The sequence below is a fragment of the Pumilibacter intestinalis genome, assembly GCF_943193005.1.
GTDB classification, from domain to species: domain Bacteria; phylum Bacillota; class Clostridia; order Christensenellales; family Pumilibacteraceae; genus Pumilibacter; species Pumilibacter intestinalis.
In genome coordinates, this window is the sequence record NZ_CALPCH010000002.1 from 57,672 (window position 1) to 115,342 (window position 57,671).

Here is a 57,671-nt window from a genome sequence, read left to right on the forward strand (position 1 = left end):
TCTTGCCGCTATGCGTTTGAAAAGGGCTATCATTCGGTGAAACTTTATTTTATGATAGGGTTGCCCACCGAAACCGACGAGGACCTTGCGGGGATTGCCGATATAGTAAAAAAGATAAAATATTGCTATAAAAAGCATGCTACGTCACGCAAACAACTCTCTTTAAGCGTTTCTACCTCTACGTTTGTGCCCAAACCGTTTACTCCTTTTCAGTGGGAGGCGCAAATATCGCTCGAGGAAATAGAACGCAAACAAAACTATCTTAAGAGTATACTTCGCCCGCTTAACATAAAATACAGTTATCACGACGGAAAAACTTCGCGCATAGAAACCACGCTTGCCCGCGGCGACGAAAGAATGAACGGCGTTATAAGAGCGGCGTATGAATCGGGTTGTATTTTCGACAGTTGGACCGAATATTTTAACTACGACAAATGGACGGCGGCTTTCGAAAAGTGCGGAGTGAACGGCGAGGATTATTGCGGGGAGCAGTCGCTCGAGTTGCCGCTTGCCTGGGAAAGGGTGGAAACGGGAATATCGAGAGAGTTTTTGCTCGCAGAGCGCGAGAAGTCGCGCAAGTGCGAGCTCACCGCCGATTGTCGCAAAGGTTGCAACAATTGCGGGATAAACAGAGAATATCCCTCGGCGTTCAAGAAAAACTGTGCGGGAGGCGGAAAATGCTGATATGTAAGTATACCCGTTTGGGAAACGCCGTTTTCGTGCCGCATCTCGATATGCTTCGCGCCGTTACCATGGGAATAAGGCGGGCTGGAATAAAAGCCGAGTACAGCGAGGGTTTCAATCCGCACATGAAAATATTTTTCGGGCAACCCCTTCCCATAGGGACGGAAAGCGAGTGCGAGTATTTTTGCGTTTACGCGCATGAAGAGCCGCATGCCTTTATGGAAAAGCTGTCGCGTACTTTGCCCGAGGGGGTAAAAATTACTGCCGCCGCCAAAGCGGACAAAGACCCAAATGTGGCAAAAATTATGTGTTTTGCCGATTATACCGTAACTATGCGTGGCATAGAACCCGACTTAAAAGAGGTTGAAGCGTTTTGCGGCGGCAAAGAGTGCGTTATAGAGTATGTTGCCAAAGGCGAAACGCGCGTGCAAGACGTTAAGTCGCTTATAATTTCGGCTACCGTGCCCAATCGGAATACTGTAAAAATTCGGCTTTGTTGCGGTAACAAAAATCTTCGCGCAGAACGGTTGATGGGATTTTTGAGCAAAAAATTCGGTTTTGCCTACGGATACGATATACGTAAAACGGCTATGTATGACTTAGGCGGAAACAATTTGGATAAAATACTATTCGGGAGTGTCTTTTGAAGCGTTCTGTCTTGATTGACGTGGAACTCGATATGTCGAGCGTGGCTCTTATAGAGGACGGCAAACTTATCGAGTTTCACATAGAATACAAGGAAAAGAACCGTTTGACCGGTAATATATACAAAGGAAGAGTAGAGAACGTCTTGCAAGGTCTCGAGTCTGCTTTCGTAAATATAGGGCGGTCGAGGAACGGCTTTTTGTACGTGGGAGAAACTCTCGACGACCGCTCCGACTTAAAGCGGGTAGTGCCGAGTGCGCTCAAGGAAAAAGCGGGCGACTTCGTGATGGTGCAGGTCACCAAAGAAGAGTCGGGGCAAAAAGGTGCGCGGCTTACCTCCAACATTTCTTTGCCCGGTAGATATGTGGTGCTCTTGCCCGATATAGACTTTGTGGGCATATCCAATAAAATCACCGACCCCGACAGGCGGGAAATGCTCACGAAACTGCTCGTGAAACACAAGCCGAGCGGGGGCGGACTGATTGCTCGCACGGTGTGTATAGACGCAAAAAAGAACGATATAGTTTCCGAAATCAAACGCATGCAGGCTATGTACGATAAAATCAAGTGCGACTACGACGCCGCCGACGGCATAGGACTGCTTCACAGCGAGGACGACCTTGTGTATAGAGCGGTGCGCGATATGCTCAGCAGCGACGTTGAGAGAATTGTTTGCAACGACGAAAAGACGGTAAGCCGCCTTAAAATGCTTCTGATGGAATTGAATTCCGAATACCGCAACAAGGTGGAATACTACACGGGCGCATACGACGTTTGGGACTTGTTCGGAATAGGCAGAGAGGTAGACAAGTTGCTCGAGCGCAAAGTGTCGCTTCCGAGCGGCGGCACTCTATTTATAGACCGCACCGAAGCACTCACCTCTATAGACGTGAACACGGGGAGTTTTACGGCGGGCGCGGACAGAGAAGAAACGGTGTATTTCACCAATATGGAAGCCGCCAAAGAGATAGCGCGTCAGCTTAGGTTGCGCAACATAGGCGGCATAATCGTTGTCGATTTTATAGATATGGCGGACGAAGAACACAAAGCCGCCGTGGTTGAAGCGCTCCGAAACGAGGTGATACGCGACAGGATAAAAACCCGCGTGCAAGATATGACCCAACTCGGGCTTGTGGAAATCACGCGCAAAAAGGTGGGTAAACCGCTGTACACCAAACTGCTCGACGTGTGCGAGCACTGCAACGGCATGGGATACGTGCCCAACGGCGACTACGTGGCTCGCAGGCTCAAGTCCGAGCTCAAGCGGCTGTTTGCCGAAAACGGGTTTAAGAACGCCGTGGTTACGGTGAACACCGATATAATGGACAGAATATTCGCAAGCCGCTATTTCTCTGCCGTATGCGAAAACGAATGGCGGGACAAGCGCATTTATTTGTCGCCCGACCGAAAAGTCAAGCCGCTCGAATTCAAAATCACGGGCAACGACGAAATCTCTATGACTTTGCCGGTAACGGCTAAACTACTGTACTGACGGGAGGGTATATGCGGTATATAAACAAAGAATACGGTTTTGCGTTCCGTCCTCCTTTCAACGATAAGTTCTACGAGGAAAAGAACGAAGGCCCGCTAATAGGCGAAGAGAACTTTCCTGGGCGTTATATTCAGGGCGTGGGCTACGATTACGCCGCCATAAACGGCGCGATGCTCGTGGGTAAATACGGCTCTATGTGGGGCATAAAAGTATGCTGTTTCGACGGAAAGAAATGGCTGGATAACGACGATTTCGTAAACAATTTGAGCGCGAGTTGCGCCAATACCGCCGACGGCAGCTTTGCTCATTTTGCGAGCGGCGCACTAAGCGCGAAATGGGTTAAACACAACGAACAAAGCGTTATACTGCGCGTTTCGGCGCGTAAGAAAATGCGCGTGCGCGTTATATTTTATCCCTTTTATTCGGCGTTCAGCGAGCTTAGCATAGAGGGCGAAAACGTGCAGGGCAGATGCCCGTATATGGCGGTAGTACCCGGCAACGTCACGCTAGGCGACTCTACGGCGGTGTTTACCGACCGTTATCTTGCCGTGGGCGACGCAGAGCCCGAGCGCGAGTATTTTATGGCGCAAAGTTTCAACAAGCCGAGCGACAGCGCGAACGGCGCGTTCAACGAAGCCATAATGGAGTTTGTTATAAACAAAAACCAACCGAGCGTATACGTATACGCGGCGGTGGGCGACGAAAAAATATTCACGGCGGACATTCCGCGCATGGATAAAATAATAAGCCAAATCGAAACGGCGGAACTGCGGTACGGCGTAAACAAAACCATGGGCACGGGTGTGCTCGGCGCACCCGCGGAACGCATGTTCAACTCGGTGCTTTGGTCACGCATATATTATCCGTATTTGCTCACCGAGATATATTCGCCGCAACGCTCCGTTCTCACCGGATATTTCGATATTAAAGGGTTGGAAGAGAACTGTTGCGCCGTGCTCGGGTGTCTTACGGGCATAGATAAGGCGGTAAATCAGCTTGTTTATACCGTGGAAGATAAGGTTATGGCTTTGCTTGCCGTGTGGCACGTATACGCCCACGCCACGGAAAAGTCGGATATGCTCAAGCTGTATAAAAAGCTCGCAAAGCTGTATCCGCCCGACCCCAATCCCATAGTGTGCGGGTCGGACAAAAAAGAAGTGGCGTATAAGTGGCACGACTCGCCGCTCAAAGAAAAATACAACACAATGCAGATGTACAGCCTCGACCTCACGAGTCTAAAACTGCTTGCCTTCGATATACTCGAGCGCATATGCTGTATGTTTTCGCTTTCGGACGAAAACAAGTATGCCAAAGCCCGCCGCGACCTCGTGCAGGTGGTTAACGATATTTTTTGGAACGACGAAGAGGGGATATACATGGAGCGTTATGTAACGGGGCAATGGGCTACGGGTTACGGCGCGAACAGCTTTTATCCTCTTATCGCGGGCGCTGTAGACACTCCGCGCAGACTCGGTGCGCTCGTAAACACGCTTACCGACCCTATGCGTTTTTGGGGCAACTATATAATACCCACTTTGAGCATAAACAATCGCGAATACGGGGTAAAGGGGAAGCCCACCAACAACGGACACCGCAACCCGCCGTATTTGCAGTACCGCGGCAGTATAGTGCCGTATGTAAATTACATTATTTACCACGGGCTTACCCGTTACGGATTGGACGAGATTGCGGGCATGGTTGCGTACAAATCCGCCAAACTGTGGCAGAACAACGAAAACGACAACGTGGAAAACTATTCGCTTTATCTTCCTAACGGCAAGCGTTACAAATCCAAAGAATATCTTTCGGCTTACGGCAATATGCTCGCCATGATAGGATTGCAGGAACTGATAGACCTCGAATATTTCCGTCCCGACCTTAAAACCCACGCGCTCAAATTCGGCACTTTCGTGCCCGGCGACCACTCGCTCACGAATATAAAACTGCTCGGCAAATCGTACAGCATAGAGGTGAACGACCTTTCCACAAAGCTCGTTGCCGACAATCTGAACATATTCCACGGCGAGGGAGGAAAGTTTGCGGTGCGCAATTTCCTCGAAACCTCGGGAGGATGCGAATTCATGATTGACGCGCACGAAAACATAACGGTGCACTTAAATATGCCTTGCGCCGATAAGAAAACCACCGTGAAATATTTCTTTATCGTGCCCGTAGGGCGCTCTAAAGTAATCGCCGCCGACGGCATGGTGAACATACAACCGGTATAAAACAAAAGAGACTTTGCAAAAAACTTTGTAAAGCCTCTTTTAATATTTATGCAAGGCGTCGATTTGCTACGCATGAATTTTCGTATCGACGCCTTGCACCTTACTCGAAGTTCCATAAAACGTAACCGTTGTATTTTTCGAGTGACCAAGGAGTCGTTTTATCGGTTGTAAACAATCGGAAAAAATTTTGTAACAGACCGTTGCCTTGTACTTATAGATTGAGTATGCCGTGCGATTATTATACGGTATCCGCAAATTTTCTTTTTGTAAAGATTTTACAAATCCCGACGCTTCGCAAAAACGTATATTTGAAAAACAAATAAAAAAGGACGCCCATACGGGACGCCCTTTCATTTAATTTTTTAGTACATTCCGCCCATTCCGCCGCCTGCGGGAGCTGCCGGCTCGGGTTCGGGAATATCGGCAACAACGCTTTCGGTGGTGAGGAAGGTTGCCGCAACGCTTGCCGCGTTTTGAAGAGCGGAGCGGGTAACCTTGGTGGGGTCGATTATGCCTTTAACCACAACGTCGCAGTATTCGTCTTTGAGAGCGTCGTAGCCGTAGTTGGCTTTTTTGGACGAAAGAATGGTGTTTACCACAACGCCGCCGTCTACGCCTGCGTTGTGCGCTATCTGACGGATAGGCTCTTCGAGTGCTTTGAGCACAATGTTCGCGCCCGTCTTTTCGTCGCCCGAAAGGGTTTCGACGTGTTTTGCGATTGCGGGAACTGCACCGAGCAGGGCAACGCCGCCGCCGGGCACCATGCCTTCTTCGACTGCCGCGCGAGTAGCCGCGAGAGCGTCTTCTATGCGGAGTTTCTTTTCTTTCATTTCCACTTCGGTTGCCGCGCCCACGTTGATTACGGCTACGCCGCCCGCGAGTTTTGCAAGACGCTCGGCGAGCTTTTCTTTGTCGTAATCGGAGGTGGTGGTGTCCATCTGAGCGCGTATCGACTTGATGCGGGCTTTGATGTCCGCGCCGTTGCCGTTGCCTTCCACGATGGTGGTGTTTTCTTTGTCAACCTTAACTTGCTTTGCTTTGCCGAGCATGTTGAGGGTAACGTCTTTGAATTCGAGTCCCGTTTCTTCGCTTATTACCGTGCCGCCGGTGAGAACGGCTATATCTTTGAGCATTTCCTTTCTGCGGTCGCCGAAACCGGGAGCTTTAACGGCTACGCAGTTGAACGTGCCGCGAAGTTTGTTCACAACGAGGGTGGCGAGGGGTTCGCTTTCGATATCGTCGGCGATTATGAGTAGTTTTGCACCCTGATTTACTATCTGCTCGAGAACGGGGAGTATCTCCTGAATGGTGCTGATTTTGCGGTCGGTAATGAGTATCATGGGGTTTTCGAGCACGGCTTCCATTTTGTCTTGGTCGGTAACCATGTAAGCCGAAGCGTAACCGCGGTCGAATTGCATGCCTTCCACTATGGAAAGGTTGGTGTCCATGGTCTTGCTTTCTTCAACGGTGATAACTCCGTCTTTGCCCACTTTTTGCATTGCCTCGGCAATGAGTGCGCCAACCGTTTCGTCGCTTGCCGAAATGCTCGCAACCTGCTTGATTTCCTTTTCGGACTCAACCGTTTTGGAAATGGTCTTTAAGTGGTCAACGGCAACCGCGGTGGCGGAAGCTATGCCTTTTTTAAGTATCATGGGATTTGCGCCCGCCGCTACGTTCTTGAGTCCTTCGCGGATTATGGCTTGAGCGAGCACGCACGCCGTGGTGGTGCCGTCGCCCGCAACGTCGTTGGTTTTGGTGCTGACTTCGCGCACGAGTTGCGCGCCCATGTTCTCGAATTGGTCTGCGAGTTCGATTTCTTTGGCGATTGTTACGCCGTCGTTGGTGATAAGGGGTGCGCCGTACTTTTTGCCGAGCACAACGTTTCTGCCCTTAGGTCCGAGCGTGATTTTTACGGTGTTTGCGAGAGCGTTTACGCCGGCTTCGAGTGCCTTGCGTGCTTCTTCTCCGGTTTTGATTTGTTTAGCCATGATAGTTTGTCCTCCGATAATTTTTTATTCCACTACGGCAAGCACGTCGCTCTGGCGCATTATGGTAACGTCTTTGCCGTCGATTTTGAATTCGCTGCCGGCGTACTTGGAGTAAAGCACTTTATCGCCGACTTTAAGCTCCATTACAACGTCTTTGCCGTCCACGTTTCCGCCGGGGCCTACGGCAACTACCTTTGCCATTTGGGGCTTCTCCTGGTCTTTCGCCAAAAGCACTATGCCGCTTTTGGTTTTCTCTTCGCTGTCAATCGGTTCTATTACAATCCGGTCGAACAAAGGTCTGATTTTCATAGTTATATCCTCCTGAATAGATTATTAACTTATTGGACTTAAATATAATAGCGTAAAAGTCAAAAAATAGCAAGTGTTTGCAAAAAGTTTTTGAAAAGTCAAACGTTTTTAACTTTGACTTTCTTTGACCTTTGACTTAGAAAATATTATAACGCCGCCAATTGCGTTTGTCAAGAAAATTTTACGGCTTTTGTAAAAAAATTTTAACGCGAGTATTTTTGCGGCAATAGGGGGGGGCGAGGTACGCGAAATTGCTTGCGAACTTTGGGCTTATGTTATATAATAGGTAAAAAGGTACGGAGAGAAAAACATATCATGGATAAATGGGACAATAGATTTATGGAGGTTGCCGACCTCGTTGCCTCGTGGTCGAGTTGCTTTCAGGAAAACAGGCAGGTGGGCGCGGTTATCGCTCTAAATAAGCGCATACTCACAACGGGATATAACGGCGCAAGCAGCGGGGTAAAGAGTTGCAAGGAGCGCGGAGTGTGCCTCAGGCGCGAGCTCGGTATTCCGTCGGGCACGCGGCACGAGGTGTGCTACGCAACTCACGCGGAGCAAAACGCCATAATTCAGGCGGCAAGGCTGGGGCTTAGCGTAGACGGCGCGACTTTGTACTGCACGCACCAACCTTGCGTTATTTGCGCTAAAATGATAATAAACAGCGGCATAAAGCGCATAGTTTACCGCGAAGGATATCCCGACGAATTTTCTTTGCAACTCTTAGGCGAGGCGGGCGTACAAATAGAAAAGTTCGAAAAGTAAATATTTGTAAAATTACCGAGGATAAAAATTATATGTTAAGAAAAAAAGCAGTTAATAATACTTTGCTTGCGTTGGCGGTTTTCGTTGTTTTAACGATTGCATACTTTTTGTCCTTTTCGTCCTCGTTCGGCGTTTTTGAAAACGCGCTTGCAAACGATAAATCCATACCCGACTTCTCGTTTATAGAAAGTTGTCCGAATAGCGTGTATCGCGGCGATTTATTTAGGTTCGGAGTTTTGGTTATAGATAGCGAAGAGGATAATACCGAGCAAGCCAAACCACTGAATCGTTACGTAAAAACTCTTATAGACCCGAGCGGAATAAAAGTTTACGAGGTTTCGGGTTACGGCGAACGGTATCGCACCGCGGTAACAGCCGAGAACGCCGGCGATTATGTATTGAAAAAAACGGGAACGTATACCGTTTGGTATCAAATGTTTGACGCCGACGGCAACCGTTGCGTGCTTTCGAGAACCGTGACGGTGAGTGAGCGCAACACAGTAAATACGCAGTTGTTTGACGAGCGTTTTACTGTTTCGCAGGAGTATGCGGGCATAAACGTAGGCGACAGGTTCGTTTTTAACGGTTTGGAAATTTCGGAACGGTTTGACGGTATGGAAAGCGTTCGCTATATAAAGCAGTTGAAAGACGAAAACGGCGACGTGTTGTATTGTACCGAAGGAACGGGCGAAAGTTACCGCTTGGCTCAATCGCCGGACGACTTAAACGGTTACGTTATCGAGAGTGCGGGAAAATACACCGTAACGTATTTCGCTTACGGAGAAATGAGTAATTCGTATTATTGCGAAAAATCGTTTATCGCGGAAGGGAAAATCGTAGATAACGAAAGCTTAGAGGGCGAAAGCTCGGATAAAGGCAATCGCGGCGGTTGCGGCGGATATCTTAATGACGGCGGCGGAGTTTATCGGGGCTTTGTAGCCGCAGTGTGTTTGCTCGCCGTTGTATCGAGTAAAAGGGCGCGAAAAAATATTTTGTAAATTTTATCAAAACCCCTTGACAAATCCGTCGAGGGGTATTATAATAGGGTCAAAAGTCAAAGGTCAAAGAAAGTCAAACTTTGGCGTATGACCGTTTACCTTTCGGGGAAATATAGTAGCGAAAGGCAAAAGACCGAGGAGGAGAGAGTCATGGCGAATATAAGCGATATAATCGAAGCGTTTTTGCTCGACACGCTCGGCGACGACGATACTTTGAGTATCAGCAGAAACGAGCTTGCAAACTATTTCTCGTGTGCGCCGAGTCAGATAAACTATGTGCTTAGCACGCGTTTTACGCCCGAGCGCGGATACACGGTGGAGTCGCGCAGGGGCGGCGGCGGGTCTATAACCGTGGTGCGCATTAGTCAGCCTCCGCATGAAATGCTCGAGGAACTCATAGGGCAGACTATTGCAGATGGGCTTGACTATCACCGCGCTTGTCAGATTACCGACAGAATGGAGGCGGAAAGACTGCTTTCGCGCGAGACGGCGCAGGTACTGAAAATAGCTCTTGCCGATAAATCGCTCGTTGCGCCGGGAATAGCCAAAGACGGATTGCGTGCGGGAATAATGAAATCGGTTCTTTTGTATCTTTTGAAAATGAACGACGACGGAATACGACCGCGACGGGTTTGACGGAAAGCGGTTTGTCTAAATAAATGAAAGGAGATAATCGGTTATGTTATGCGACGAATGCGGAAAGAACAAGGCTACTTTCCATTCGATAGAAAAGATAAACGGAGTTACCAACGAGCGGCATTTGTGCTCGGAATGTCAGAAAAAGTACGGCGGCAGTATCATGAAAATGTCGGGGCTGGGCAGTTTGTTCGGCGGGTTCGGCGATTTCTTTGCCGAGCCGCGGTTGCCTAAGCGCGAAGAATATATTTGCAAATCGTGCGGAACTACGGGCGACGAGTTCTTAGAGAGCGGTTTTGTGGGGTGTAGCGACTGCTACAGAGAGTTCGCACCCATTATTATGCCTGTAATACGTAGGATGCAAAGCGGCGACGCGAGCCATGTGGGCAAAGTTGCAAGCGGCGTGGAAAACAGCGTGAGCACCGAGTACGAGCGGCTCAAAAAGGAACTCGAAAAGGCGATAGAGCTTGAAGAATACGAGCAAGCGAGCATAATACGCGACAGAATGAGACAACTCAAGGGAGAATAATATAATGAGCGGAAATTATAACGACGTTGTGGTTACGAGCAGAGTTCGTCTTGCCCGCAATGCGGAGGGGTTGCCGTATCCGCATAAACTGAACGACGACAGGGCGTTGTTGCTTGTGCGCAAAGTGTACGAAGCGGTAAACAAGCGGCGTTCTGACGAAAACGCCGACGACGCCTACGGCAACGAGGAATACGCGCTTTACCGCATGGAAACGCTCGGCGATATAGACGGCGAGGTGCTCAGAGAAAAGCATCTTATAAGCAGCGACCTTTTGGACAACAAGAAATACGGCGCGGCTATAATAAACGACAGCGAAACGGTGAGCGTAATGGTGGGCGAGGAAGACCACATACGCGCACAGTGTATTTTGCAAGGTTTCAATTTGCCCGAGGCGTACCGCAAGATAAACGGAGTGGACGACGATATTTCCAAAGCGGTCAAATTCGCTTACGACCCCAAACTCGGATATCTCACGAGTTGCCCCACCAACATAGGCACGGGAATGAGAGCTTCGGCAATGATGTTTCTTCCGGGACTGAGCATAACGCACAATCTCGAACAGTGCGTGGGTGCGGTTGCAAGGCTCAACATGACTATTCGCGGCGTGTACGGAGAGGGTAGCGAAACCGACGGCTATCTGTATCAGATTTCCAACCAAAAAACGCTCGGCGTATCCGAGCAAGATATTCTTTCGTCGGTGCAGGCTTCGATAGGACATATAGCCGACACCGAGCTGAAAGCGCGTGACGAGCTGTATAAAGCGGGCGAAACCGCGCTCAAAGACCGCATTTTGCGCTCATTTGGTATACTATGTCACGCATATACGCTCGACAGCAAAGAGTTTATGAAACTTTTTGCCATGGTGAAACTCGGCGCGTACTACGGGCTTATCAAAGTTTCCGACTCTCAAAAATTCGAGAAACTCGTTACCGACGCACAGCCCGCAAACATACTCAATTTGAGCGGCAAAAAGCTGGGCGAAGAAGAGCGCGATATATTCCGCGCGGCTTACGTGGCAAAAACGCTCAAAAGCATTTGTAAAAGATAAGGAGGTATTTAATTATGACTTTTCCCGTTTCCGAAAATATGAAAAAGGCGGTGGATTCGGCGCACGACGCGGCTATGCGTTACAGCAATCCCGTAATAGGGACCGAGCACATGCTTTACGGTCTTGTTACCACCGAGGGCAGTCTTGCGGGTCAGCTTTTGCTCAAAGGCGGATTGCGCCCCGAAACGCTCGAAAAGATTTTCGAGGAGTCCGACCACGTTTCTCAACCCGACGTAGACCTTACGCCGCGCGTAAAGCAAACTTTTATGATAGCGCAAAGGTTGAGCCAAAGTAACGGCGGCACTTTTGTGGGCACGGAACACTTTTTGTTCTGTATGCTTCAAGACCCCACTTCGTTTGCCTATTCGATTTTGGCGAGCATAAGCACCATGAATATAGGCGGTATTCTCGAAAAGTTGCAAGAGGCAATCGGGGGCGGGCGCACCGATGCGGCGGGAACGTCGGCGAGCGGCGGCAACGCTCTTCCCGCGCAACTTTCCGACCTCGGCATAGACCTTACGCAGAGGGCGCGAGAGCACAAGATAGACCCCGTAATAGGCAGAAAAGAGGAAATCGAGCGCATAATTCAAATCCTCTGCCGCAAGACCAAAAACAATCCCGTGCTTATAGGCGAGCCCGGCGTGGGCAAAAGCGCGGTTGTGGAGGGGCTTAGCAAAGCCATTGTTGAAGGCAACGTACCCGAGCTGCTCAAAAACAAAATAGTGTTCAGTCTCGACCTCGGTTCGCTTATGGCGGGCACTAAGTATCGCGGTGCACTCGAGGAAAAACTCAAAAACGCGATAGACCTTATAAAGTCGCAACAGAACATAATAGTGTTCATAGACGAGTTGCACACGCTCGCGCAGGCGGGGAGCAAGGAAGGAGAGGTTTCTCCCGCCGATATTCTCAAGCCCTATCTTGCCCGCGGCGAAATGCAGACCATAGGTGCAACCACAACCGACGAGTACCGCAAGTTCATAGAAACCGACAAAGCTCTCGAACGCAGATTTCAGCCCATAATAGTAGCTCCGCCGGGAGTGGACGACACCATAGAAATACTTCGCGGCATACGCGACAACTACGAAGCGTTTCATAAAATCAAGATATCCGACGAAGCTCTCGTTGCGGCGGCTAAACTCAGCGACAGATATATAACCGACAGGTTTTTGCCCGATAAGGCGATAGACCTTATAGACGAAGCTATGAGCAAAGCCAAAGTGGGCAAAAACACCGTGCCCGACGGCTTGAAAGAAATGGAAGACGAGGTGCGCAATCTCGATAAGCTCAAGCAGGAAGCTCTCAATCACGAGGACTACAAAAAGGCGGGAGAACTTCGCGACCGCAGAAAAGAACTCGAAGCCAAGATAGAGCGCAAAAAACTCGATTGGAGCAAAAACTCGGAGCGCGTCGGCGACGAAATAGGTCCCGAGGAAATAGCCGAGGTTGTGAGCAAGTGGACCAAAATACCGGTAACCAAACTAACCGAAACCGAAACGCAACGGCTTGTAAATCTCGAAGAGATATTGCACAAGCGAGTAATAGGTCAAGACGCCGCCGTTGTGAGCGTGGCGAAGGCGATAAGGCGTGCTCGCGCGGGCTTGAAAGACGCCAACCGCCCTATAGGTACGTTTTTGTTCCTCGGTCCTACGGGCGTGGGCAAAACCGAACTTACCAAAGCTCTCGGCGAAGCTATGTTCGACGACGAGAACGCCGTAATCAGGTTGGATATGTCCGAATACATGGAAGCTCATTCGGTGAGCAAACTCATAGGCGCGCCTCCGGGATACGTAGGTTTCGACGACGGCGGACAGCTTACCGAGCAGGTGCGCAGAAGACCGTATTCGGTTGTACTGTTCGACGAGATAGAAAAGGCGCATCCCGACGTATACAACGCTCTCCTTCAAATGCTCGACGACGGCAGGATGACCGACAGCCAAGGCAGAGTGGTAAGTTTTAAGAATACCATAATAATAATGACGAGCAACGCGGGTGTTGCCGACTTAAAGCAGACAAGTCGCAGTTTGGGATTTTCGTCGCAGAGCACCGAAGCTCCCGACGAAAAGCGCACGGAAGAAATTCTCACCGACGCGCTCAAGCGGCACTTTAAGCCCGAATTCCTCAACCGTATAGACGTTGTGAGCATATTCCACCACCTCGGCAAGCAGGATATAGCCAAAATTGCGGATATAATGCTCGCAAAGGTGCAAAAGTCGCTTTCCGAGCGCGGAATAACTCTCAAGCTTACCGACGCGGCGACGGACTTTATAGTAAACCGCGGCTACGACCCCGAGTACGGCGCACGCCCGCTCCGCAGAGTGATAGAACAGTACGTGGAGGACAACATTGCCGAAGCTTTGCTTGACGGAAGCGTGCGGGATAACTCGGTAATTACCGTAGATATTGTGGATGGACAGGTGAAAATACGGTAGTATATCACGCATAGTATTGATTTGATATAATCGCATTGCAAAAACTTGAAATTATTTACATTAAATTTTCAAAACCCTATTTACAAGACGGTTAATATGTGATATACTGTAAACAAGGTGCGAACAGTGCCACTAACTTACCGGGAGGGACTTAGAATGAGAATCGAATTTTTGACCAAGAATTACAACCCGAGCGAAAAACTCAAAGACGTTATCACCAAAAAGGTGGAGCGGCTCGACAAATTTTTCGAGGACGACACCAAGGTGAAGATATTGCTTAAAAAAGCAAACGACGTCGAAACTTTGGAGCTTACCATAGTGCTCGACAGTTCGGTTATGCGTGCCGAAGTGTCGGGCGACAATATGTACGATAATATAGATATCGCGTTGCCCAAGCTCGAAAAGCAGATAATAAAGCACCGCACCAAACTCGTTACCAAATCCAAAAAAGTGAGAATTAAAGAACTCGACGCGTCGAGCGTGCCGCTTGCGGATAAAGAGGACTCGCAACACGGCGTTGTGCGCAGTAAGTCTTACGAGCTTACTCCCATGACGGTGGACGACGCCATAGAGGAACTCGAGCTTGTAGGTCACAGCTTTTACGTTTTCAGCAATAAAGCAACAAAGAACGTGAACGTATTGTATAAACGCCGCGACGGGGATTACGGTCTTATAGAAGCGTTGCAATAGTGTAAAAGTGTAAAAAGGCATGACAAAAAAGAGTCTGAATTAAGGCTCTTTTTTCTTGTCTTTCGCAAAGGAAAGGAGTATAATATATTTAATCGAAATTATCGGAGGACTGTAATATAAAATGTATCTCAAGTTCGACTACAACAACATGATGCAAGAGGCAATCGGCAAAGAAGGTATTTTGCCCAAAGAGTTCGATAAGAACGCGGCCATGATAGAAGCCGCCCGAAAAACCGTGCTCGACAATCGCGGCAAAGGTTGGCAGGAATGGTGCGATTTGCCGTTTGCGCCCGAGAGCGAAATCGACGAACTTATATCTTATTGCGGAGCTATAGGCAAGAAAGCGGAAAGTTTCGTTATACTCGGAATAGGCGGCAGTGCGCTCGGTCCGCTCAGCGTTGCAAGCGCGTTGCTCCATTTGCACCACAACGAGTTGCCCAAAGAAAAGCGCAACGCTCCCAAACTTTACGTTGAGGATAACGTAGACCCCGAGCGTATGGCGAGCCTTCTCGACGTGCTCGACCTCAAAACGGCTTATTTCAACGTGATTACAAAGAGCGGCGAAACGAGCGAAACGCTCAGTCAGTTCCTTATTCTTTACTCCGCGCTCAAAAAGGAACTCGGAGAGGAAGAAGCCAAAAAGCATATCATAGTAACTACCACCATAGGCAAGGGCACGCTCTACAACGTGGCTCAAGCGGAAGGATTTAAGATTTACGGCGTGGGCAAAGGCGTGGGCGGCCGTTTTTCGGTGCTCAGCCCCGTGGGACTCGTGGCGTTTGCGGCTCTCGGACTTGACGTTAAAGCCATGCTTAAAGGCGCGGCGGAAGCGGCTAAGTCGGCGGAAGAACGGGACGTAAAGAAAAATCCCGCGCTTTTAACGGCGTTTTTGCAGGTAAAGGCTATGGAGAACGGCAAGAACATAAGCGTTTTGATGCCGTATGCCGACAGCCTTAAGTTTATGGCGGACTTTTACTGCCAACTTTGGGCGGAAAGTTTGGGCAAAGCCGAAAACCTCAACGGCAAAACGGTGCACGTGGGGCAGACTCCCGCAAAGGCTTTGGGCGTAACCGACCAGCACAGTCAGGTGCAGTTGTATACCGAAGGTCCGTTCGATAAAGTCGTTACCTTCCTTGCGGTGGAAGATTTCCGCACAACCGTTGTTATATCAGACGACAAGACCGTCAACGCGTGCGATTTCCTCAAAGGTCACACTCTCAACGAGCTTATAAACGCAGAGCGCAAGGCTACCGAGTTCGCTCTCAAGAAAGCAAACCGCATGAACTTTACAATCTATCTGCCGTCGGTCAACGAGCAAACGGTAGGCGAGCTTTTGATGTACTTTATGTATCAAACTGCGTTTGCGGGCGCGATGCTCAATATAGACACGTTCAATCAGCCCGGCGTGGAAGAGGGGAAAAAGGCTACGTTCGCTATGCTCGGCAGAAGCGGTTACGAGGCAAAACTCGAAGAAGTCAACGCCGCAGTACACAAAAAAGATTATATAATATAGCGAATGATACTCGGAATTTCAACCGCATCTTTATTCGGGCGCGCAGTTACCGAAGACTCTTTCGAGATATTGCGACGGCTGGGAGCGGATACCGCCGAGGTGTTTCTCAACACCTTTTCGGAGTACGAAAAGCCGTTTGCGGACTCGCTCGTGCCGCGGCTGTGCGGAATTAAAGCACATTCGGTGCACTGCCTCGGAACGCAGTTCGAGCCGCAGCTTTTCAATCCAAATCCCCGCGTGCGTGCCGACGCCGAAAGCATTTTTCGCAAAGTGTGTTGCGCCGCGTTTATTCTCGGAGCGAAATACTACACCTTTCACGGTCCTGTAAGACTCAAAAACCGCAAGTACGACTACGATTACGACAAACTTGCCGAGCAAATAAACCGTCTTACCGATATAGCGCAGAGCTACGGCGTAAACTTGAGTTACGAGAACGTGCACTGGACTTACGCGAGCGAACCCGAATATTTTTCGCAGCTGTTGCCGAGGTGTCCCGATTTGTATGCCACGCTCGATGTTAAGCAGGCTGTGCTTGCGGGCAGAGAGCCGCTCAAATACATAGAAGCCATGCGCGGGCGAATTTCCACGGTGCACCTGTGCGACGTTTGCAAAGACGGCTCTACGGCGTTGCCGGGAAAGGGCAAAATAGATTTCGAAAAGATTTTGCGCGAGATAGACAGAGAGTATCCGAACATGAGATTGATGATAGAGGCGTATTCCGAAGATTTCCGAACTTTGGACGAATTGCGGCAATCTTACGAGTACATAGCCGATATAATGGTAAAAATCAAAAAATAAACCGAAAAAGGAGATAATAATGAACAAGAAAAGCGTAAAGGACGTTGACGTAAAGGGTAAAAAGGTGCTTGTGCGTTGCGATTTCAACGTACCCATGAAAGACGGAGCAATAACCGACGAAAACAGAATTAACGGCGCGTTGCCCACCATTAAATACCTTCTCGACAACGGCGCGAAGGTAACTCTTTGCTCGCACATGGGCAAACCTCATTCCATATTTTCGGACGAGGTAAAGCTCAATAAGAAAGACAAGAAAAAGGTTGAAGCGGGCGAAACCACGAAAGAGGCTATTATAGAAAAAGCCAAAAAGGACGAACCCAAAAAACTCACTCTTGCGCCCGTGGCAAAGCGGCTCAACGAGTTGCTCGGCGGCAAAGTGGCTTTTGCTTCCGACGTTGTGGGGGCAGACGCTAAGGCAAAGCGCGACGCGCTCAAGAACGGCGAGGCTGTGCTTTTGGAAAATCTTCGTTTCCATTGGGAAGAAGAGGGCAAGGAAGAGAATTTCTGCAAAGCTCTCGCATACGACGCGGAAATATTCGTAAACGACGCGTTCGGCACGGCTCACCGCAGCCATGCTTCCACCGCGGCTATAGTGGAATACGGTATTGTTAAAACCGCCGTATGCGGCTTCCTTATAGAAAAGGAGCTCGAGGTAATGGCGGCTACGCTCGAAAACCCGCCGCGCCCGTTCGTGGCTATTCTCGGCGGAGCGAAAGTTGCCGATAAACTCAACGTGATATCCAACCTTCTCGACAAGTGCGACACTCTCATTATTGGCGGCGGAATGGCTTATACGTTCTTGAAAGCCAAAGGCTACGAGGTGGGGCAGTCGCTTCTCGACGAAGAAAAGATACAGTACTGCAAAGATATGATGGAAAAGGCGGCAAAGGCGGGCAAGGAATTGTTGCTTCCCATAGACACCGTTGTTACCACTCATTTCCCCGAGCCCATAGACGGCGCGATAGAAACCGAAATCGTTCCGTCGGATAAAATCCCCGCCGATAAGATGGGCATGGATATAGGCGAAAAAACCCGCAAGCTCTACGCCGACAAAGTAAAGAGCGCGAAAGCGGTAATATGGAACGGACCTATGGGCGTGTTCGAAAATCCCACGCTCGCAAAGGGCACGATTGCGGTTGCGCAGGCTCTTGCCGACGTGTACGGCAAATGCACTACCATAATCGGCGGCGGCGACAGCGCGGCGGCCGTTCAGCAACTCGGTTTTGCCGATAAGGTAACGCACATTTCCACTGGCGGCGGCGCGTCGCTCGAATTGTTCGAAGGCAAAGTATTGCCGGGCATCGCTTGCTTAAACGATAAATAATATTAAAGATTGATACCGCGTAATGAAAAACCCTCCCTGCTATTGCAGGGAGGGTTTTGGCACCACCATGGGGAATTGAACCCCAGACTTCGGCGTGAGAGGCCAACGTCCTAACCTCTAGACTATGGTGGCACAGCCGTTTGTTTCGACAGCTTTGTTATTATATCACAGTATATATAAATAATGCAAGCGTTTTACGCTAAAAAACAAATAAAAAAGCCGCCCGAAAGAGCGGCTTTGCTTTTTAACAGGTTACTTTACTATAAAGGGCGCAAGTTCGGATACAAGGTCGTCGCACTTGTCGCTGTATATCTCGAGTACGATGGGTTTGGAAAGGTCGAGACTGAAGATGCCGAGCAACGATTTCGCGTCTATTACGAAACGGCCGCTACGCAAATCTATATCGTAAGGGTACTTGCTCACAACGTTTACAAAGTTTTTGACGCTTTCCGCCATACTTAAAGACACTTTCAGGGATTTCACAGACAGTCCTCCTACAAAATTTTATTTGCTTAATCTCAGTATAAACGAAATCCGCGAAAAAGGCAATCGTTTTTACAAAATATTTTCAAAAAAGTGCTTGTGCGCGGCGTTATAATGTGGTAAAATTATACTATAGCATATAAAAAGGGAACTATAGCATGGACAGACAACAAGTATTCGCGGCAATGGAAACCGATTTGAGTAAGTCGCTCAAGGCTTTTAATTCCGCCGCCGCCGATATGATGACGGCAAGTTACATAATAGTAATGGGAAAGCTTTCCAAACTTTTGCAAACGGTTGCGGGGTCGCGTCCGCTGTATGATTTTATGGCGGAAACCACGCAGGGATACAACTTTGTGGAGGAGTTCAGAGGACGTCAGTTCCGCGACGAATACTCGCGCCCGTATATAGATATGCCCGAAGACCCAGACGAGCAGATAAAATTCGCGTTTTGCATGCTTTTTGCGATAGATACGGGTAAACTCAATCTCGAGAACCTGTTGCACACTTTTTATACCGACACCGACGCCAACGCCGAACTCGACCGCTTTTGCAACGAGGTGTTGCGCCCGTTCGTGGAAAATCTGAACGCCGTGTTTATCGCGCCCCCTCAAGAGGAAGAACAACCCGAGGAGGATTATGCCGACGAATATCCGCAAGAGGAAGGGGAATACGCCGAAGAAACCTCGGCGGAAGAGTAGATAAGTAAAGAATTATAAAAGTTCTTTGGTCATTTGCTTATAAGGCAAATTTTCGTAACCGCATTTTTCGTATAATTTTATAGCTCCGAAATTTGCGGGTTCTACTTCGAGCCTTATGCGTACCGCAATATCGCGGTACGCTTTTTCTATGTAGTCGAAAAATTGCTTGCCTATGCCTTGCCCGCGATATTCGCTTTTAACAAACAAATCTTCTATCATTATGCTTATGCCGCCGTATTCGGTGGAATAGCCTTTGGAGATAATGGAATAGCCCGCGATTCGGTCGCCTTTAATAAACACGTAGCCTTCCGCAAAGGGTAAATCGCTTACGCAATCGTCGAAATCTTTTTCGAGTATGTGGGCGGGGGAATGGTGCAACAGAGCGGGGGAAGCGTAAAATTCGCTCATCATTGCGAGTACTTCTTTTTTATCGGATATATTCATTTTGCGTATTTGCATTTCAATCTCACTCCTTGCGGGTAATAAAAAAATAACGTAAGCCGAACGGTTCGACTTACATTATATTTGGTGCCCGAGACCGGACTCGAACCGGTACGATGTTGCCATCACGGGATTTTAAGTCCCGGGCGTCTGCCTGTTCCGCCACTCGGGCAAATAAAAAAGCCCATGATAATCACGGTGCATGCCGCGGGTAATGGGCTGATTGGAGGCACCACCCGGACTCGGACCGGGGGTAAGGGCTTTGCAGGCCCCTGCCTTACCGCTTGGCTATGGTGCCATGATATTATTATATGCGCGGCACGTAAGGACCGTGAATTAAATTTGGAGCGGAAGACGAGATTCGAACTCGCGACATTTGCCTTGGCAAGGCAACGCTCTACCACTGAGCCACTTCCGCATGGTGGGAGCTACAGGGCTCGAACCTGTGACCCTCTGCTTGTAAGGCAGATGCTCTCCCAACTGAGCTAAGCTCCCAAGTCCCACATGCTTGATGCTTATATACTATACCAAATATTAAAATAAAAAGCAAGGGATTTTAATAGACTTTTCAAAATTTTTTTTCTTAAATTGAAACATTTATTTACAAAATTTTCGCGCTTAAAAACGGAAGCACTGCATAAAATATGCAGAGAGGAAAAAAGAAGAGATGTTTCAATTCGGTTTCAGTATAGCAAACGAGCACGAAAAGTGGTTCGAAACAATCGAAGAAGTTTTTGCGATAAGAGTAAAAAAGGCGGGCGGTATCTACGCCGCCGTAAAGAAGAACGACAGAACGGTTATAGCCGCGGCGTGCGAAACCCGCAATAAAAACGGGCTTATATCAGAGATACGGGATTGTTTAACCGATATGTATGCCACCGTGGTTAAGCACGACTTTCTCACGAGTTCCATAAAGTTGCCTATGGACGCGCCGTCATATAATCTTTTAATTCATACCCTTGTGGCGTTTGACAGGGAGAACGAACGCGACTTGATAAAAGACGGGCTTATAATGCGCAACGGAATGTCGCTCGACGGAATTTACTATTTCAGATTACGGGAACTGCGCAAGCATTGGGAAGAGATATCCGAGCTTGCCGTGAGCAACGCGCCTTTTTTGTTGGACGAGGACACGCTAAACGAACTCATTCGTTTTTTGATTAGCGCGGTAAACCCCAAAATAATGCGGCTTGACGTAACGCAAAAAGACAATAAATACAACGTAAGCGGGCATTTGCCCGAAAGCGATTTCGAATACAATATAGTGGGCACGGAACAGCTCATGCTGTATCTTATAGATATCGCGCCGCTCGAGCTTAGACTTTACGGGCATTTCACCGATAAAAGACTGTGCGACCGTCTTGTGCGCATATTCGACGCAAAACGTGAAGATAACTGCGAAGTGAGCGGAAGATGTTGACGTTGTGATAAAATTTTCAATACAAATCGCTTGCTTTAATCCGTAAATTATGTTAAGATAGTTTCATTGAGTTATTAGGAGAAACCGTAAATAATGTTTAACTTTTTAGTCGGTAAGGTTGAGCCGCAAACGATTATAATGATTGTGTTGCTCGTAGTTATGGTGGGCGTACTTATAGTTCTGCCCATGTTCACCAACAAGCGCAGAAACAAAGCAATCAACGATTTGCACTCCTCGCTGCGCCCGGGCGACGTTATAAAGACAGTGGGCGGAATAGTGGGAACTATCAAAGAAATCAAAGATATCAGCCCCGTTGACAAAGAGATGGTTGTGGAAACCGGCGTAGGCGATAATAAGTGCACTATGGTGTTCGATATTCAGGCTGTTTATCAGGTGCTCAGCAAGGTGGACGCGCCCGCGGTTGCGCCCGCGGCACAGCCGTTCGAAGAGCTTCCCAAAGAAGAGCCCGTAGAGGAGAAGGTTATTGAAGACGTAGCCGACGCTCCAAAAGCGGAGGAAGAAACGCCCGTTTCGGAAGAAGCCGAAAAAGAACAGGCGGCTACCGCAGAGCCGAGCGAACCCGCGGCGGCAAAAAAGAAAACCGCCAAAAAATAATAAAGACAAGCCGTAATAAAAAAGCGAACCTCCGCATATACATTAGTATCTGTATGCGGAGGTTTTTGTATGGAAAACGAAGTAAAAAAAGGCACGGCGATATTCGAAACGGTCAAGGCTCTCATAATAGCCGTGATACTGTCGCTCGTGTCGGTGTTGCTCGCCGCGCTCGTAATCAAGCTGTTCAATCTCGGTAACGGCGCAATTCCCATTATCAATCAGGTAATAAAGGGCGTAAGCATATTGCTCGGCTGTTTAATCGCCATTAAGAGCAAACACAACTCGTGGCTTAAAGGCATTGTGATAGGTATTCTTTATATCGCGTTGTCGTTTGTAATATTTTCGCTTCTCGACGGCGAATTTTCGTTCGGCTTGGGCATATTGAACGACGTGGCTCTCGGCAGTATAACCGGTATGGTGAGCGGCATTCTCGCGGGATTGAAAAAACAGCGTTAAAACACTTGATTTTATTCGCGTAATTTTGTATAATCGAAGAGTAAGTTTTTATTCGGAGGATATTACAATGAAGCACATTAAAGTTATAGCCGAGAAAACCGTTGAATGCGGAGCCGGCACGGGTTGCGGCGAATGTCAGGCAAGTTGTCAGTCGGCGTGCAAAACGAGTTGCACCGTGGGCAATCAGTCGTGCGAAAGAAAAATAGACAGAATTCAGAAAGAGGATAATAAGTAAATTTACGTAAGATGGTTCATACCTTTACTTGTCTCGGGCGGAATTTCCTGCTCGACGTAGAAAGCGGCACTTTGTGCGGCATAGACGAAAACACGCGAAAATTTATAGACGCTATCAACTCTCCGAACGGCGAAATGAACCTCGGGGAGTTTTCGCGTTTAAGCAAAATTTATCCCGAAGAAGCGCAAGAAATAAACGAGCTTATTAAAGCGGGCTCGCTGTTTTCGCGCGGAACGGATTTTGTTCCGCCAAAGCCCGACGGCACGATAAAATCCATGTGCCTCAATATTTGCCATAACTGCAACCTCGCTTGCGCGTACTGTTTTGCCGACGAAGGCAAATACTGCGGCGAAAAGGCGAGCATGAGCGCGGAAACCGCTTGCAAGGCACTCGACTTTTTGGCGGAAAAGAGCGGAACGCGGCGCAACCTCGAGGTGGACTTTTTCGGCGGCGAGCCGCTTATGAATATGCCCGCGGTATACGCGGCGGTTAAACACGGGCGCGAAATAGAAAAAAAACTGAACAAAAAATTCAGATTTACCATGACCACGAACGCGGTGGGGCTTACCGACGAAATAGCCGATTTTCTCAATCGCGAAATGTATAACGTGGTTCTCAGTATAGACGGACGAAAAAGCGTCCATAATCAAGTACGAAAGACGCAAAACGGAAAAGACTCCTTCGACGTTGTTCTCAAAAACGCTTTGGCTTTTAGGCGTAAACGGGGAGAGGGGCAGTATTACGTGCGCGGCACGTTCACCGCTCTGAACAAGGATTTCGCCGCCGACGCTCTCGCTCTTGCCGATTACGGCTTTGACAGACTGTCGCTCGAGCCCGTGGTGTTGCCAGACGGGCATCCGCTCGCTTTCGCCAAAGAGGATATAAGCGGACTTTGCGAGCAGTACGAAATACTCGCGGCGGAATACGTAAAGCGCAGGCAAAATCCCGACACGTGGTTCAGCTTTTTCCATTTTATGGTGGATTTGAAAAATTCGCCATGCCTAAGCAAGCGTTATTCGAGTTGCGGAGCGGGCACGGAGTACGTTGCCGTAACGCCCGCGGGCGCGATTTATCCCTGCCATCAGTTCGTGGGAAACGAAAAATATCTCATGGGCAGTATTTTCGGCGGAGAGATAAACGCCGAAATTTACGAAAAGTTTTGCGGCAACAATCTCGCGCACAAACCGGTGTGCAAAGACTGCTGGGCAAAATATCATTGCAGCGGCGGTTGCGCCGCAAACGCGGTGAATTTCAACGGCAGTATTCAAAAGCCTTACGAAACGGCTTGCGAGCTTATGCGCAAAAGGCTCGAATGCGCTTTGGCGGCATACTGCTTGGAGAACGAAGGCTGATACTTACAGGTTTTTGCAATAAACGCTTTGAATTTGTTTGACTAACCTTTGCGTTTTATTATATAATAGTTTTATTGCATGCAGGAGGCTCTGAATGAAGAAAAAATCGTCAATCATAAAAATAGCTATAATTGGCGTGATAACTATAATAGGTTTGGTGCTGTCCTTTTGCACTTTTCACATCGGTCTTACAACGTTTAAGTCGTTCGGCAGTTCGATAAAGCTCGGTCTTGACCTCAAAGGCGGCGTATACGCCGTATACGAAGCAAACGAAGACGACGACAGCGATATGAACACGCGAATGAACGCAACGAGAACCCGTCTCGAAAGATTGCTTACAAGCAGAGGATACAGCGAAGCTACGGTTGTGCGCGAGGGCGGCGACCGTTTGAGAGTGGAAGTGCCGGACGTAGACAATCCGGGTGCTATTTTCGATATTATAGGAAAACCCGCCGAGCTTAGATTTCAGCTCTCCACGGTGGACGCGTCAAACAACGTGTCGCTCAGCGGAGATATTATTCTTACCGGCAGAAATATTTTGAGCGCGTCGGCGCAGTATTACGAAGGCAAAGCGGTAGTTGCTCTTTCGCTCAACGCAGAGGGTACGGAAGCGTTCTCCAAAGCCACGTCCGAAAATATCGGAAAAACCATGGCTATAGTTTCCACGGTGGACGGCAAGGACCAAATTATTTCCAACCCCACTATAAACGTGGCAATCACCAACGGACAAGCCATTATAGACGGCATGGCGGATATGGAAGCGGCGCAAGAACTCGCCGACCAAATAACCGCGGGTCAGTTCGAGGTTAAACTCTCGCTTCTCGAGAATAGTACCGTTTCTCCCACGCTCGGAGAACAGGCGTTGTTCTACGGCATAATAGCGGGCGTTGTGGGCTTGTTGCTCGTAATGGCGTTCCTTATATGGCGTTACCGTATGCTCGGAGCGGTTGCATCCATGGCGCTCTTGCTGTATTCGGTTTTGATGTTGTTCTTCCTCGCGGTGCTCCCGTGGGTTCAGCTCACGCTCCCCGGCATTGCGGGCATAATTTTGAGCATAGGCATGGCGGTTGACGCCAACGTAATAATCTACGAACGCATACGCGACGAGTTCAAAGGCGGCAAATCCATGCTCGCCTCGTCGCACGCAGGCTTTAAGAAAGCAACCAAAGCCATTATAGACAGTAACGTAACCACGATAATCGCGGCGGTTGTGTTGCTTATCTTCGGTACGGGTTCTATAAGAGGTTTTGCAATCACGCTTTTGGTAGGCATAATTCTTTCGCTGTTCACATCCATGCTCGTTACGCGCAAACTCGTTAAATATTTTATGGCTGTTCTTCCCGATAAGCCCGGCATGTTTAGCCTTAAGAGAGGAAAAGAGGCGGAGCAGGACGGCAACGCTAACGACGGCAATGTAATTACCGATAGCGAGGTAACGGAAACGACCGTTTCGGAAGATAAGGATATTGCCCAAACTGACGTTAAACCGCTCGAAGGGGAGGCTGCTTATGAAAATATCTAATCTTCTCGAAAAAGATTTCAAGATTGTAGAGAAAAAGAAGATTTGGTTTATAATACCCGCGTGCATTGTTGCCGTGGCTATTGCCGTAATGGTAATATTCGGAGTTACCACGGGCGAACCGCTCAATCTCGGCATGGATTTTACGGGCGGTTACACCATTAACGTAAGTCTTTCAACCAAACTCACGGACTCCACTTATCAAACTTATACCGAACAGGTAACCGATATTATAGAGGCGCTTAAAGACGAAAACGGCAATTCTTACGGACTCAAGGTTGCCAACATTCAGCGACAGGGTTCGGGAGATACCGCCGCTCTCTACGTTAAGTATAAAGCCGCGCCGGACGCGGACGACGCAAGAATGAACGACGAGATAAATCCCGCCATAGAGGAAGCTCTCGGAGAGGTGTTCAAAATAATTCCCGCCGTTACGTCGGAGGGAGATAATCACACCGTTACTTATTCCGATTTCAGACTTGTAGACGATACGTTTAAGCAAAAATCGGAAAGCATAAAGGCGGCTGTTTCGGGCGCGAGCGGATTTGCGCTCAGCGACGACCGCAAATCCATAACCTTTACCGCGAGCGGCGTGAGCGAAAGTTTTGTTGCCGACGTTATTAAAGCCGCCACTATTGACGACCGCTATTCGGGGCAGGCGCGCAAAAGCGACTCCGTGAGCGCGACTGTCAGCGGCGAATTGCTCACCGACGCGTTGCTTGCGATATCGCTTGCAATAGTTCTCATGCTCGTTTATATCGCTTTCAGGTTCGAAGTGTCGAGCGGACTTTCGGCAATAGTTGCATTGTTGCACGATATTATAATAATGTTTTCGTTTATGGCTATATTCCACATAGAAATAAGCAGTACGTTTATCGCCGCGCTTATTACCATACTCGGTTATTCCATAAACAACACGATTATAGTATTCGACCGCATACGCGAAAACTCCAAGTCGCTCTATTACAAGAACAGCACCGCTACGTTTATAGCAAATCAGTCCATAAGAGAAACGTTGATGCGCTCTATCAACACGTCTATCACCACGCTAATCACTATAGCCATGGTTGCGATAATAGGCGTGCCGAGCATACGCGTATTTGCTCTTCCCATAATAGCGGGTTTGCTTGCCGGTACTTTCTCGTCTATATTCATTTCGCCGTCTATTTGGGCTATGTGGAAAGACCGCAAGCGCAAGTTGCCTAAGTCCGACAAGGAAAAAAAGACCGAGGGCAAAAAAGCGGCAGTTGCATAAAACCGTGAAATAATGGATAAATAAGCCTTCTTTGGGAGGCTTATTTTTATAAGGAAAACGAATGAATTTCAATTTGGTAAAAAAGAACAACGCTATTCCCGACTCGCAAAAGGTAAAGAGCTTGAGCGACCTTTTCGGCTTGCATCCCGTACTCGCCGAATTGCTCGTTTTGCGCGGGGTGGATACCGAAGAGAAAGTTCGTAAATACTTGCAACCCGATATCGCCGATTTATACGACCCCTTTCTCATGAAAGGAATGAGCGAGGCGGTAGAGCGCATTAAAATCGCCATAGAAGAAAAACAAAAGATAGTGGTGTACGGCGATTACGACGCCGACGGAATATGCGCGGCGTCTATACTATCGCTGTATCTCTCGTCGCTCGGCTTGGAGGCTTACGTTCATATCCCCAACCGCGTGGGCGACGGTTACGGGCTTAACGTAGACTCCATAGAGGAAATAATAGACAAGTGCTGTCCCGACCTTATTCTGACTTGCGACTGCGGAATTTCGGGTAGCGAAGAGGTTGCGTATGCCATGGACCTCGGAGTAGACGTTATAGTTACCGACCACCACGAGGTTGCCGACGTTATTCCCGATTGCATAGTGGTAAATCCCAAGCAGAGCGACTGCGGATATCCGTATTCATACCTTTGCGGCGCGGGAGTGGCATTTAAGCTCGTGCACGCGCTCGGGGGCTTGGAAGAGGCGTTGCGCTACGCAGACCTTGCCGCCGTAGCCACCGTAGCCGACCTTGTGCCGCTTCTCGACGAAAACCGACTGATTGTTCAGCTCGGACTGAAAAAGCTCGAAGAACGGCAAAATCTCGGCTTGAAAATGCTTATAGACGACCAAAAACTGACCTATCCCGTTCACAGCGGCGATATAGCTTATAAGATTGCGCCGCGCATTAACGCCGCGGGCAGAATGGGGGACGCGTTCCGCGCGTTCGAATTGCTCACAAGCCCCGACACCTCCCGTGTTGCCGCTATTATAAACGAAATTAACGACGACAACAACAACCGCAAAATACTGTGCGACAAACTGTATGCCGAAGCCATAACGGATTTGCAATACGAAGATTTGGTGCGCGACCGCGCAGTGATACTCGGCAATCCCGAATGGGAAAAGGGGATTACGGGCATACTCGCCGCGCGGCTCGCGGGCGATTTTCACCGCCCCGCGTTTATAATGGTGAATTCGGGCGATTACTACAAGGGGACTTCGCGCAGTATTCCCGGCATAAACATATACGAACTTTTGAGTTCGGTCGGCGATATACTCGTAGAGTTCGGCGGGCACAGTCAGGCGGCGGGATTTTCCATAGAGGAAAAGAATATAGCGGAGTTCAAAAAGCGCGTTAACGCCTATTTGAGCGACTTTGACGAAGCGTTATTCGAGCCTACTCAGGAATACGATATGGAGATATCGGCAAGCGAGCTCGATTTGAACCTTGCTCGCGCCCTCGAGTGCATAGAGCCGTCGGGCAACAGCAACGCAAGCCCGCTGTTCAAAACCACCGTGAACGCCTGTTCAATCGCGCCTTGCAAAAACAATCGCGTTCACACAAACGTAACTCTCGAGAACGGGTTGCAAATACTCGCGTTCAACTTTTACGAACAAAATCAGTTTCTCATGGGCGAGGGGGACAAAGAGCTTATACTCGAATTGCAACTCAACCGCTACGGCGGCAGGGAGAACGCGAAAGGCTTTTTGAAGGCGGCGATACCGCACAACCTTTATATAAACGACTCCGTTGCAAAGGCGAATTATCTCAAAACGCTTTCTTACGGCATGGGCAAAAAAGAAGATTTTATTTCATATAAGCCCGAGCAACTCTCGGAGATAGCGGGTAACGAAATTTTCGGTACGCTCATTATTGCGGGTTGCGCTCAAACTTACAAAGAGCACGCAAGCGAGGTAAACGCACAAAACATTCTCAACGAATTTTTGTATTCCACGAGCATGAACAACTATTCGCGAGTTATGGTTTCGCCCGAAATCAACTCCAATCTCATGCTTTCGGCATACGATAAAATAATATTTTTGGATACTCCTCCCGGCTACGCGTTGCCCGCGTATTTTTCGCGCAAGACCAACGCTAAAATTTACGTGCCCGAAAAGGACGGGCAAAGCGCGTTTGCGGAGGGACTGGACTGCGGCAGAGATAAATTCGGCGAGTGTTTCAACGCGCTCAGAAAAAACCAAAACCTGTCGTCGACCGATATACTTTCTTATTACAAACTGCTTAATGCGCGGCAGCCTATCGGTATCGCGCAGTTTATTGCGGGAGTAATGGTGTTCAGCGAGCTCAAACTGATTAAAGTTACGAAGAGTCCGTTTACCGTAACGGTGGACGGGCAGGCAAGGGCGGAGCTCGGCTCGTCCGCCATATACAATTACTTGTGCGGAATGCGGGAGTAAAGGTATGCAACAATTAAAAGAGCGTTACAAGAAAATATTTCCGTCCAATCAGGTCAAGATACTCGACGAGGTTTACGACTACGCTTCGCGCATGCACGACGGACAAACGCGCGACAGCGGCGAGCCGTATATAATACACCCCATAGCCGTGGCGAATATTTTGCTCGACCTCGGACTCGATTACAAGACCATTGCCGCCGCGCTTTTGCACGACTGCATAGAGGACACGCCCGCAACCGACTGCGAAATACGCGACAAATTCGGCGACGAGATATGCGAGCTTGTGCTCGGAGTAACCAAGCTCGATAAGATAACTTTTAAGTCCAAAGAGGAAGAACAGGCGGAGAATTTCAGGCGCATGTTTTTCGCCATGGCGAAAGATATCCGCGTAATTCTCGTTAAACTTGCCGACCGCCTGCACAACATGCGCACTATTTCGAGCATATCCGAAGAACGGCAAAACGCTATGGCTAAAGAAACTTTGGAAATTTACGCGCCGCTCGCCTCGCGTTTGGGACTGAGTTACTTTAAGTGCGAACTCGAAGATATGTGCTTAAAGGTGTTGCATCCCGCCGTTTACGAGTCTCTCGTAAACGAAATTTCGCTCAAACGCGCCGAACGCAACGAGCTTGTAAACCGCATTTGCGAACAGCTCACCAAACTACTCAAAGAACTTAAGGTTAAAGGCGAGGTAAGCGGACGCCCCAAACATTTTTACAGCATATACAAAAAAATGGTTAATCAGGGTCGAACTTTCGAGCAGATATACGACCTTACCGCCGTGCGCGTAATAGTGGAAAACGTGCGCGACTGTTACGAAGTTCTCGGCATGATACACACCGTTTGGAAGCCCATTCCGGGCAGGTTCAAAGACTATATCGCCGTGCCCAAACCCAACAATTATCAGTCGTTGCATACTACGGTAATGACGGGCTACGGCATGCCGTTCGAAATTCAGATACGCACTTACGAAATGCATAAGATTGCCGAATACGGCATAGCCGCGCATTGGAAATACAAGGAGAACCGCAAGGAAGCCAATGAGCTCGATGAAAAGCTCGAGTGGCTCAGGGGAGTAATGGACGAGGCGGGCGACGCGTCTACAAGCCCGCAGGAGTTTTACGAGTCGCTCAAGCTCGACTTATACAGCGGACAGGTTTTCATATTCACGCCTAAAGGCGACGTTGTGATACTGCCCGAGGGGTCTACGCCCGTTGACTTTGCGTACAACGTGCACAGCGCGGTGGGCAACAAGTGCGTGGGCGCGAAGATAAACAACAAAATAGTGCCGCTCGAAACAAAGCTCACAACGGGCGACTATGTGGAAATCATCACCTCGAACACGGCGAAAGGACCGAGCCGCGACTGGTTGCGTTTTGCCAAGACCGCGCAAGCGAAGAGCAAAATCCGCGCGTTTTTCAAAAAGGAGCAAAAGGAAGACAACATAAAGCGCGGCAGAGAAATGCTCGAAGAGGAAGCAAAACGGCGCGGCTACTCTCTCAATCAGTTGCTCGTGCAAAAGTGGCTCGATATTATAATGCAACGCTACTCCATATCGTCTATGGACGATTTGTACGCGTCGGTGGGGTACGGCGGATTTACCGTAAACCAAATCCTTCTCAAGCTCATAGATTTTTATCGCAAAGAAGCGGAGTCGGTCAGGCAGCCGTCTAAGAGCGCGGCAACAACCGACGACTCTGTTGTGCACGGCGTTATAGTGAAAGGGCACAGCGACCTTTTGGTGCGCATGGCGCGTTGCTGTACGCCCGTTCCCGGCGACGAAATAATAGGCTACATTTCGCGCGGGCGCGGAGTTGCCGTGCACCGCAAGTCTTGCCCGAATATGCGCAACGCCGAGCCGTACAGGCTCATAGAGGCGCATTGGGCGGGCAATCAAAACGCGCCGTTCGCCGTTGCCATGCAGGTGGAGGCAAAGAACAGCAACGGACTTTTGATGCAGATTACCACCATACTGTCGGAGCTTAAACTTTCGCTCCACAGTCTTAACGCGAGAGTAGACAAGAACCGCAACGCCATAATAAATTTCGGCGTAAAAGTTACCAAAATCGAGCAGATAGACGCACTTATCAAAAAAATCCAACAAATACCCGAAGTGGAAAAAGTATTCAGGAGCAGTTCTCTTTAATGAAAATACAAACCGTGGTAACAGGCTACATGGGAGAAAACGCTTACGTTGCGTCCGACGGCAAGACGGCGGCGGTGATAGACCCCGGCGCGGATGCGGGCGCGATAGAGGCGGCAATGCAAGGGCTTGACTGCGTTGCGGTGCTTCTCACTCACGCGCATTTCGACCACATAGGCGCGGCGGCGTATTTCAAGCGCAAGGGCGCGAAAATATACATGCACCGCGACGACGAAAAACTGCTTACGGACGGCGGGCATTTGGCTCGTCAATTCGGCGAAACTCTCGACGAGTTTGTGCCCGACGTCTTCGTTTCGGACGGCGACGAACTCGAAATAGGCGAAATGAAATTCAAGGTGTTGCATACTCCCGGTCACACCGACGGAAGCGTGTGCTACATATCGGAAAATATTGTTTTCAGCGGCGACACGCTGTTTTGCGGCGGAGTGGGCAGAACCGATTTCCCGTCGGGCAGCGCACAAAAACTTTATCGCTCCATAGACGAAAAGTTGTTTGCTTTGCAAGGCGAATACAAAATATTATCGGGTCACGGCGCGCCCTCGTCGCTCTCTTACGAAAAGAAAAACAACCCGTTTCGGATATATTTATGCGCGAACCGATAACAAATCGCGGAGATATCCGCAACGAGCTTTTCGAAACGGTGAGATGTTTTTGCGCATGCGAGTCCGACTGCGCAGAAAGCGTTGTTTTCACCCATATCCGAAGCGGTAAAAACATATTCTTCGTTTCGGTGGGAGATAAAAAGTACAAGTACGAGTACGCGCTTTGCCCGTATGAGGACAGGCTTGAATACGTGCGTTACGACCTGTATACCTGCAAGTCCGCGCTTTACTGTGCGCTTTCCGAATATTTCGGGCGCAAAATGCCGTGGGGTAGTCTTACGGGTATTCGTCCCACGCGCGTTGCCGCAAGACTGCTCGAACGCGGCGTGCCGCACGAAGATATCGCCGCGCGGCTGTGTTCCGACTATTTCGTGTCGCGCGACAAAGCCGAGCTTACGGCTCGGATTATATCGGTGCAAAATCGCACGGTGGGCGACAGGATGAGCGTGGTTTCGGGCGGCGGGCAATATCCGCCGAACAATCTCGTAAATTTGTACGTGCACATTCCTTTTTGCCCCACGCGTTGCGCATATTGCTCGTTCGTGTCCGAAGGCATAGAAAAGAAAACGTGGTTGCTGTCGCCTTACGCGGAAGCGTTGTGCCGAGAGATACGTCGCACCAAAGCGATTATCGCCGAGCAAAACAAAAAGATTTTTTCGGTGTACATAGGAGGGGGCACGCCCACGGTGTTGCCGCCCGAACTGTTGCGCTCGGTGCTCGAGGCGGCGTATTGCGAAGATGCGGAATATACCTGCGAGGCGGGCAGACCCGACACCATAGACGAAGAGAAACTGCGCGTAATGTACCAAAGCGGCGTAAACCGCATAAGCGTAAACCCGCAAACTCTCCACGATAAAACTTTGCAAGCGATAGGGCGAGCGCACTCGTCGGCTTGTTTTTTCGAAGCGTACAATATCGCCGCCCGTTTCGGGTTTGTGAAAAACGTGGACCTTATAGCGGGACTCGAGGGAGAAACCGAAGACGATTTCGCTTCTTCGCTATGCGGAGTTTTGGCTCTTTCGCCCGAAAATATTACGGTGCACACGCTGTGCCTTAAGCGCGGTTCTCGCAACGCGCTTTGCGAAACGGAGCAAAACTCGCACACCGAAAAAATGGTGAATTACTCGGCGGGCGCACTAAGCTCGAGCGGCTACGAGCCGTATTATTTGTACCGCCAAAAGCAGATGACGGCAAACCTCGAAAACATAGGGTGGTGCAAGCCGAACTTTTTGTGCGTAAACAACGTAACGGTAATGGAAGAAACTTTGCCCGTGTACGCTTGCGGCGCGGGAGCGATAAGCAAGTTGACTCTCTCGGGCGGGCGCATACTGCGGTTTGCCAACGCGAAAGACGTTATTTTGTATTTGCGAGAGTTTGAGGAGCGAATTGCAAAAAAAGAATTATTTTATACGACAAATTGCTGAAAATTCCTGAAAATCGGTTTACTTTATCGTAACGATATGGTATACTTATAAAGTACCTTGATACTCGGAGTTGTGCGCTCTCCACGCACCTACACTCAGTTTTAAGGCGAATAACATTTAACGGAGGTAAAAACATGGACAAGGAGACCAAGGCGGAAATAATCGCCAAGTTCGCAACGCACGAGGGAGACACGGGCAGCCCGGAGGTTCAGGTCGCGCTTCTTACGCACCGCATCAACCACCTTACCGAGCATCTTAAGGAGCACCATAACGACCATCACTCGCGCAGAGGACTGCTTCAGATGGTAGGTTCGAGAAGAAGTCTTTTGAACTATCTCAAAAAGCTCGATATCGAAAGATACAGAGCGCTTGTTGCCAAATTGGAACTCAGAAAGTAATTTCGAGCGAAGAAGAGCCGACCGCGGTTGGCTCTCGCTTTTTAGTTGCGTAAAAATGCGCGACTCGGGAGAAAAAAGAAAAGGAGTATATGTAATAATGAGTAAAGAAGCGCAAATTTTCAAAACCGAAATAGGCGGCAGGGAAGTTACCGTCGAAATCGGCAAGTACTGCGGACTCAGCAACGGTTCTTGCATAATCCGTTGCGGCGACACCGTGGTGATGACCAACGTGACCATGGCGGAAACGCCCCGTCCGGGCATGGACTTTTTTCCGCTCGGAGTGGATTTCGAAGAAAAAATGTATGCCGTGGGCAAAATCCCCGGCGGCTTTAAGAAGCGCGAGGGCAGAGCGAGCGATAAGGCAATTCTCACGAGCCGCCTTATAGACCGTCCTATCCGTCCGCTTTTCCCCAAAGGACTGTTTAACGACGTGTCCGTTGTGGCTACCGCTCTCAGCGTAGACACCAACATACCGCCCGAGGTGTTCGGCATGCTCGGCTCGAGTATCGCGCTGTCTATTTCCGATATTCCGTTCGCAGGTCCTACCGGCTCGGTAGTGGTGGGCTACGTTAACGGCAAATACGTTATTAACCCCGATAACGTGCAACGCGCAATGAGCGAAATGCACGTATACGTATCGGGCACTGCCGACGCAATAATGATGGTGGAAGCGGGAGCGCACATGGTGAGCGAAGAGGTTATGCTCAAAGGCATACTGTTCGGTCACGAAGAAATCAAAAAGCAAGTTAAGTTCATTAACGATATAGTAAAAGCGGTGGGCAAGCCCAAGCGCGAAATGGAGCTTTACAAAGTTCCCGAAGATATCAACGAAGACGTTCGCAAATTTGCGGACAAGCTGCTCGACAAAGCTCTCGAGGAAACCGACCGCCAGGCTCGTCAGGAAAAACAAGACGAGGTTGACAAAGTTACGCTCGAGCATTTCGCGGAAAAGTATCCCGAAAAGGAACGCGAAATAAAAGACGCGCTTTACTATTTCACCAAAGAGAAAGTGCGCGAAAAGATACTCAAAAAGGGCGTTCGTCCCGACGGAAGAAAACTCACGGATATCCGCGATATTTGGTGCGAAGCGAGCGTATTGCCGCGCGTTCACGGTTCTGCGGTGTTCACCCGCGGTCAGAGTCAGGCAATGACGACTTGCACGCTCGGCACTATTGCCGAGGTTCAAAAGCTCGATAACCTCGACGAAGAAACCTTTAAGCGTTATATGCACCATTACAATTTCCCGCCGTACTGCTCGGGCGAGGCTCGTCCGCTTCGCAGTCCGGGACGCCGCGAGATAGGTCACGGCGCACTCGCCGAACGCGCTCTCGAGCCCGTTATACCCGACGAAGAAGAATTCCCGTATGCAATCCGCACCGTGAGCGAAATACTCAGCTCCAACGGTTCTACCTCGCAGGCGAGCGTTTGCGGCTCTACGCTTGCGCTTATGGACGCGGGCGTGCCCATCAAAGCTCCCGTAGCCGGCATAGCGATGGGACTTATAAAAGACGAAGCGTCCAAAAAAGTAGCGGTGCTTTCGGATATACAGGGACTCGAAGATTTCCTCGGCGATATGGACTTTAAGGTGGCTGGAACTTCGGAAGGCATCACAGCCATACAAATGGATATAAAGATAAAGGGCATAGACGAGAACATTCTCCGCACGGCTCTCGAACAGGCGAGAGTGGGCAGGCTTTACATTCTCGACAAAATGCTTGCGGTACTCGACGCGCCCCGTCCCGAACTCAGCAAGTTCGCGCCCAAAATCATCAGCTTCAACATTTCGCCCGACGTTATCGGAGACGTTATCGGAAAGAGCGGAAAAGTCATCAATCAGATTATCGCCGAAACCGGCGTTAAGATTGATATCGAAGACGACGGCAGAGTGTTTATCAGTTGCACCGACCTCGAAATGGCGGAAAAGGCGAAGAAAATCGTGCTCACCATTGCCGAAGACGTACAGCCCGGTCAGATTTTCGAAGGCAAGGTTGTGCGCATACTCGAGTTCGGCGCGTTCGTTGAACTCGCACCCGGCAAAGACGGCATGATACACATATCCAAACTCTCCAAGTCGCGAGTAAACAAAGTTACCGACGTGCTCAATCTCGGCGATACCGCGCGAGTGGAGGTTATCAAAACCGACGAAAAGGGTAGGATAGACCTTAAACTCGTTGAAAAACTTTGATTTGTGATTTGCGGAAAAAGTCCTTTACGGACTTTTTTTCGCGCCTGCGGAATATATTATAAAAAAGGGTGCGCTTATAGTTCCCTAATATTCCGAGGTACACAATTTTGAACAAGAAAGCCAAATTTTTTCGCTACGTTGTCGCAAATCTTGCAATGGGTCTGATAGTGGTGGGGTTGCTCGCGTTTACTCTCTCGGGCAACACCGTTACCGCGTCGGGCGAAAAGCTTCCCGTGTGTAAGGGTGAGAGCAAAACCAAAGTTTCGCTCATGATAAACGTATATTGGGGAACCGAATACATAGACGATATGCTCGACATATTCGAGCGTAACGGCGTGACAACCACCTTTTTCGTGGGCGGCATGTGGGTTGCGGAAAACGACGGCGTACTCAAAAAGATTTACGAAAAAGGGCACGAGATAGGCAATCACGGCTACTTTCACAAAGACCACAAAAAGCTCAGCGCGGAACGCAACGCCGAAGAAATAAGCGTTACGCACAGGCTTGTAAAGAGCGTAATCGGAGTGGATATGACTTTGTTTGCGCCGCCGTCGGGTTCGTTCGGAAAAACCACGCTCACGCAGGCGGAAAAACTCGGTTATTCCACTATAATGTGGACTCGCGACACGATAGACTGGCGCGACCACGACACCGAAAAGATATACAGTCGCGCCACAAATAAAATGGCGGGCGGCGACTTGATACTTATGCACCCCACAAAAAACACGGTGGAGGCGCTCGACCGTATAATTAGTTACGCAAAGGCAAATAATTTAGTGATATCCAAGGTGAGCGAAACGCTTGCCGCGGACGCAGCGAATTAAAAGCGCAGTTGTACTTTCGGAGGTAACGAATGAACGAATTGATAACGTATTCAAACGGATTAAGACTTGTAGTGAACCGCAATCCGTCGGTTCGCTCGGTTGCCGCGGGGATATGGGTAGGCGCGGGCAGTGCGGAAGAAACCGCGGATAACAACGGCATATCGCACTTTACCGAGCACGTTATGTTTAAGGGCACGGATAAGCTCAACGCGTTCGAGATTGCCAACGCGTTTGAAAGCATAGGCGCGTCGGTAAACGCGTTTACGGGCAAAGAAGCCACGTGCTACTACGCAAAATCCATAGACGAGTATACCGAAAAATGTTTCGAAAAGCTTTCGCACATATTCACGCGTTCGGCGTTTAAGGCGGAAGAACTCGACAAAGAGCGCAAAGTAATCATCGAAGAAATAAACATGGTGGAGGACGCTCCCGAGGATATTTGCTTTGATTTGCTTGCGGGAACGCTGTATGAAAATTCGCCGCTCGGCAGAACCATTTTAGGACCTATAGAAAACGTAAAACGCTTTACGCACAACGACGTTTCGGCATACATGGACGAGCTTTACAACGCCGACAATATAGTGGTGTCTTTTTCGGGCAATATCGCGGCGGGCGAAGCGGACAAGCTTGTGCGCAAATATCTGCTCGGCGAAATACGTAGCAATAAAACCGTTAAAAAAGAAAAGAAATCCATTGCCGTTAAGGGCGGTTGCGCCGTGCGCATAAAAGATTTCGAGCAGTCCAACATAGGCATAAGCTATAAGTCGCTCGAATTCAGACACCCTATGATACCCGCGCAAAACATATTCAACACAATCTTCGGCGGAAGCATGGGGTCGAGGCTGTTTCAGCGTGTGCGCGAACAGCTCGGGCTCGCGTACTCGGTATATTCTTCGCCGCTTGCATACGTAAAAAACGGCAATTTCAACATAGTGCTTAACATTACCGCCGCGAATACCGAAAAGGCTCTTCGCGCCGTTAAAAACGAAATAGACCGCGCCGTTGCCGAAGGGGTAACTCGCGAGGAATTCGAAAAGGCGAAAATTCAGCTCAAGTCGGCGTTTGTGTTCTCCGAAGAGAGCGTTCAAAACATGATGACTTCGCAAGGCAAATTCATGTTGCTTGCAAACGAACTTTACAGCGTAGACAAGCGAATAGAAGAAATAGACGCTATAACCTTAAACGACGTAAACGAATTTATCAAAACCACGTTTACTGGCGGCAACGTGTGCGCGGCGTATGTGGGCAAAGAAACGGGCGTTGACGTGCTCGACATAATCAAAGGATAAAAACAAGGATAAAAAATGGACAAGTTAGACGAAATATTTTCCATGCAGTCGTTGCTCGACGGCTACATTTCCCGTGAACGCGAACTCGATGGCAAATTCACGCAGTCGGAGTGGATACAAAAAAAGTCGCTCGCTCTCATAGACGAAGTGACCGAACTACTCAACGAAGTAAATTACAAATGGTGGAAAAATCCCAAGCCAGTAAACGAACGCGCCGTTAAAGAAGAAATAGTTGATATATTACATTTCTTTGTAAGCATATGCCTAACTGCGGGCATGACCGCCGACGAGCTATACGAAATATATTGCGACAAGAACCGCGAAAACATAGCTCGCCAACAAGGCAAATCTCAAAAGCCCGGCTACGAACTGAACAAAAAATAAAAAAATTCCGCATTGCGCAAAGCAACACGGAACTAATTTGGCAGGGGAGACGCGATTCGAACACGCAACCTACGGTTTTGGAGACCGCTACTCTACCGTTGAGCCACTCCCCTAAGAGTGAGTATATTATATACAAAATTTGCGGATTAGTCAATTAAAAACAAGGAGCAATATGAAAAATTATAGTTTGGCGATATTGGGATGCGGAAATATGGCGCAGGCGATAATACGCGCGCTCTCGTCGGAGAAGGCGAAAGCGGACTTTGCGGAGCAAAACATAAAGCCCGAAATAATCGTTTCGGACTTGGACGAAAGCAAGCTGGCTGCGGTTTCGGGTCTTGCCGAAACCACGCAAGACAATGCCTACGCGGTTTCGCGCGCCGATTACATATTGCTTGCGGTTAAGCCGCAGTCCGCGCCCGCAATGCTTGAAAAGCTCAACCTTGCGGATAAAACGGTTATATCTATTATGGCGGGCGTAACTCTCGATACGCTCGAGAAACTTACGGCAAGCAAAAAAACGGTGCGCGTTATGCCCAACCTAAACGCACGCGTATATAAGTCGTTTAACGCCTACGCCCACAAAGGACTCGGCAAAGAGGAGCTTGAATTCACGAAACTGTTGCTCGGCTCTTTCGGCACTGCGGCGGAGGTGAAAGAAAGCGACTTAAATGCCGTTACGGGGCTTACGGGAAGCTCTCCCGCGTTCGTATTCATGTTTCTCAAGTCTTTTATAGATACGGGTGTTTCGCTCGGCTTTTGCGCGTCAGAGGCGCGAGAGATGGCTCTTGCCGCCGTAATAGGCAGTGCCGAACTCGTAAAAGCGAGCGAAGGCGCGGATTTGGACGATATGATAAACTCTGTTTGCAGTAAGGGCGGCACAACCATAGAGGGGGTAAAACACCTGCGCGAAAAAGAGTTTGAAAAAATAACCTCCGACGCAATAATAAAAGCAGTGGAACGCGCAAAGGAGTTGGGCGCGGCAAAATGAAAACGGTTCAAATTTATACCGACGGCGCGTGCAGCGGCAATCCCGGAATAGGCGGCTGGGCGGCTATACTCATGTATAACGGGCACGAAAAAGAAATTTCGGGATATAATAAAGATACCACCAACAATCGCATGGAACTGTTCGCTATAATACAAGGGCTTGCCGCTCTCAAAGAGCGTTGCAACGTGGAAATATACAGCGACTCCGCCTATGCGGTAGACGCTATAAACAAAGGCTGGCTCAAAAGTTGGCAGGCGGCAAACTGGAAAACCGCCGATAAAAAGGAAGTTAAAAACCGCGACTTGTGGAACGATTTGTGCCTTAAAACAAGCAAACACGACGTAACGTTTATCAAGGTAAAAGGGCACAGCGACAACGAGTATAACAACCGTTGCGACAAACTCGCCCGCGAAGCCATAAACGCGTGCCGCAAAACATTGCCGTAAATTTGTACGTATAAAACGGTGTATTCATAATATTAACGCAAAAAAAGTCATATAATACTAAATATGACGAAGACTTCCAAAATAACCGCCGCAAAGGTGTTCATAACGCTGTTAAACCTCGGTATGCTCGCTTTGGCTTGCGTTTATTTTAAGGACCTTCCGCGCGTGGTGCTCATGTGCGCCATAGTTATATTCGCAACTTTGGGCGTAACGGTGCCGAGCATAAACGAAACGCAGCACGAAACTATATACAAATTTTTCGTGTTGTTGTCTGTTTTTGCCGCGCTTTTAATGATAGGTTACACCGTGCTCGACGCCACGGGTTGGCTTTATAAGTTCAAAGATATGGATACGCTCATAGCCATAATCCGAAATACCAAACAGTGGGGCATACTCGTATATATCGGTATAGTGATATTTCAGGTAATATTTCTGCCCATACCGTCGGCTATTATCGCGCTTATCGGCACGGTGCTTTACGGACCTACTTACGCATTTTTGTTTATGACGGCGGGCACTATAGTAGGCTCGGTAATCACATTTTTTATGGGAAAGATTTTCGGGCGCAAACTTGCCGTGTGGGTAATAGGCGAGGAAAAAACGGACAAATTCGCGGGGCTTGTAAACGAGAAAGGACGCTTTTTGTTTATAGTGATGATGCTGTTTCCTTTTTTCCCCGACGATATCATATGCCTTATAGCCGGCATAACTACAATGAGCTTTAAGTATTTCTTAATCACGATTTCTTGGACGCGCCCCGTTATGATAGCGTTTATGTGCTATTTCGGAAGCGGCACGATAATCCCGTTCAAAGGCTGGGGCATACCCGTGTGGATAGCCATATTCGTGGCGGTTATAATACTGTTCTTCGTTGTAAACAAGATAAAAAAGAAAATAATGGAAAAACACCCGCGCCCGCGAAAAAACCGCCCGTAAAAGGCGGTTTTTGTTTTACTCCTCAACGGAGAACTTTTTGGTTTTGTATAAAGAGTTGAATACAAGCGCGCTTACGGGGAAATTCGTGCAGAGCAGGGCGGGCAACAGTACCGTTGCGAGGTATTCCGACCCGAATCCGAGCGGCATGCCCGCTATAATGTTTACGCAGTATATGATGAGGAAACATTGAGCCATAACTATCAGCCTGTATATAAGCGAATTTTTGAGACTGAAGTTAATTCGCTTGCGCTTGTTCGGCTCGGTGAAATTCTTTACAAACGCGGTAATGGGGAAGGCTACGGCAACCGCGCCCGCGATTATGTAAAACCACTTGTCGGAGCTTCTGCCTTGTTGCATAACCAAACTTACGAATACCGCCGAAAACAGTATTTCAAGCATCATTACGGCAAAGAGCACTCCGTAGTGCACAATCATGAGCTTGTTCGAGTAGTAATAGTATGCGTTGCTGTACTCTTTCGCGCTCGCGTTGTTGTGAGTGCGTATCTTTACGTTGTCGCCCATTTCGCGAACTTCGCCCGTGAGCCTTGTGAGCTTGCGGTTCACGTCGGCGTCGGAGGTGAAATATTGCGTTTCTTCTTCCTGCTCGTACTCTTCTTCGTAGTTTTCTTCGGAAACCGACTCGTCGGTTACGCCCTGTTCAAGCTCTTCTTCCGAAATTTCGGGTTCGGACTGCGGCTCGGACTGCGACTCGGGCGGCTGCTCGGGCGCAAGACGGGGGCGTTCCACAAAGCTCGGATTTAAGAATTCGCCCAAAATATTGCGATACTCGCGTTCTATCACCGACGTGTGATTGTGCGATACCACGCTTTGCGAGTGATAATCCAAAAAGATGTTTGTGTTTGCAATCGGTTCGGGCTCGGGTTCGGGCTGAACTTGCGGTTCAACCTGCGGCTCGGCGGGGGTAAGGCGCGCGAGTTCGTCGAATATAGACGGCTTGGGCGTTTCCTGCTCGGGCTCTGCGGGCTTTATTAAAGAAGAAAACTCTCGTTCGTCGAAAAAGTCTTTGAAATAGGAGTCCGACGACACGCCCGAGTCGGTGCGGTTGGATACGTATTTTTCGGCAATGAGCTTTTCGGCGTAGCTTACGTCGTTTTCCGCTTGCTCGCGGCGGCGGAACAATTCGTTCATTATCGCCGTTGTGTCCGAAAATACTATTTGCGGCTTTTCCTGCTCGGCTTCCGCTTCCTGTTCGTTTTCGTTTTGCTCCGCTTGCTCGGGTTCGGTTTCCTGCTCCGCTTGCTCGACCCGTTGCTCGTCTTGCTCCTCGGTTTCTTGCTCGAAAACGTCATCCGCTTCTTCCGTTTGCTCGATTTCTTCCTCGAACGGTTCGGAGTCGCTTTCGGATATTGCCGCGCTCGCCTCGCCGAAATCGTATTCTTTGTCCGAAATGAGCTTATCTATAACGGTGCGGGAGTATTCCCATTCGTGCTGGTTCTTAATGAAAAGCTCGCGCCCCATGTCGGTGAGCGTGAAATATTTGCGCCTGCCGCCGTTGGACTTCGCGCCCCAATACGAGCGAATAAAACCTTGAATTTCAAGGCGCTTCAAGCAACTGTAAAGGGTGGGTTGCTTGAGTTTGTACTGCCCGCTGCTTTTTTGTTCTATTTCGCGAACTATATCGTAACCGTAACGGTCGCCGTCAAAAAGGGCTTTGAGTATAATGGTGTTTATGTGCCCTCTTATTAAGTCGCTCTGTATAGTGTTTTCCATAAATAATATTGTAATATTTTTTTGGTTATTTGTCAATTGTAAAACCCGACCGCCTATGCTAATTTTTCAAAATAGCATAAAAATATTTGCGGGAATTTTGTCGATATTGTATACTGTTATACGGGAGAGTTAAATTATGAACGAATTTTTGAGTCACAGCTACAAAATCGTAACGGCGGTAGACGAGTTCGACTTTGCCGAAAGAATAAAGCCGAGCGCGATACTCGAGTATTTTCAAGACCTCGCCACCGTGCACGCCGACGAAATAGGCATAGGGTATCACAAGATGAAAGAGGGCAATCTGTGCTGGGTTCTCAACCGCTTAAGCGCGGTTATAGACAAACAGCCCAAACTCGGCGAAGAAGTGATACTCACAACCTTTCCGCACAAACCCGGTCTTGTGGACGCGTTCCGCGATTACTATGTTACGGATACTAAGGGTAACAGCCTTATTCGCGGCACTTCTCGCTGGTGCGTGCTCGATATGGCAAGCAAAGCAATAAGGCGATGCTCGCCGCTTTTTAACTACCCCGACTCCGCTTATTGCCCGCGCTTTGCGGTGGAAGACGGAAACCCGCAGTTGCCCAATATAGAAAACGCGGAGGGCGAAATCGAATGGAGTTCGAGCGGAAAAGTGAACATAACCGACCTTGACCGCAACGGGCACATGAACAATGCGCGTTATGCCGATATGGCGGTTAACGCATGCGATTTCGAATTTTATTCCGCGCACGAGCCAAAAGCGTTTCATTTCAATTTCCTTGCCGAAATGAAAGCGGGCGAGGGCTACGAAATGCGAGTTAAAACAAAAGGAGACGAGTCCTATTTCGAAGCCGTAAGCACGCTTAAGCATAAGCCGGTCTTTCGAGCCTCGGTGCTGTGGCGGTAGGCGACAGAAATATCCATATTGTTTTTATAGCGGCTGTGTTTTGCTTGTGCCTGTTGTGCGGGTGCGACGGATACCGAAGAGCCGACAAGATAACGGACTACGAACTGTTCCTGCATAATTATACCAAATACTCCGATATATACTTGCCGCCCGACGCCCCCGTAGGACCGGGCGCGGAAAACATAGAAGGATTTACCGCGCTTTCCGAAATAGGCTTCGAGTTCGGAAAGAGTTTCGACGGCGGCGTTGCGTTTGTGAAAACAAAGAGCGGCAAGTATCTTCTCAATGCTCGCGGAGAACTCAAAGAAACAAAGCTCGACTTAAGCGAAACGCAAACTTACGGAACATATTATATAGCGGAGGAAAACGGACTGAAGGGAGTTCGCACGGTTTTCGGCGACGAAATTTTACCGTGCGCATACTCCGAGATACGCATAATCGGCAAAACCGTGCTTGCCGAAAACGCGGAGCGTTATGAAATTTACAGCTGCGGAGTTTTGACTTGTGCCGTTCCCGCGCGAGAAAACGTGAGTTTGATTTCCGAAAATTACATACTTGCGGGCGATACGTTACGCGACTTGTACTATAACGCGCAGTATGCTTGCGGAAGAAAATACGCGGCTGTGCCGAGCGAAGGCAAAGTAACCGTTGAACTCGAAAGCGGATACGTGGGATATGCGGATATAGAAAACATGCGACTGATAGGCGGCGAGTATGCGGAAGCGAGCGGATTTTGCGAGGGCACGGCAACCGCCCGAAAGCCGAGCGGCGAGTGGGTTGTGATAGACTCGCTCGGCAACGAACTGTTTAGCTCTAAAGCAGTTAAGGCGGGCAACAGCGCGAACGGATACAGACTGTACTTAAAGTATAACTTTTACGGGGCAATGGACGGGGAGTTTAACGATATTACGGGCGCGATATTTCATACTTTGCGGTACGAATACGTAACGGGCGATTGCGTTATTCCGCGCTACGGCAAAGGCTACGCGGTGTATTCGCTCGCCGAACGGAGATATACGGGCGTGGAACACGAGCAAATAGACTACGCGGACGGACTGTTTATTTGCCGCGACGGCGAAAAAACAATCGTGAGAAACGGCGCGTTGAAAATAATAGCCGAATGCGAAAGTGCGGAAATGAGCGAAAACGTACTCACGATACGTAAAGACGGCAAGTATTTTTACTACATAAAATCGTAATTGCGATAACCCAACCGTGTCATTGCGATAACCCAACCGTGTCATTGCGATAACCCAACCGTGTCATTGCGAGGAGGGCGAAGCCCGACGAAGCAATCCCAAACATGGAACAAGTGCAGAAACTGTTCCGTTCTCATGTATGAGATTGCCACGGGCATAAATGCCCTCGCAATGACATTATAGCCGACCAACCGTGTCATTGCGATAACCCAACCTTGTCATTGCGAGCGACTTTACCGTGTCATTGCGAGGAGGGCGAAGCCCGACGAAGCAATCCCATACATGGAACAAGTGCAGAAACTGTTCCGTTCTCATGTATGAGATTGCCACGGGCATAAATGCCCTCGCAATGACATTATAGCCGACCTACCGTGTCATTGCGATAACCCAACCGTGTCATTGCGAGGAGGGCGAAGCCCGACGAAGCAATCCCAAACATGAGAAAGTAATGTAAAAAGGAGCAAAACATGACTGCAAAAGAACTCGAGCGTTACATATTAAATAAACCCAACGCCAAAAAGAAAACCGTGCAAGACTGGCGGTATATAAGGTATACGGCGTATGCCATAGCGTTTGCAACTTTGCAAAAAACCGACGGCGGCGCGGTGTTCACCGTTTTCGGCAGACGCCCCGAGCTTGAAAAAGAACATGCCGGCGTGATTTATGCCGCGCTCGGAACGTATTCCGAAAAGTTCACGAGCGTGAAATTTCCCAACTCGTTGCCGTCCGATACTATAAAATCTTTGATTGACTATTCTTACGCCGAGCGCATGAAAGCCGTTTCGATGCCCGATAACGCGTCGGGCAGAAGTTCGGACTTTCCGTATATCGGCGTGAATTTCGGCGACTGTTTCTCGTCCGAACGCCAAGAAGTCGCGGCAACCAAAGAGGAGAGCGGCGCGAGCGTGGAAGATAAGTCGTGCGCCGCAATGCCGTATAGAGTGCTTACCGACGAAACTGCGGCAAAAAACTACGAGAAATTACTTAAAATGTTAAAAAAGGAACAAATGTGATATATTTTGCCTTGACACGATTTGTGCATAATGATAAAATTTATCTTATGACTAACGAAAACGAATTTGTGTACGAAGGAATTATGCCCATGTATACTCGGTGGGTGCACATAAGCGAAGACAATTCGGTATATAACGGACCGAACGCCGAAGAGATGAAAAGGTATTTGCTCGAAATCGGCTTTACCGACGCGACTCCATATATTTTGGATTGCATTTCGAAGCTGATTGTTGTAGTGGGGAAATCCAAAAAGTTTTTGATGTATGACGAGTGCGCAACTCTTGCGTCGGGCGTAACGAGTGCCGACGGTTTGGCGTTGCAAATCAAATATTACATAGCGAAGAATTTAGACGCCGTGCGCGACAAATTGTTGGATAGGCACGGGATTGACATTGGCGAGTACTTTTTCGGCGCGAAAAATTTTATAAGAAAGATTGCCATGATTTACTCGGCATACGGAAGGTAGAATTCCTTCAGTATGAGATTGCCGCGGCACTGCGTGCCTCGCAATGACGTTATTGCCGAACTACATTGTCATTGCGAGGAGGGCGAAGCCCGACGAAGCAATCCCATGCATGAGAAAGTAAAAGCGACTGTACGGGTTTTATGCAAGAGATTGCCGCGGCACTGCGTGCCTCGCAATGACAAGTAAGAGAAGATACCCGTCATTGCGAGGAGGGCGAAGCCCGACGAAGCAATCCCATTCATGCGGAAAGCAAAAGCGACTGTACGGGTTTTATGCATGAGATTGCCGCGGCACTGCGTGCCTCGCAATACTCGCTAACGCTCGTGGCGTTCGCGCACTGCGTGCGCTCGGCTGAGGACAGGTTAGCCGCGAGTTATCCCGTCATTGCGAGGAGGGCGTAAGCCCGACGAAGCAATCCCATTCATGCGGAAAGCAAAAGCGACTGTACGGGTTTTAAGTATGAGATTGCCGCGGCACTGCGTGCCTCGCAATGACAGGTTAGCCGTGAGAGATTGCCGCGGGCATAAATGCCCTCGCAATGACATAGTGCAAGCACCCTCGCAATGACAATAAATGGGCGTGTTCAAAAAAAGTTCAAATTTTGTTCATAATTTGTTCATATTTTTTGGGCAAATGTGTTGACAACTCCTACATTGTGGTGTAAAATATATAGTGTGAATATGTAAACTCTATATGTTCCACAAGAGAGGAGATAGTATGGTAGAGAAAGCTAAGAAGCGTTTAACGCCGATATTGCTCGCTATTATGATAGCGGCTCTTTTGGCTGTTTCGGTTGCCGGAATAATAAGTTTCGCTCCGCTGAAAGCCGAAGCGGTAACTTACGACAAGTACGAATTTAACTATACCGGCGGAGTGCAGAGTAAAACGCTTAAAAAAGGCACTTGGAAATTCGAGCTTTGGGGCGCGCAGGGCGGAAGCGGCACGCCTTATAATACGAGCATTGCGGGCGGTAAGGGCGGATACGTTACCGGAACGTGGACTTTCACTTCCGATACCACCGTATATATAGCGGTTGGCGGTCAGGGCGCAACAAAAGCTGCCGGCAGTTATTCCAGCAGAAACAACGACGCCGACCGTGCGCTCGGCGGATGGAACGGCGGCGGCGCTTCGGGCGCCAACGGCGACGGCGCGCAAAAGGGCGGCGGCGGCGGCGCAACGCACGTTGCCACAACTAACCGCGGCGTGCTTTCCGCGTATAGAAGCTATCAGGCCGACGTTCTCATAGTTGCCGGCGGCGGCGGGGCTATGGGCGGATATAGCACTAACAACGCGGCAAACGCCCGACCCGGTGTAGGCGGCGGCACTACCGGCGGTCAGGGCGCCGGCGGCAATAACTATAGCGGCAAAGGCGGAACGCAAAGCGCGGGCGGTCTCGGTGCGAGCGGATGGAGCACAACCGTTCAACCCGGTTCGTTCGGTCAGGGCGGCGGCGGTTGCTTGCAGCAGGCGCAGTATGCCAACGGTTGGCATCCGAGCGCGGCTGGCGGCGGCGGCGGCGGCGGCTGGTACGGCGGCGGCGGCGGCGGCGACTACGGTGGCGGCGGCGGCGGCGGAAGCAGCTATACAAAGTCGGGCATGAAAAACGTTTCGCACACGCAGGGTTCGCGTGCCGGCAACGGTTTTTGCCGTATCACGCGTGTAAATTCCGCGCCTACTCAAAGCAGCGTTCCCACTTTCAACATAGAGCGCGACGCCGATTATAAGTTTAACATAAATAGCGCGAGCGGAACGGCAAACGGCGCTAAAGGGCATTTGAACGTAACGGAACTCGACCCCAACGAAAGCGGCAGAATACGCACTACCGGCATCTATATGGCTGCCAACACTGCCACCAAAGCGGACGTTATAACAGGTAATAATTATTGGCTGACGTATACCGCCAACGCGAACACCGACCAAATAACCGTGCGCGCAAAGAGATGGTGGCCGAGTACAAAGCGGTTTTATATAAACATAAGAGATTTCAATTCAAGCACAAACGAATATTTGGCTTCCGACGTTTGGATTGCCGTGGATTTTAAGTGCGTAAACGGCGGAATAAGCGATACGGGCAAAACCATATACACGGCGGACGCGCCTATGAAATACGGGCTTAGCACGTCGGGCGCTACGGCGCAAAACGCGTCTAACGCGGGCGTTTTGTATAATCCTTTGGGAACGGGCAGGCGCACCGTATGGTTGCGCGACCCCGTTGCGGCAAACCCCGTGAATATAAGCGTGTCGCAACTGTTCTCGCAAACTCAGGGCAACGACCCTCATTATTTGACAACCGAGGCGATGGTATTATCGTCTAATATTACGTACGGCACAAAGCGTTACGATAAAGACAGCGGCGCGGCGCAGACCGTGCCGGGCGGCGACAGTTCCGCGTATACTACGGTAAATAAAGGCGGTGCGATAACCGTTACACAGTATAACGGTTCGGCTGTGAGTAACATTACGGGCGGATACGGTAACATTACGCTTCAAATCAAGCAAGGAACGGCGGCGGGACCGTATTATTACGTAATGACGGTAACCGTGCAACTGCTTGACAGAAAGAGCGCGGCTATGATAACTCAACAAACCGTGGATATCGTATACAGGTTGGATAATACGCGACCCGTAATAGCAAATCCTACGTTATTTACTCTTAACCACGGTCAGACGACGCAAATCGGCATAAACCAAATTTGTACCGACCCCGACAACAACACTCTTACTATTTCGGACGTGGTTATTCCAGACCACGAGTACGTGCTTGTTAACCAATACGGCACTCGCATGTCGGGCAGTCTTGCACCGTACCCCGATTTGGAAAAATATTACAACGTAGGGGCAAAAGCAAGTTATTCGCTAACCGATACCGCCGACCTTAAAGTTATAAACGAGACGGCTCAAGATACGAGTCGGACTACAGGCTTTGCGCATAACTTTATATACAAAACCACAGGCAGCGGAGCGGATAACAGCTTTGCTTCGTCGCAAACTCAAGGTTCGAGCGATACCGCATATGTGGGATATTATGTAAATTCCGCGAGAAACACAATATCTCTTGTGGGCAACAAGGCTTCGAGAGATATGTATGCCTCCGGTCGCGCCGCGAACGGCAAGAGCAATCTCGGGCATTTCTATATTTTGGTAAGAATTACCGACTCGGGCAATCCCAACGACCTCGGCATATGGTATCCCATTGCCGTTAAGGTAAATTCCGCCGCGCCCGTAGCCGCAGGCTCGCCCTCGGTGAGCGGCAACGCCGGCGACGAGTTCTATTTAACTCCGCTCGGCGTTCAGGAAGCCAACGGCAACTATTTCGGTATCGGCACGTATCAGGGTAAAAACGAGAATTTGGCGCAAGTTGGGCTTAACGCGCTCGAGAAAAACGGTAACAAAAACGTTATTCCGTTTGCGTTTGACGCCGACAACTATGCGAACGATAGTAAAAGTGGTGAGATAAAAGGAACAACGGGAATTCCGACAGGACCTTTTAATACGGTAAGCGCAAGTCCCGCCACTCATTCTCAGCGCGAAACCGTGTTTATGGTTCCTAACAAGGATACCTTAGGCAATAAATCGTCTAACTTTATTTTGTTTAACGAAAACAAATACGATACCCAAAATTCGGATAACGTAGATATAGAAAACGGTTTCAAAGAATTTTACACGGTAGAAAGAGTTCCTCTCTATGCAAAAGCGAGCATTTTGCTCGATTTGCCGAAAGAAGAGATTGACTACCTTTTGCAAGAAAAAATAATTTCGTTTTCCGGTAACAACGCGAGTGCGTTGGTTATGTTCGACGGAATTAAAGTTACTCTCAAAAAGTGGACTGCGGGGCAATACGTGAGCTTTAACGTGCGCGTTCGCGACTCGCACGGCTCGGAGAGCGACGTTCGCGTTGCGGTAAAGGTAAACAGCAAAACGATTTCCACCGCTAACGCGCGCAGCGATTCGGACGAAACCAAAAAGAACTACGATACCCGCGGTGAAATATCTATAAGTAAAGTAAAATATCCCGTTACCAATAGAGAGGTAGACCCTACGAGCGGTTCGGTTGCTTTTAACGTCCGTTTGTATGTGGGAGAGAGCATTGCCATTACGCCGTACGATTTGTTCTACGATACGGATACTTTTGCGGTAAACAACGGTAAAATCACAAATATAGACCCGCAGTTTTACAATACCGCTATAGGTAGCGCGGGTCATGCCGAAATGATGCGCGGTATCAATAAAAAGATAGCGGTTAACGCCGGCACGACTCCGGACTCTGCGGCTCTCGACGAGGTTTCGCTTAAAAAACTTACCGTATCGAACAAAACTCCTCAGATTTTCGGCGGCGATATTTACATTAGCAGAGAGTATGTAGACGAAAACACGACCGCAGGCAAAGAGGCTTCCGAGCATTTCGTTATAACGGCAACGCGTAAAACTCCGTCTAACGGATACGTATCGTTTAACTATACGATTACCACGTCCGACGGCGGCTCGGCTACGGCTGAAATTCGCGTATTCGTGCTTAACTCGTTACCCAACATTCGCGAGGAACTTTTCGGGAATTACCAAGAGTTTGACGATAAGGGAGACGTAACTTATGACGGCGGCTACAAAATGCCGTTCAGACTCACTGCGTCTACCGATATAGAAGCCGTTAACAGCTCCATGACGGGCTTGGGCGAAAGCACCAAACTCGATACATTCGGTACAAGGTATTTCGAGGTAAACGATACAACTTATAACATTCGCGAGTTTACGCTCGAGGATTTATTCTACGACCCCGACGGCGACGCTATACAGTTTTACAGTGTGAGCAGCGGTATCGAGGTGGGTATTCACGACGAAAGCGGTGATTTCTTGCCGTTTGATAACCCCGCTTACGGCAACGTGCCCAACGTATACGTGCGCGCTACTATCGGCGCGGGCACCAACAGCAGAGCGGGCAACAGCAACTGTCTTATTTTGCAAGGTCTTTCGAGCACTCAAGGCATACCCGGCGGCGTTTGGATACGTTTTGAAATTATAGACAACGCTGTGGGCAGTACCGTATCCAAGAGTGTGGAATTCCAAGTTGAGGTTTTCAATTCCACTCCCAAATATGCGGATATGACTACCGCAACGAACGCCATGGAAAATCTCGAAACCAATCCCGATAACGAGCCTCGTTATTCGTGGATGGAAGAAACTGATACTACCCAAGTGCACGCAGCCAACGTATTCGAGAAAAGTCTGACTTTATATACTCAGGATAAAAACGGGCAAAGAGTTGAATTGGCGCAGAACGCGGCGGTAAATAAGCCGATGTATATAGTTTCGAGTTTGGACGCCATGGACTATTATGTTAACGCCGTGCGCAAGGTTAACGGATTTAGTACGTTTACGTATTCGCCGTCGCAAGTGCGCGTTATTGCAAATGACGTAGACGCCGGGCAGGGGCTTGCTTTGTGGGGCGCGGCATACGACGGCGACGCTGCCATAGCTCCGGGATTTAACGTAAAAAATGATTTTAAGAACGGCGTACAGTTGCTCGATGAAGACAGAACTCGCAATGCCGCGGTATTTGTTACTCCTATATATGACAATCAAGGTCTTACGGAGTTTTATGATGCAAATAACTATGTTCAAATCGAGTTCTTTACCGAAGCGGGCGTTCGTATAGATAAAAATACTGACGCTCAAGCCGCCAATAACGCTACGAATTGGGTAATAGCATTCAATTTCATAGATACCTTGCCCAATACTTTCGACGTGCGCATAAGACTGCGCGACGCGAACGTAGCTGTGAAATTGCCTAAAGAAAATGCGGTTGCCGGTAACGATACAACATACAATAAAGGCACTACGGGCGGTTTCTCTAATCTTGGCGGAGACAGAGTAGACGGGTTCGGAAATAATCCCAACAACCTTTACGAAGGCGTGCGTGTTTTAACCGATGTAGGCGGTAAAAAAGTTTACGCTCCGAATACTTTCAATACGGGACTGCACAATAATGACGGTTTCTTCGGCGTAAGTATCGGTAAACGCCCCAAAGGACTCTATAATAACTTTACGAAATGGGCGAACACGAATGAAAGCAAGAACAACGTATGGGGATTTGAAAATAAAGAATTTTCACAAGTTGACCCCGACGCTTTTGCCGCGGCTAACAGCGAATCATTCAAATATGACGGGATTTTGGTTCCTACAAACGAAAACGGCGTAGGCGTTCCGCTCAGCTATTTTGCTTGGCCTCAGGATATTGTAAGCAGTTCTATGCGTACGGGGCAAAGCGTGTTTGCTTGGTACAATATCGGGAAATTCCCCATAGCCGATGACGGCGACGGCGGCGGAATTGCGGCACGTCCTACCGATGAATTTGCGGCAATAACGCTTTCCGACGGTTACAATACTTGGAGCGGAGCAAATCTTAACAAAAACCCGTATGTAACGTTCTCGACTATTTTCAACGAAACCGATATTAAAAATTCGGACACATACGGCGATTCCACCAAAAAACACGTTACCAATAACTATTTGTTCGGTCAGCAGCGGTTTGCTCTTTCGGATAGTAATGCCGACAAGTGGGAGTCGCTTCCGGTAATAGACGATGACCATGATGGCTCGTATTTCTTTGAAGACAGATACGGTCTCAAAATCACTAAAGCGTCCGTGCGTAGCGTGGGTAATCTTACGCTTACAATCAACATTTCGCTGTGGCGTTATAATAACAAAAACTACGTTAACGAGACCGATAAGGCTATATCCGTTACTGTTCCTCTTACCGTAGCCAACTCTGCGCTTACGCTTACCGGAGACAATCAAGTATCGGCGAATACTTACCGTATAGAACCTACGTCTGCGCAACAAGGCGCTAAGGGCGTTTTGCTTACCACAAATTCAAAACTTGACGGAACGGCATTGACGGGCACTACTATGATTGTGGGCGACCCTACGTTAGACCAGCATGACGGTACGAACTTATATAATCCCGCGAATGTAACGTATAGGGAAGATATGTATTTCCTTTCGAGTTCTATGTCGGGTCATTACTCCAACCAAATTCCGCAAATTGCAGGATTTAACAATATAACACAGCAAAAGCCCATGGAAAACCGCTTTACGGCAGAGCAGTTGGATTATATCAAAAAGAGGGCGGCGGCGGATGCGGATTTAAGAAATAAACTTGCAAAGTATTTGGGCATTGAACAGTCGGATGCCGCACGCATTCAAGATTTGGGAATATCGGGCGATAAGTTGGTATTCTTCCAAACCGGTACTAAAAATCCGGATACTAGTCTCGAGGTTAAGATAAATCCGTATTATATAAATTACTTTACGGTTTCGCCTTCGGGTATGGACAGCCAGCGCATTTCCATTTCGCCCGTGAGAATGACTACGTTCGATTATGCCGCAAAAGGCAGTAATGAAAGCGTAGCCGATTTTAAGGCGCGAGTGGAAGCTCAAGCTAAAGAGCGTAATCTCAAAGTGGATTTCGATAATGACGGTAATGTATTGCGTATTTACTATCCTTATCAAGTAATAATCTACGATAGAATGACCGTAGGTTACGCTGCCAACACCACCGATTTTACCGAGTCGAGTTTTGATGTGGTTACTATCGAGGTGGAAATAAAGAATTCTGCACCTAAGCTCAGCAGTCTTTACGATATAAAGTACGGCGGTTCTCAGGAAAACAACGCGCGTGAAATTTCGCTCGTGAAAGGCAGAAGCGTATCTTACGACTTTACCGATATTTTCGTGGATTCGGATATGATACCCGTAGCCCGCGACGACGGCTCCGGAACGTATGTATACATGAATAAAGCGGATGTTGAAGCCAACGACTCGCCCATAGTGGTTGATACCGGCGACTATTTGCGGCAACTTGTTGACGGAGACGGCACCCTGCTCGAAACCAAAGACGGTGACCCTCTGCTTGTGGGCATAAAGTTTATGGGAATTACGGGAGTTACTGCCGGCGGAGGCGCGAACCAATACGACGATAAAAATCCCAACGGTGCGATAGAATGCGTTGCGACAGGTACGGGAATTAAAATAACCGTTAAAAACCGTGCTGCGGCTGTGGAAGCCGTAACCGGCATAGCCGCCCGCATACAGCTTACGTTTACCGATAAGTACGGCGCTACCGTAGTATGCTATATAGGCGTGCGCATTACAAACGCGGCTCCCACGCTCAGCAGTAACGCTACCAACGTGCGCAACATAACCATGCGCACAGGTCAGTACTTTACGCTTTACACCACCACTTACGAAGAGTTCCTCGAAGGTAGGGGCGTATCGCAGACAGTTAAAACCCCGCCTACGGGTGGCAACGTAACGGCTTCGTGCGGAACTTATTACACCACGCTCAAAGACAGTACCGACGACTCTGCCAGCCACAATCTTCACGGCTCGTATCAGCCTTGGCGTTTCTACGACTACAGAGACGACGGCGCAGGCGTATATTTGCCCAATAATAAAATAGGCGACGCTACCGACAAGTTTACGCCCGAAAGCGCGTATCCCAACAACATGGGTTACATGGCTATAGCCAAAGACGACGCTCCCTGGACTTTGCGTATAGGCGGCTACACCATTAACGCGCCCGGCGTAAGCAACATCAACGACGTTATAATGGCGCAACCTCTCAATATCGTTCCTTACGAGGAAGAACCCGACGGTCAGGGTGCGGCAACTGCGATTATGTTTACCGCCGTTGGTGCGGTGCAAAACGCTACCATATCCGTTACCGTTCTCGACGGCGTAAATAAGGCGGGTGCGCCCACCTTGAGCGTTACGTACACGTTTAACATCACCGTTGAGTCTACCAAGCCCGAAGCCATCACTGCCGCGAGCGAGGCCAATCCTTCGTCGGTGAAACTCGGTTCGGCTCTTGCTACGAGCAATCCCGAAATGAGAGGCAGACTCGACCACGTGAGAGCAGAACAGCAAGGCAGCACTGCCGGCTATACTTACAGCTTGCGCCTTAACGTGGGCGAAAAAGTGACTTTGCGTACTCGCGATTTTGCGAACGATATCGACAAAGGCGACAACGCTATATTGCCGCTGTTGCCGAGAAGCGGAACAAATCCGTTTAAGATTACCGACAGCGATTTCAAGCAAGGCGAAATTATTACGAGTTCGAGATATGTGTCGCTAACTTATTCCAACGGCGGCTCTACCGTAACTAACTCAAGCGTGATGTTTACCGTTTCGGCGGATAACTACCACAACGGCAAAGGCGACGACAAGCTCTACAGTGAAATAGAGTTCTACATCGGCGACCCGTACTATGCCGATATAAATCATGCCGTGCTCATTAAGTTACGCGTATACGTTTACCCGTCGGGCGTGGAAAAAGTAGCCAACAGCAAAGATATCAATGTAACTGGCGTTTCGCTTTCTAAGGGAAGGCAGACCGTTAAGCTCGTTACCTCCACGGCTGCCGAGGGCGGACTCTTTACCGATAAAGACGCCGCGGCTTCCAACACCATGTATTCGGTAAAGGTTTATACGCTTACCCATTACAAAGTGGATGATAACAACTCGTTTGTTTACGATGGGGACGAAAACAAGATAATCGAAAGCTACTCTATGTCCGATTTCAGAGCCGACGATAATCTGCTTGTTGCGGAATACAAGATTAGCGAAACGGAAGACTCTAATAACAATTGGTCGTTTACCAAGACGACAACTGCGTTCGATTCCAGGTATATACATTCCGATATTATACAAAATTATCTTTCGAGTATAGAGTTCTCCGAAGACGGAAAGGAAATGTATCTCACGCCCAACCGCGCCACCAACGATATCAGGCAGGTTGTGGGCGACAGCAACCGCAACGGTTTCAGACTTTGCATAGCGGTGGAGAAATATGTGAGCCGTGACGGCGCAACCGTAGGCTTCACTCCCGACGGTTCTCAGCCGCCCGCATACAACGCTAACGTGTTTGCGGCTGTAAGCGTGCTCAACTCTTCTCCCAAAGCGGTTGGCAACACCGATAAAAACGTGGGCAAACACATTGCCGGCAACGACGCTACCGCATCCACGGCAGACAACTACCGCGCTTATCTTTCGGTTGAAGGCAAACGCCACAACGAATGGATTTATCCGATTTACAACAGTATTTCGGAGTTTGACGAAGCGTTGTTTGTTGACCCCGACGGCGACGTACTCAGCTACGTTGACCAAAAGTTGGTGAGAGTGTATACCTACGAGTATTACACCGAAGACGGCGAAACCAAATCGCGTCAGGTGAACGTGGAGTCCGCCGACGTTAAAGCCGCCGCGGCTGCCGCGTACACCGTGAAGAGCGAGAACTACCGCTACAACATTTACGGCGCGGACGGCACGACCGTTTCCAATTCGGCGTTGCTTCCCGCAATAAGGCTTGCCATTCAAAACAAAGTGGTAGTGCCCGGCGCGGAAGACCGTACCGTTTATCTCGAAATCGAGGTTTCGGCGAAAGACGCTTATTCCAACGAACGCGCAACAACCACGCTTACTTTGGGCATTCAGAACAGTACGCCCGTGTTTAAGTCGGAAGAAGATATCAAATCTATTTACAACGACAATAGCAAGGGAACGTCTTACACCAAAGGAGAATTTTCGACGGATGCCGAGCTTACTCTCACGCTCAATCTCGACAACGACAATAATCGGTTTATTTCGCGCAACGGCGAGGTTACCATTGCGATTGACGACCTAATCGACGACGCCGATTACGACGGCATCACGAGCGCGGAGCGTTTCGAGTTTATAGACGCGGGCGTAAGCAATACCGCCGATATGAGCATGATAAACAAGAAGAGCGCGAGCACTCTTTGGTTGCATAACACGCAATTCGGCGTTACGGGCGACAGCTCTACGGTGAAAGATAAAGATTTCCACGTGAGCGTATTCAACGATAACAACACCGCTATAGTGTTTAAGGTGAACACTTACAACCGCGGCGGAACGGCTACGTTGGTGCTCAAAGTTCGCGACTCTGCGGGCGCGACTACCGGCACGCTTACCATTAAACTCGTTGTGGGCAACTCCGCACCTATAGACCTTATAAAAACAGGCGAAGCCAACGGCAGAATTATTCTTGCGGGCGGCACTAAAGGCGATTTGAACGACGGCAAGGCGTTTACGCCCACGCAGTTCAATATCAGAGACTTTGTGCGCGACAACAACCCCGACGACAACAGAGCTCATAGCGACGACGAAACGAGCGGAGACGGCGCTCAGTTTAACGGAACATACCTTCGCATTACCAACTATGCCATAGCCGACGTGCAATTAGACCCCGGTTCTGTTCCTATAGAGCCCGACGTCGACGACGGAAGCACGGTTGAACAAGAACAGCAACTTGTGAATTTCGTTACCTCGTTCGGTCAGTCGTTCACTATTGCTCCCATACCTGGTCAGTACGGCAAAGAAACGATTCGCCTTACCGTAACCGACGGCGGCAACGTAGACCGTGCCGACAGCGTATCTATAATTGTCGAGTTCAGAATACAGGTAACCAAAGACCCCAACGACCTTGATGTTTTCGAATTCGAAGTTTACTGGAAGAGGAGCAAAGCGGTTACGGCGAACGATATATTCGGCGACGCGGGCGAAGGGCTTACCGTTAAAGCGGTTAGAGCCAAAGGTTCGCAATCCGCAGTTGAAATCTACGAGTCTAAGGAAGACGGCGTTTACATGGTTAAAGGCAACACCAAGACGGGAACTACTCCCATACCTGCTGTTGCAACCGTTGTGGTAGGTGCGAGTGCAAAAGAGTACACCATAGACTTT

At 49.1% G+C, this 57,671-nt stretch carries 44 protein-coding genes and 6 tRNA genes (2 of these 50 cut by a window edge); 39 read left to right on the forward strand and 11 right to left on the reverse strand.

The window, feature by feature from the left end:
• The 4 genes in view from NFR55_RS01285 to NFR55_RS01300 are tightly spaced (at most 11 nt apart) and all read left to right on the forward strand, a layout consistent with a single transcriptional unit that may run on beyond the window.
• Nucleotides 1-684, forward strand: partial view of a TIGR03960 family B12-binding radical SAM protein gene (locus NFR55_RS01285; protein WP_251545417.1) — the 3' end only. Its footprint begins 1,098 nt before the window's first position; only the last 684 of its 1,782 coding nucleotides appear in the window; the start codon falls outside the window, past its left edge; its stop codon occupies nt 682-684.
• A complete protein-coding gene (locus tag NFR55_RS01290; RefSeq protein WP_251545419.1) occupies nt 678-1,331 on the forward strand; it encodes a TIGR03936 family radical SAM-associated protein in 654 nt (217 codons plus the stop codon). The genes NFR55_RS01285 and NFR55_RS01290 overlap by 7 nt, the downstream gene beginning before the upstream one ends.
• Nucleotides 1,328-2,821, forward strand: coding sequence for an Rne/Rng family ribonuclease (locus NFR55_RS01295; protein WP_251545421.1), 1,494 nt, complete (start codon nt 1,328-1,330; stop codon nt 2,819-2,821). Before NFR55_RS01290 ends, NFR55_RS01295 begins: the two co-directional genes overlap by 4 nt.
• A gap of 11 nt (nt 2,822-2,832) precedes the next feature.
• Entirely contained in the window at nt 2,833-5,049 is a 2,217-nt protein-coding gene (locus NFR55_RS01300; protein WP_251545423.1) for an MGH1-like glycoside hydrolase domain-containing protein, read from the forward strand.
• Nucleotides 5,050-5,411: 362 nt separating this feature from the next.
• On the opposite strand, the gene groL is transcribed toward NFR55_RS01300, so the two are convergent.
• Nucleotides 5,412-7,037, reverse strand: a complete 1,626-nt coding sequence (groL, locus tag NFR55_RS01305; RefSeq protein WP_251545425.1) for a chaperonin GroEL — start codon at nt 7,035-7,037, stop codon at nt 5,412-5,414.
• 24 nt (nt 7,038-7,061) lie between these two features.
• On the reverse strand, nt 7,062-7,346 hold the full coding sequence (locus NFR55_RS01310; RefSeq protein WP_251545427.1) for a co-chaperone GroES: 285 nt from the start codon (nt 7,344-7,346) through the stop codon (nt 7,062-7,064).
• Nucleotides 7,347-7,661: 315 nt separating this feature from the next.
• Here NFR55_RS01310 and NFR55_RS01315 point away from each other — a divergent pair, with 315 nt between their 5' ends.
• The 10 genes from NFR55_RS01315 (at nt 7,662) to NFR55_RS01360 (ending at nt 18,076) form a co-directional block, all read left to right on the forward strand.
• Nucleotides 7,662-8,111 (forward strand): deaminase, encoded by a 450-nt coding sequence (locus NFR55_RS01315; protein ID WP_338052308.1) that lies wholly within the window; start codon nt 7,662-7,664, stop codon nt 8,109-8,111.
• 32 nt (nt 8,112-8,143) lie between these two features.
• On the forward strand, nt 8,144-9,109 hold the full coding sequence (locus NFR55_RS01320) for a DUF5011 domain-containing protein (protein ID WP_251545428.1): 966 nt from the start codon (nt 8,144-8,146) through the stop codon (nt 9,107-9,109).
• Between the two features lie 150 nt (nt 9,110-9,259).
• Complete coding sequence (locus NFR55_RS01325; protein ID WP_251545430.1) at nt 9,260-9,745, forward strand: CtsR family transcriptional regulator; 486 nt, start codon at nt 9,260-9,262, stop codon at nt 9,743-9,745.
• Between the two features lie 43 nt (nt 9,746-9,788).
• Nucleotides 9,789-10,274 (forward strand): UvrB/UvrC motif-containing protein, encoded by a 486-nt coding sequence (locus tag NFR55_RS01330; RefSeq protein WP_251545439.1) that lies wholly within the window; start codon nt 9,789-9,791, stop codon nt 10,272-10,274.
• A 4-nt stretch (nt 10,275-10,278) separates the two neighbouring features.
• On the forward strand, nt 10,279-11,322 hold the full coding sequence (locus tag NFR55_RS01335) for a protein arginine kinase (RefSeq protein WP_251545441.1): 1,044 nt from the start codon (nt 10,279-10,281) through the stop codon (nt 11,320-11,322).
• A gap of 14 nt (nt 11,323-11,336) precedes the next feature.
• The gene (locus NFR55_RS01340) at nt 11,337-13,751 is read left to right on the forward strand and encodes an ATP-dependent Clp protease ATP-binding subunit (RefSeq protein ID WP_251545443.1); all 2,415 of its coding nucleotides are present in this window, start codon (nt 11,337-11,339) and stop codon (nt 13,749-13,751) included.
• 156 nt (nt 13,752-13,907) lie between these two features.
• Nucleotides 13,908-14,441, forward strand: coding sequence for a ribosome hibernation-promoting factor, HPF/YfiA family (gene hpf / locus NFR55_RS01345; protein WP_251545445.1), 534 nt, complete (start codon nt 13,908-13,910; stop codon nt 14,439-14,441).
• 121 nt (nt 14,442-14,562) lie between these two features.
• Entirely contained in the window at nt 14,563-15,954 is a 1,392-nt protein-coding gene (locus tag NFR55_RS01350; protein ID WP_251545447.1) for a glucose-6-phosphate isomerase, read from the forward strand.
• Between the two features lie 3 nt (nt 15,955-15,957).
• Nucleotides 15,958-16,752 (forward strand): sugar phosphate isomerase/epimerase family protein, encoded by a 795-nt coding sequence (locus NFR55_RS01355; RefSeq protein WP_251545449.1) that lies wholly within the window; start codon nt 15,958-15,960, stop codon nt 16,750-16,752.
• 16 nt (nt 16,753-16,768) lie between these two features.
• Nucleotides 16,769-18,076 (forward strand): phosphoglycerate kinase, encoded by a 1,308-nt coding sequence (locus tag NFR55_RS01360; protein WP_275556899.1) that lies wholly within the window; start codon nt 16,769-16,771, stop codon nt 18,074-18,076.
• A 57-nt stretch (nt 18,077-18,133) separates the two neighbouring features.
• On the opposite strand, the gene NFR55_RS01365 is transcribed toward NFR55_RS01360, so the two are convergent.
• Together NFR55_RS01365 and NFR55_RS01370 are read right to left on the reverse strand one after the other, a co-directional pair.
• Nucleotides 18,134-18,208: transfer RNA gene (locus NFR55_RS01365), tRNA-Glu, on the reverse strand.
• Between the two features lie 120 nt (nt 18,209-18,328).
• Nucleotides 18,329-18,559: an HPr family phosphocarrier protein gene (locus tag NFR55_RS01370; RefSeq protein WP_251545452.1), complete on the reverse strand. Its 231-nt coding sequence runs from the start codon at nt 18,557-18,559 to the stop codon at nt 18,329-18,331.
• Nucleotides 18,560-18,717: 158 nt separating this feature from the next.
• On the opposite strand from NFR55_RS01370, the gene NFR55_RS01375 reads away from it, so the two are divergent.
• Nucleotides 18,718-19,260 carry a hypothetical protein gene (locus NFR55_RS01375; RefSeq protein ID WP_251545454.1) on the forward strand — a complete coding sequence of 181 codons (543 nt, stop codon included), beginning with the start codon at nt 18,718-18,720 and terminating at the stop codon, nt 19,258-19,260.
• Nucleotides 19,261-19,272: 12 nt separating this feature from the next.
• Here the strand turns inward: NFR55_RS01375 and NFR55_RS01380 are convergent, their stop codons facing one another.
• The 5 genes from NFR55_RS01380 to NFR55_RS01400 form a co-directional block, all read right to left on the reverse strand.
• Nucleotides 19,273-19,719 (reverse strand): GNAT family N-acetyltransferase, encoded by a 447-nt coding sequence (locus NFR55_RS01380; RefSeq protein ID WP_251545455.1) that lies wholly within the window; start codon nt 19,717-19,719, stop codon nt 19,273-19,275.
• A 67-nt stretch (nt 19,720-19,786) separates the two neighbouring features.
• Nucleotides 19,787-19,873, reverse strand: a tRNA-Leu gene (locus NFR55_RS01385).
• A 52-nt stretch (nt 19,874-19,925) separates the two neighbouring features.
• Nucleotides 19,926-19,999: transfer RNA gene (locus NFR55_RS01390), tRNA-Cys, on the reverse strand.
• Nucleotides 20,000-20,044: 45 nt separating this feature from the next.
• Nucleotides 20,045-20,119: transfer RNA gene (locus tag NFR55_RS01395), tRNA-Gly, on the reverse strand.
• A 1-nt stretch (nt 20,120) separates the two neighbouring features.
• Nucleotides 20,121-20,196: transfer RNA gene (locus NFR55_RS01400), tRNA-Val, on the reverse strand.
• A 172-nt stretch (nt 20,197-20,368) separates the two neighbouring features.
• Between NFR55_RS01400 and NFR55_RS01405 the strand changes: the two genes are divergently transcribed.
• The 16 genes from NFR55_RS01405 (at nt 20,369) to NFR55_RS01480 (ending at nt 38,245) form a co-directional block, all read left to right on the forward strand.
• Nucleotides 20,369-21,121, forward strand: a complete 753-nt coding sequence (locus tag NFR55_RS01405) for a hypothetical protein (protein ID WP_251545458.1) — start codon at nt 20,369-20,371, stop codon at nt 21,119-21,121.
• Nucleotides 21,122-21,214: 93 nt separating this feature from the next.
• Complete coding sequence (locus tag NFR55_RS01410) at nt 21,215-21,736, forward strand: preprotein translocase subunit YajC (protein ID WP_251545460.1); 522 nt, start codon at nt 21,215-21,217, stop codon at nt 21,734-21,736.
• 69 nt (nt 21,737-21,805) lie between these two features.
• Nucleotides 21,806-22,192: a TIGR04086 family membrane protein gene (locus NFR55_RS01415; RefSeq protein ID WP_251545462.1), complete on the forward strand. Its 387-nt coding sequence runs from the start codon at nt 21,806-21,808 to the stop codon at nt 22,190-22,192.
• Nucleotides 22,193-22,259: 67 nt separating this feature from the next.
• On the forward strand, nt 22,260-22,427 hold the full coding sequence (gene scfA / locus NFR55_RS01420) for a six-cysteine ranthipeptide SCIFF (protein WP_251545464.1): 168 nt from the start codon (nt 22,260-22,262) through the stop codon (nt 22,425-22,427).
• Nucleotides 22,428-22,438: 11 nt separating this feature from the next.
• Entirely contained in the window at nt 22,439-23,779 is a 1,341-nt protein-coding gene (gene scfB / locus NFR55_RS01425; RefSeq protein ID WP_251545466.1) for a thioether cross-link-forming SCIFF peptide maturase, read from the forward strand.
• 94 nt (nt 23,780-23,873) lie between these two features.
• Nucleotides 23,874-25,301 (forward strand): protein translocase subunit SecD, encoded by a 1,428-nt coding sequence (gene secD / locus NFR55_RS01430; RefSeq protein ID WP_251545468.1) that lies wholly within the window; start codon nt 23,874-23,876, stop codon nt 25,299-25,301.
• Nucleotides 25,288-26,553 carry a protein translocase subunit SecF gene (gene secF / locus NFR55_RS01435; RefSeq protein ID WP_251545470.1) on the forward strand — a complete coding sequence of 422 codons (1,266 nt, stop codon included), beginning with the start codon at nt 25,288-25,290 and terminating at the stop codon, nt 26,551-26,553. Before secD ends, secF begins: the two co-directional genes overlap by 14 nt.
• Nucleotides 26,554-26,614: 61 nt before the next feature.
• Nucleotides 26,615-28,975: a single-stranded-DNA-specific exonuclease RecJ gene (recJ, locus tag NFR55_RS01440; RefSeq protein ID WP_251545472.1), complete on the forward strand. Its 2,361-nt coding sequence runs from the start codon at nt 26,615-26,617 to the stop codon at nt 28,973-28,975.
• Between the two features lie 4 nt (nt 28,976-28,979).
• Nucleotides 28,980-31,121: a RelA/SpoT family protein gene (locus NFR55_RS01445; RefSeq protein WP_251545474.1), complete on the forward strand. Its 2,142-nt coding sequence runs from the start codon at nt 28,980-28,982 to the stop codon at nt 31,119-31,121.
• Entirely contained in the window at nt 31,121-31,741 is a 621-nt protein-coding gene (locus NFR55_RS01450) for an MBL fold metallo-hydrolase (protein ID WP_251545476.1), read from the forward strand. The genes NFR55_RS01445 and NFR55_RS01450 overlap by 1 nt, the downstream gene beginning before the upstream one ends.
• Nucleotides 31,726-33,165 carry a coproporphyrinogen dehydrogenase HemZ gene (hemZ, locus tag NFR55_RS01455; RefSeq protein ID WP_251545478.1) on the forward strand — a complete coding sequence of 480 codons (1,440 nt, stop codon included), beginning with the start codon at nt 31,726-31,728 and terminating at the stop codon, nt 33,163-33,165. Before NFR55_RS01450 ends, hemZ begins: the two co-directional genes overlap by 16 nt.
• Nucleotides 33,166-33,299: 134 nt before the next feature.
• On the forward strand, nt 33,300-33,563 hold the full coding sequence (gene rpsO / locus NFR55_RS01460) for a 30S ribosomal protein S15 (RefSeq protein WP_251545486.1): 264 nt from the start codon (nt 33,300-33,302) through the stop codon (nt 33,561-33,563).
• 97 nt (nt 33,564-33,660) lie between these two features.
• Nucleotides 33,661-35,748: a polyribonucleotide nucleotidyltransferase gene (locus NFR55_RS01465; RefSeq protein WP_251545488.1), complete on the forward strand. Its 2,088-nt coding sequence runs from the start codon at nt 33,661-33,663 to the stop codon at nt 35,746-35,748.
• Between the two features lie 107 nt (nt 35,749-35,855).
• Nucleotides 35,856-36,572: a polysaccharide deacetylase family protein gene (locus NFR55_RS01470; RefSeq protein ID WP_251545491.1), complete on the forward strand. Its 717-nt coding sequence runs from the start codon at nt 35,856-35,858 to the stop codon at nt 36,570-36,572.
• 29 nt (nt 36,573-36,601) lie between these two features.
• Complete coding sequence (locus NFR55_RS01475) at nt 36,602-37,861, forward strand: M16 family metallopeptidase (protein WP_251545493.1); 1,260 nt, start codon at nt 36,602-36,604, stop codon at nt 37,859-37,861.
• A gap of 15 nt (nt 37,862-37,876) precedes the next feature.
• On the forward strand, nt 37,877-38,245 hold the full coding sequence (locus NFR55_RS01480) for a dUTPase (protein ID WP_251545495.1): 369 nt from the start codon (nt 37,877-37,879) through the stop codon (nt 38,243-38,245).
• A gap of 38 nt (nt 38,246-38,283) precedes the next feature.
• On the opposite strand, the gene NFR55_RS01485 is transcribed toward NFR55_RS01480, so the two are convergent.
• Nucleotides 38,284-38,358: transfer RNA gene (locus NFR55_RS01485), tRNA-Trp, on the reverse strand.
• 59 nt (nt 38,359-38,417) lie between these two features.
• On the opposite strand from NFR55_RS01485, the gene proC reads away from it, so the two are divergent.
• From proC to NFR55_RS01500, 3 genes are all read left to right on the forward strand, one after another.
• Nucleotides 38,418-39,236 (forward strand): pyrroline-5-carboxylate reductase, encoded by an 819-nt coding sequence (proC, locus tag NFR55_RS01490; RefSeq protein WP_251545497.1) that lies wholly within the window; start codon nt 38,418-38,420, stop codon nt 39,234-39,236.
• Entirely contained in the window at nt 39,233-39,682 is a 450-nt protein-coding gene (rnhA, locus tag NFR55_RS01495; protein ID WP_251545500.1) for a ribonuclease HI, read from the forward strand. The genes proC and rnhA overlap by 4 nt, the downstream gene beginning before the upstream one ends.
• Before the next feature lie 63 nt (nt 39,683-39,745).
• On the forward strand, nt 39,746-40,618 hold the full coding sequence (locus NFR55_RS01500; protein WP_251545501.1) for a TVP38/TMEM64 family protein: 873 nt from the start codon (nt 39,746-39,748) through the stop codon (nt 40,616-40,618).
• Nucleotides 40,619-40,633: 15 nt separating this feature from the next.
• Here the strand turns inward: NFR55_RS01500 and NFR55_RS01505 are convergent, their stop codons facing one another.
• Nucleotides 40,634-42,349 carry a PadR family transcriptional regulator gene (locus NFR55_RS01505; protein ID WP_251545503.1) on the reverse strand — a complete coding sequence of 572 codons (1,716 nt, stop codon included), beginning with the start codon at nt 42,347-42,349 and terminating at the stop codon, nt 40,634-40,636.
• A gap of 136 nt (nt 42,350-42,485) precedes the next feature.
• Between NFR55_RS01505 and NFR55_RS01510 the strand changes: the two genes are divergently transcribed.
• The 5 genes from NFR55_RS01510 to NFR55_RS01530 all read left to right on the forward strand — a co-directional run.
• Nucleotides 42,486-43,238 (forward strand): acyl-[acyl-carrier-protein] thioesterase, encoded by a 753-nt coding sequence (locus NFR55_RS01510; protein WP_251545505.1) that lies wholly within the window; start codon nt 42,486-42,488, stop codon nt 43,236-43,238.
• The gene (locus NFR55_RS01515; RefSeq protein WP_251545507.1) at nt 43,229-44,437 is read left to right on the forward strand and encodes a hypothetical protein; all 1,209 of its coding nucleotides are present in this window, start codon (nt 43,229-43,231) and stop codon (nt 44,435-44,437) included. Before NFR55_RS01510 ends, NFR55_RS01515 begins: the two co-directional genes overlap by 10 nt.
• A 467-nt stretch (nt 44,438-44,904) precedes the next feature.
• A complete protein-coding gene (locus tag NFR55_RS01520) occupies nt 44,905-45,450 on the forward strand; it encodes a hypothetical protein (protein ID WP_251545509.1) in 546 nt (181 codons plus the stop codon).
• Between the two features lie 47 nt (nt 45,451-45,497).
• Complete coding sequence (locus NFR55_RS01525) at nt 45,498-45,917, forward strand: hypothetical protein (RefSeq protein ID WP_251545510.1); 420 nt, start codon at nt 45,498-45,500, stop codon at nt 45,915-45,917.
• 717 nt (nt 45,918-46,634) lie between these two features.
• Nucleotides 46,635-57,671, forward strand: partial view of a glycine-rich protein gene (locus tag NFR55_RS01530; protein WP_251545513.1) — the 5' portion only. Its footprint extends 762 nt past the window's final position; only the first 11,037 of its 11,799 coding nucleotides appear in the window; it begins with the start codon at nt 46,635-46,637; its stop codon lies off the right edge, out of view.

Bases quoted from the DNA above. Each gene is read 5' to 3' on its own strand.
- NFR55_RS01290 (WP_251545419.1), top strand. From the start codon at position 678: ATGCTGATATGTAAGTATACCCGTTTGGGAAACGCCGTTTTCGTGCCG.
- NFR55_RS01300 (WP_251545423.1), top strand. From the start codon at position 2,833: ATGCGGTATATAAACAAAGAATACGGTTTTGCGTTCCGTCCTCCTTTC.
- groL (WP_251545425.1), bottom strand. From the start codon at position 7,037: ATGGCTAAACAAATCAAAACCGGAGAAGAAGCACGCAAGGCACTCGAA.
- NFR55_RS01310 (WP_251545427.1), bottom strand. From the start codon at position 7,346: ATGAAAATCAGACCTTTGTTCGACCGGATTGTAATAGAACCGATTGAC.
- NFR55_RS01315 (WP_338052308.1), top strand. From the start codon at position 7,662: ATGGATAAATGGGACAATAGATTTATGGAGGTTGCCGACCTCGTTGCC.
- NFR55_RS01320 (WP_251545428.1), top strand. From the start codon at position 8,144: ATGTTAAGAAAAAAAGCAGTTAATAATACTTTGCTTGCGTTGGCGGTT.
- NFR55_RS01325 (WP_251545430.1), top strand. From the start codon at position 9,260: ATGGCGAATATAAGCGATATAATCGAAGCGTTTTTGCTCGACACGCTC.
- NFR55_RS01330 (WP_251545439.1), top strand. From the start codon at position 9,789: ATGTTATGCGACGAATGCGGAAAGAACAAGGCTACTTTCCATTCGATA.
- NFR55_RS01335 (WP_251545441.1), top strand. From the start codon at position 10,279: ATGAGCGGAAATTATAACGACGTTGTGGTTACGAGCAGAGTTCGTCTT.
- NFR55_RS01340 (WP_251545443.1), top strand. From the start codon at position 11,337: ATGACTTTTCCCGTTTCCGAAAATATGAAAAAGGCGGTGGATTCGGCG.
- hpf (WP_251545445.1), top strand. From the start codon at position 13,908: ATGAGAATCGAATTTTTGACCAAGAATTACAACCCGAGCGAAAAACTC.
- NFR55_RS01350 (WP_251545447.1), top strand. From the start codon at position 14,563: ATGTATCTCAAGTTCGACTACAACAACATGATGCAAGAGGCAATCGGC.
- NFR55_RS01355 (WP_251545449.1), top strand. From the start codon at position 15,958: ATGATACTCGGAATTTCAACCGCATCTTTATTCGGGCGCGCAGTTACC.
- NFR55_RS01375 (WP_251545454.1), top strand. From the start codon at position 18,718: ATGGACAGACAACAAGTATTCGCGGCAATGGAAACCGATTTGAGTAAG.
- NFR55_RS01380 (WP_251545455.1), bottom strand. From the start codon at position 19,719: ATGCAAATACGCAAAATGAATATATCCGATAAAAAAGAAGTACTCGCA.
- NFR55_RS01405 (WP_251545458.1), top strand. From the start codon at position 20,369: ATGTTTCAATTCGGTTTCAGTATAGCAAACGAGCACGAAAAGTGGTTC.
- NFR55_RS01410 (WP_251545460.1), top strand. From the start codon at position 21,215: ATGTTTAACTTTTTAGTCGGTAAGGTTGAGCCGCAAACGATTATAATG.
- NFR55_RS01415 (WP_251545462.1), top strand. From the start codon at position 21,806: ATGGAAAACGAAGTAAAAAAAGGCACGGCGATATTCGAAACGGTCAAG.
- scfA (WP_251545464.1), top strand. From the start codon at position 22,260: ATGAAGCACATTAAAGTTATAGCCGAGAAAACCGTTGAATGCGGAGCC.
- scfB (WP_251545466.1), top strand. From the start codon at position 22,439: ATGGTTCATACCTTTACTTGTCTCGGGCGGAATTTCCTGCTCGACGTA.
- secD (WP_251545468.1), top strand. From the start codon at position 23,874: ATGAAGAAAAAATCGTCAATCATAAAAATAGCTATAATTGGCGTGATA.
- secF (WP_251545470.1), top strand. From the start codon at position 25,288: ATGAAAATATCTAATCTTCTCGAAAAAGATTTCAAGATTGTAGAGAAA.
- recJ (WP_251545472.1), top strand. From the start codon at position 26,615: ATGAATTTCAATTTGGTAAAAAAGAACAACGCTATTCCCGACTCGCAA.
- NFR55_RS01445 (WP_251545474.1), top strand. From the start codon at position 28,980: ATGCAACAATTAAAAGAGCGTTACAAGAAAATATTTCCGTCCAATCAG.
- NFR55_RS01450 (WP_251545476.1), top strand. From the start codon at position 31,121: ATGAAAATACAAACCGTGGTAACAGGCTACATGGGAGAAAACGCTTAC.
- hemZ (WP_251545478.1), top strand. From the start codon at position 31,726: ATGCGCGAACCGATAACAAATCGCGGAGATATCCGCAACGAGCTTTTC.
- rpsO (WP_251545486.1), top strand. From the start codon at position 33,300: ATGGACAAGGAGACCAAGGCGGAAATAATCGCCAAGTTCGCAACGCAC.
- NFR55_RS01465 (WP_251545488.1), top strand. From the start codon at position 33,661: ATGAGTAAAGAAGCGCAAATTTTCAAAACCGAAATAGGCGGCAGGGAA.
- NFR55_RS01475 (WP_251545493.1), top strand. From the start codon at position 36,602: ATGAACGAATTGATAACGTATTCAAACGGATTAAGACTTGTAGTGAAC.
- NFR55_RS01480 (WP_251545495.1), top strand. From the start codon at position 37,877: ATGGACAAGTTAGACGAAATATTTTCCATGCAGTCGTTGCTCGACGGC.
- proC (WP_251545497.1), top strand. From the start codon at position 38,418: ATGAAAAATTATAGTTTGGCGATATTGGGATGCGGAAATATGGCGCAG.
- rnhA (WP_251545500.1), top strand. From the start codon at position 39,233: ATGAAAACGGTTCAAATTTATACCGACGGCGCGTGCAGCGGCAATCCC.
- NFR55_RS01500 (WP_251545501.1), top strand. From the start codon at position 39,746: ATGACGAAGACTTCCAAAATAACCGCCGCAAAGGTGTTCATAACGCTG.
- NFR55_RS01505 (WP_251545503.1), bottom strand. From the start codon at position 42,349: ATGGAAAACACTATACAGAGCGACTTAATAAGAGGGCACATAAACACC.
- NFR55_RS01510 (WP_251545505.1), top strand. From the start codon at position 42,486: ATGAACGAATTTTTGAGTCACAGCTACAAAATCGTAACGGCGGTAGAC.
- NFR55_RS01520 (WP_251545509.1), top strand. From the start codon at position 44,905: ATGACTGCAAAAGAACTCGAGCGTTACATATTAAATAAACCCAACGCC.
- NFR55_RS01525 (WP_251545510.1), top strand. From the start codon at position 45,498: ATGACTAACGAAAACGAATTTGTGTACGAAGGAATTATGCCCATGTAT.